Origin of the sequence: Banduia mediterranea (assembly GCF_031846245.1) — a bacterium.
Taxonomy (GTDB): Bacteria; Pseudomonadota; Gammaproteobacteria; order Nevskiales; family Nevskiaceae; genus Banduia; species Banduia mediterranea.
This window is the reverse complement of sequence record NZ_JAVRIC010000024.1, coordinates 1-56977: the sequence shown is the minus strand read 5'-3', so window position 1 is coordinate 56977 and position 56977 is coordinate 1. Positions and strand designations below refer to the sequence as shown.

At 63.7% G+C, this 56977-nt stretch carries 52 protein-coding genes, 2 tRNA genes and 1 pseudogene (1 of these 55 cut by a window edge); 9 read left to right on the top strand and 46 right to left on the bottom strand.

Translation table 11 applies throughout. The features are described from left to right. From pgi to RM530_RS15000, 11 genes are all read right to left on the bottom strand, one after another. On the bottom strand, positions 1–522 hold the 5' portion of the coding sequence (gene pgi / locus RM530_RS15050) for a glucose-6-phosphate isomerase (protein WP_311366077.1). The gene continues 1119 nt to the left of window position 1, outside the view; only the first 522 of its 1641 coding nucleotides appear in the window; its start codon is at positions 520–522; its stop codon lies beyond the left edge, outside the window. A 93-nt stretch (positions 523–615) separates the two neighbouring features. Continuing rightward, entirely contained in the window at positions 616–1269 is a 654-nt protein-coding gene (locus RM530_RS15045; protein WP_311366076.1) for a TIGR02466 family protein, read from the bottom strand. 7 nt (positions 1270–1276) lie between these two features. Then, entirely contained in the window at positions 1277–1657 is a 381-nt protein-coding gene (gene panD, locus RM530_RS15040; protein ID WP_311366075.1) for an aspartate 1-decarboxylase, read from the bottom strand. A gap of 254 nt (positions 1658–1911) precedes the next feature. After that, on the bottom strand, positions 1912–2772 hold the full coding sequence (gene panC / locus RM530_RS15035) for a pantoate--beta-alanine ligase (protein ID WP_311366074.1): 861 nt from the start codon (positions 2770–2772) through the stop codon (positions 1912–1914). Positions 2773–2781: 9 nt separating this feature from the next. Next, positions 2782–3597 carry a 3-methyl-2-oxobutanoate hydroxymethyltransferase gene (panB, locus tag RM530_RS15030; RefSeq protein WP_311366073.1) on the bottom strand — a complete coding sequence of 272 codons (816 nt, stop codon included), beginning with the start codon at positions 3595–3597 and terminating at the stop codon, positions 2782–2784. An 85-nt stretch (positions 3598–3682) separates the two neighbouring features. Beyond that, positions 3683–4168: a 2-amino-4-hydroxy-6-hydroxymethyldihydropteridine diphosphokinase gene (gene folK / locus RM530_RS15025; protein ID WP_311366072.1), complete on the bottom strand. Its 486-nt coding sequence runs from the start codon at positions 4166–4168 to the stop codon at positions 3683–3685. A 3-nt stretch (positions 4169–4171) separates the two neighbouring features. Continuing rightward, positions 4172–5584, bottom strand: coding sequence for a polynucleotide adenylyltransferase PcnB (gene pcnB, locus RM530_RS15020; protein WP_311366071.1), 1413 nt, complete (start codon positions 5582–5584; stop codon positions 4172–4174). Then, positions 5581–6834, bottom strand: coding sequence for an NAD(P)/FAD-dependent oxidoreductase (locus RM530_RS15015; protein WP_311366070.1), 1254 nt, complete (start codon positions 6832–6834; stop codon positions 5581–5583). Before RM530_RS15015 ends, pcnB begins: the two co-directional genes overlap by 4 nt. Before the next feature lie 146 nt (positions 6835–6980). After that, a complete protein-coding gene (locus RM530_RS15010; RefSeq protein ID WP_311366069.1) occupies positions 6981–7640 on the bottom strand; it encodes a histidine phosphatase family protein in 660 nt (219 codons plus the stop codon). Further along, complete coding sequence (locus tag RM530_RS15005; RefSeq protein WP_311366068.1) at positions 7637–8539, bottom strand: alpha/beta fold hydrolase; 903 nt, start codon at positions 8537–8539, stop codon at positions 7637–7639. Before RM530_RS15005 ends, RM530_RS15010 begins: the two co-directional genes overlap by 4 nt. Before the next feature lie 39 nt (positions 8540–8578). Beyond that, positions 8579–9310: a ferredoxin reductase domain-containing protein gene (locus RM530_RS15000; RefSeq protein WP_311366067.1), complete on the bottom strand. Its 732-nt coding sequence runs from the start codon at positions 9308–9310 to the stop codon at positions 8579–8581. A 200-nt stretch (positions 9311–9510) separates the two neighbouring features. Here RM530_RS15000 and RM530_RS14995 point away from each other — a divergent pair. Continuing rightward, positions 9511–9586 (top strand) — tRNA-Glu (locus tag RM530_RS14995). Positions 9587–9758: 172 nt separating this feature from the next. On the opposite strand, the gene RM530_RS14990 is transcribed toward RM530_RS14995, so the two are convergent. From RM530_RS14990 to hrcA, 15 genes and pseudogenes are all read right to left on the bottom strand, one after another. Continuing rightward, positions 9759–10076, bottom strand: coding sequence for an SCP2 sterol-binding domain-containing protein (locus RM530_RS14990; protein ID WP_311366066.1), 318 nt, complete (start codon positions 10074–10076; stop codon positions 9759–9761). A 265-nt stretch (positions 10077–10341) separates the two neighbouring features. Beyond that, a pseudogene (locus RM530_RS18790) lies at positions 10342–10464 on the bottom strand (cupin domain-containing protein); the annotation flags it as partial. A gap of 128 nt (positions 10465–10592) precedes the next feature. Further along, on the bottom strand, positions 10593–11414 hold the full coding sequence (locus tag RM530_RS14980; RefSeq protein ID WP_311366064.1) for a dienelactone hydrolase family protein: 822 nt from the start codon (positions 11412–11414) through the stop codon (positions 10593–10595). Between the two features lie 177 nt (positions 11415–11591). Then, positions 11592–12689: a PA0069 family radical SAM protein gene (locus RM530_RS14975; RefSeq protein WP_311366063.1), complete on the bottom strand. Its 1098-nt coding sequence runs from the start codon at positions 12687–12689 to the stop codon at positions 11592–11594. Further along, positions 12686–13189 (bottom strand): GNAT family N-acetyltransferase, encoded by a 504-nt coding sequence (locus RM530_RS14970; protein WP_311366062.1) that lies wholly within the window; start codon positions 13187–13189, stop codon positions 12686–12688. Before RM530_RS14970 ends, RM530_RS14975 begins: the two co-directional genes overlap by 4 nt. A 14-nt stretch (positions 13190–13203) precedes the next feature. Beyond that, entirely contained in the window at positions 13204–15066 is a 1863-nt protein-coding gene (locus tag RM530_RS14965; RefSeq protein ID WP_311366061.1) for a potassium transporter Kup, read from the bottom strand. 92 nt (positions 15067–15158) lie between these two features. After that, the gene (gene dapB / locus RM530_RS14960; RefSeq protein WP_311366060.1) at positions 15159–15971 is read right to left on the bottom strand and encodes a 4-hydroxy-tetrahydrodipicolinate reductase; all 813 of its coding nucleotides are present in this window, start codon (positions 15969–15971) and stop codon (positions 15159–15161) included. A 74-nt stretch (positions 15972–16045) separates the two neighbouring features. After that, on the bottom strand, positions 16046–17161 hold the full coding sequence (gene dnaJ / locus RM530_RS14955; RefSeq protein WP_311366059.1) for a molecular chaperone DnaJ: 1116 nt from the start codon (positions 17159–17161) through the stop codon (positions 16046–16048). 97 nt (positions 17162–17258) lie between these two features. Further along, on the bottom strand, positions 17259–19181 hold the full coding sequence (gene dnaK / locus RM530_RS14950) for a molecular chaperone DnaK (protein WP_311366058.1): 1923 nt from the start codon (positions 19179–19181) through the stop codon (positions 17259–17261). Between the two features lie 126 nt (positions 19182–19307). Next, on the bottom strand, positions 19308–19943 hold the full coding sequence (gene grpE, locus RM530_RS14945; RefSeq protein ID WP_311366057.1) for a nucleotide exchange factor GrpE: 636 nt from the start codon (positions 19941–19943) through the stop codon (positions 19308–19310). Positions 19944–20101: 158 nt separating this feature from the next. Beyond that, positions 20102–20386, bottom strand: coding sequence for a DUF1254 domain-containing protein (locus tag RM530_RS14940; protein ID WP_311366056.1), 285 nt, complete (start codon positions 20384–20386; stop codon positions 20102–20104). 37 nt (positions 20387–20423) lie between these two features. Then, positions 20424–23234: a malto-oligosyltrehalose synthase gene (gene treY / locus RM530_RS14935; RefSeq protein ID WP_311366055.1), complete on the bottom strand. Its 2811-nt coding sequence runs from the start codon at positions 23232–23234 to the stop codon at positions 20424–20426. Next, complete coding sequence (treZ, locus tag RM530_RS14930; RefSeq protein WP_311366054.1) at positions 23231–25045, bottom strand: malto-oligosyltrehalose trehalohydrolase; 1815 nt, start codon at positions 25043–25045, stop codon at positions 23231–23233. Before treZ ends, treY begins: the two co-directional genes overlap by 4 nt. Then, positions 25042–27261: a glycogen debranching protein GlgX gene (gene glgX, locus RM530_RS14925; RefSeq protein WP_311366053.1), complete on the bottom strand. Its 2220-nt coding sequence runs from the start codon at positions 27259–27261 to the stop codon at positions 25042–25044. Before glgX ends, treZ begins: the two co-directional genes overlap by 4 nt. 116 nt (positions 27262–27377) lie before the next feature. Further along, complete coding sequence (gene hrcA, locus RM530_RS14920; RefSeq protein ID WP_311366052.1) at positions 27378–28406, bottom strand: heat-inducible transcriptional repressor HrcA; 1029 nt, start codon at positions 28404–28406, stop codon at positions 27378–27380. Positions 28407–28542: 136 nt separating this feature from the next. Here hrcA and RM530_RS14915 point away from each other — a divergent pair, with 136 nt between their 5' ends. Next, positions 28543–29487 (top strand): NAD(+) kinase, encoded by a 945-nt coding sequence (locus tag RM530_RS14915; protein WP_311366051.1) that lies wholly within the window; start codon positions 28543–28545, stop codon positions 29485–29487. Between the two features lie 30 nt (positions 29488–29517). Next, a complete protein-coding gene (gene recN, locus RM530_RS14910; protein ID WP_311366050.1) occupies positions 29518–31197 on the top strand; it encodes a DNA repair protein RecN in 1680 nt (559 codons plus the stop codon). Between the two features lie 48 nt (positions 31198–31245). Here the strand turns inward: recN and fur are convergent, their stop codons facing one another. Continuing rightward, the gene (gene fur, locus RM530_RS14905; RefSeq protein WP_311366049.1) at positions 31246–31656 is read right to left on the bottom strand and encodes a ferric iron uptake transcriptional regulator; all 411 of its coding nucleotides are present in this window, start codon (positions 31654–31656) and stop codon (positions 31246–31248) included. Between the two features lie 64 nt (positions 31657–31720). On the opposite strand from fur, the gene RM530_RS14900 reads away from it, so the two are divergent. After that, complete coding sequence (locus RM530_RS14900; RefSeq protein WP_311366048.1) at positions 31721–32149, top strand: outer membrane protein assembly factor BamE; 429 nt, start codon at positions 31721–31723, stop codon at positions 32147–32149. 6 nt (positions 32150–32155) lie between these two features. On the opposite strand, the gene RM530_RS14895 is transcribed toward RM530_RS14900, so the two are convergent. Together RM530_RS14895 and RM530_RS14890 are read right to left on the bottom strand one after the other, a co-directional pair. Next, a complete protein-coding gene (locus RM530_RS14895; protein WP_311366047.1) occupies positions 32156–32473 on the bottom strand; it encodes an RnfH family protein in 318 nt (105 codons plus the stop codon). Continuing rightward, positions 32470–33852, bottom strand: coding sequence for a sodium-dependent transporter (locus tag RM530_RS14890; RefSeq protein ID WP_311366046.1), 1383 nt, complete (start codon positions 33850–33852; stop codon positions 32470–32472). The genes RM530_RS14895 and RM530_RS14890 overlap by 4 nt, the downstream gene beginning before the upstream one ends. A gap of 119 nt (positions 33853–33971) precedes the next feature. Here RM530_RS14890 and smpB point away from each other — a divergent pair, with 119 nt between their 5' ends. Continuing rightward, a complete protein-coding gene (gene smpB / locus RM530_RS14885) occupies positions 33972–34445 on the top strand; it encodes an SsrA-binding protein SmpB (RefSeq protein ID WP_311366045.1) in 474 nt (157 codons plus the stop codon). Positions 34446–34460: 15 nt separating this feature from the next. Here smpB and RM530_RS14880 read toward each other — a convergent pair whose 3' ends face one another. After that, positions 34461–34901 carry a hypothetical protein gene (locus tag RM530_RS14880; RefSeq protein ID WP_311366044.1) on the bottom strand — a complete coding sequence of 147 codons (441 nt, stop codon included), beginning with the start codon at positions 34899–34901 and terminating at the stop codon, positions 34461–34463. Continuing rightward, entirely contained in the window at positions 34876–35103 is a 228-nt protein-coding gene (locus RM530_RS14875) for an FAD assembly factor SdhE (RefSeq protein WP_311366043.1), read from the bottom strand. The genes RM530_RS14880 and RM530_RS14875 overlap by 26 nt, the downstream gene beginning before the upstream one ends. An 83-nt stretch (positions 35104–35186) precedes the next feature. On the opposite strand from RM530_RS14875, the gene RM530_RS14870 reads away from it, so the two are divergent. After that, complete coding sequence (locus tag RM530_RS14870; protein WP_311366042.1) at positions 35187–35951, top strand: NYN domain-containing protein; 765 nt, start codon at positions 35187–35189, stop codon at positions 35949–35951. A gap of 134 nt (positions 35952–36085) precedes the next feature. On the opposite strand, the gene RM530_RS14865 is transcribed toward RM530_RS14870, so the two are convergent. From RM530_RS14865 to RM530_RS19050, 6 genes are all read right to left on the bottom strand, one after another. Beyond that, positions 36086–36865: a succinate dehydrogenase iron-sulfur subunit gene (locus RM530_RS14865; RefSeq protein WP_349256256.1), complete on the bottom strand. Its 780-nt coding sequence runs from the start codon at positions 36863–36865 to the stop codon at positions 36086–36088. A gap of 8 nt (positions 36866–36873) precedes the next feature. After that, positions 36874–37413 (bottom strand): DUF2939 domain-containing protein, encoded by a 540-nt coding sequence (locus RM530_RS14860; RefSeq protein WP_311366041.1) that lies wholly within the window; start codon positions 37411–37413, stop codon positions 36874–36876. Positions 37414–37431: 18 nt separating this feature from the next. Further along, on the bottom strand, positions 37432–39219 hold the full coding sequence (gene sdhA / locus RM530_RS14855) for a succinate dehydrogenase flavoprotein subunit (protein WP_311366040.1): 1788 nt from the start codon (positions 39217–39219) through the stop codon (positions 37432–37434). After that, a complete protein-coding gene (gene sdhD, locus RM530_RS14850) occupies positions 39219–39602 on the bottom strand; it encodes a succinate dehydrogenase, hydrophobic membrane anchor protein (protein ID WP_311366039.1) in 384 nt (127 codons plus the stop codon). Before sdhD ends, sdhA begins: the two co-directional genes overlap by 1 nt. Before the next feature lie 10 nt (positions 39603–39612). Beyond that, positions 39613–40014 (bottom strand): succinate dehydrogenase, cytochrome b556 subunit, encoded by a 402-nt coding sequence (sdhC, locus tag RM530_RS14845; RefSeq protein ID WP_311366038.1) that lies wholly within the window; start codon positions 40012–40014, stop codon positions 39613–39615. Positions 40015–40097: 83 nt separating this feature from the next. Beyond that, entirely contained in the window at positions 40098–40292 is a 195-nt protein-coding gene (locus RM530_RS19050; protein WP_432276106.1) for a DUF1674 domain-containing protein, read from the bottom strand. Between the two features lie 282 nt (positions 40293–40574). On the opposite strand from RM530_RS19050, the gene ygfZ reads away from it, so the two are divergent. Further along, positions 40575–41354, top strand: a complete 780-nt coding sequence (gene ygfZ, locus RM530_RS14835; protein WP_311366036.1) for a CAF17-like 4Fe-4S cluster assembly/insertion protein YgfZ — start codon at positions 40575–40577, stop codon at positions 41352–41354. A gap of 76 nt (positions 41355–41430) precedes the next feature. Here ygfZ and lysS read toward each other — a convergent pair whose 3' ends face one another. Together lysS and prfB are read right to left on the bottom strand one after the other, a co-directional pair. Then, positions 41431–42930, bottom strand: coding sequence for a lysine--tRNA ligase (gene lysS, locus RM530_RS14830; protein WP_311366035.1), 1500 nt, complete (start codon positions 42928–42930; stop codon positions 41431–41433). A 34-nt stretch (positions 42931–42964) separates the two neighbouring features. Continuing rightward, positions 42965–44060 (bottom strand): peptide chain release factor 2 gene (gene prfB / locus RM530_RS14825; protein ID WP_311366034.1). Its coding sequence is split into 2 segments (ribosomal slippage): positions 42965–43987 and positions 43989–44060, totalling 1095 coding nucleotides; the frame shifts between segments, so codons are not numbered across the junction. Between the two features lie 197 nt (positions 44061–44257). Between prfB and RM530_RS14820 the strand changes: the two genes are divergently transcribed. Then, positions 44258–45457 (top strand): OmpA family protein, encoded by a 1200-nt coding sequence (locus RM530_RS14820; RefSeq protein ID WP_311366033.1) that lies wholly within the window; start codon positions 44258–44260, stop codon positions 45455–45457. A 290-nt stretch (positions 45458–45747) separates the two neighbouring features. On the opposite strand, the gene RM530_RS14815 is transcribed toward RM530_RS14820, so the two are convergent. From RM530_RS14815 to RM530_RS14795, 5 genes are all read right to left on the bottom strand, one after another. Beyond that, the gene (locus RM530_RS14815; RefSeq protein WP_311366032.1) at positions 45748–48822 is read right to left on the bottom strand and encodes an efflux RND transporter permease subunit; all 3075 of its coding nucleotides are present in this window, start codon (positions 48820–48822) and stop codon (positions 45748–45750) included. Positions 48823–48835: 13 nt separating this feature from the next. After that, the gene (locus tag RM530_RS14810) at positions 48836–49987 is read right to left on the bottom strand and encodes an efflux RND transporter periplasmic adaptor subunit (RefSeq protein WP_311366031.1); all 1152 of its coding nucleotides are present in this window, start codon (positions 49985–49987) and stop codon (positions 48836–48838) included. A 39-nt stretch (positions 49988–50026) separates the two neighbouring features. Beyond that, complete coding sequence (locus RM530_RS14805; protein WP_311366030.1) at positions 50027–51349, bottom strand: TolC family outer membrane protein; 1323 nt, start codon at positions 51347–51349, stop codon at positions 50027–50029. Positions 51350–51763: 414 nt separating this feature from the next. Next, the gene (folD, locus tag RM530_RS14800) at positions 51764–52618 is read right to left on the bottom strand and encodes a bifunctional methylenetetrahydrofolate dehydrogenase/methenyltetrahydrofolate cyclohydrolase FolD (protein WP_311366029.1); all 855 of its coding nucleotides are present in this window, start codon (positions 52616–52618) and stop codon (positions 51764–51766) included. Between the two features lie 334 nt (positions 52619–52952). Beyond that, positions 52953–53029 (bottom strand) — tRNA-Pro (locus RM530_RS14795). Positions 53030–53200: 171 nt separating this feature from the next. Here RM530_RS14795 and RM530_RS14790 point away from each other — a divergent pair. Beyond that, positions 53201–54190, top strand: coding sequence for a glucokinase (locus tag RM530_RS14790; RefSeq protein WP_311366028.1), 990 nt, complete (start codon positions 53201–53203; stop codon positions 54188–54190). Positions 54191–54213: 23 nt separating this feature from the next. Here the strand turns inward: RM530_RS14790 and eda are convergent, their stop codons facing one another. Further along, positions 54214–54840, bottom strand: coding sequence for a bifunctional 4-hydroxy-2-oxoglutarate aldolase/2-dehydro-3-deoxy-phosphogluconate aldolase (gene eda / locus RM530_RS14785; protein ID WP_311366027.1), 627 nt, complete (start codon positions 54838–54840; stop codon positions 54214–54216). Between the two features lie 22 nt (positions 54841–54862). Continuing rightward, on the bottom strand, positions 54863–56731 hold the full coding sequence (gene edd / locus RM530_RS14780) for a phosphogluconate dehydratase (RefSeq protein ID WP_311366026.1): 1869 nt from the start codon (positions 56729–56731) through the stop codon (positions 54863–54865). Positions 56732–56977: the final 246 nt, after the last annotated feature.

Genomic DNA, 56977 nt, shown 5'->3' with positions numbered 1-56977 from the left:
ACGCGGGCCGTCGCAATAAGGTGCGAGCGCCTGGCAGACCATGCGCGGGCCCAGGTCCGAACCGCCGATGCCGATGTTGACGACATCGCGAATGACGTCACCACTGGCGCCGGTCCATTGCCCACCGCGTACCGCTTCCGCGAACGCACAAAAACGGTCACGCACCGCTGCGACCAGCGGCACGACGTTGTCGCCGTCGACGCGCATCGGGGTGTCGTCGAGACAGCGCAGGGCCATGTGGTAGGCGGCCCGGCCTTCGGTGTGATTGACCGCTTCGCCAGCGAACAGGCGTTCACGCCATTGCTCGAAACCACATTGGCGGGCCAGCCGGTGCAGGCTGGCCAGCACGGGCGAATCCACGCGCTGCTTGGAGAAATCCAGGAACAGGTCGAGCGCCTCGACGCTCAGTTCCTCAGCCCGTTCGGGCTGCTGCTGAAACAGTTCATTGAGATTCGTCGCGCACAACCTCTCGGCATGCCCGACGAGTTCGTGCCAGACGGCGCTGTTCGTCAGTTCGGACATCTGATTGTTCTTTTGGATGCTGGACTCCCAAGCCTATCCTCGGAAGTGTGCCCGCAGCAAAGTGTCCGTATCCTGAACGCTGGTGCCAGAGCTTCAGACCCAGGCGTAGTTGAAGCTGATGCTGATGCGCTCGCCACTGGCGAGGCTGGGCGGGACTTCGTGGCGCTGCCAGCTTTCGAACAAGGTGAGCCAGCCTGCACGCGCCGGATAGATCACGTGATGACGCATCGGCTCGGGCGCGTCGTCGGTTCTTGCGGGCGCCGCCATGAAGCTCGCCAGTCGCGGATCCTCGAAACGCAGGCCGCTGCTCCTGGCGGGCGTCTTGACGTAGTAGGTGCCGCTGACCACGGCGTGCGGATGCACATGGGCGCCATGCGCGCACAGCGGCCCCATGATGTTGATCCAGCAGTCCGTCATCTGCAGACGGGCTTCGCCGAGATCCCAATGCAGCGCCCGCGCATAGGCGCGCACATGGCGGTCAATCGCGGCACGCACATCGAAGAATGTGCTCGACATCTGGTGCAGCTGGTCGAGCGAGGCATAGCTGGTGTAGCCGCCGGGATAAGCCTTGCCCGACCAGCGGCGGCCGGCGACATCGTGATCGCGCAATTGATGCGCCTCACGCTCCAGTTCGCGGTTCAGAGACGTCACGCCCCGCGTCTTGAGCGGGGCGTGATAGATCAGCGTCGGAAACAGCGCGGCAACCCGCGCCGCGGCGGCGGGTGCCGCCGGCTTTCGTGCGGGCACGGCGCCGTCAGGCGGCCTGAACGGGAATCGTGTTGGCGGTCCGAGTCACGTGGTTGTTCTCATCCAGATAGATGAGCTTCGGCTTGTGGTTGCGCGCCGCGGCTGCATCGAGACCGGCGTAGCTGCAGATGATCAGGCGGTCGCCCACACCCGCCTTGTGGGCAGCGGCGCCATTGACCGAAATGACATGCGAACCGGCCTCCGCGCGGATCGCGTACGTCGTGAAACGTTCGCCATTGGTCACGTTGTAGATCTGGATTTGCTCGTATTCGAGTATTCCTGACGAGTCGAGCAGATTCGAATCAATCGCACACGAACCTTCATAGTCCAATTCGGCGTGCGTCACGCAGGCACGGTGCAGCTTGGCTTTAAGCAGCGTGATATGCATGGCTTTCCCTCAACGGGTTTTTTGGCGACCCCGGGTGGCCCACCAAGACATGCACCCGGCATCGAGGGTTTCTTTTCAAGACGGGCGGCCCACTAAGACATGCGCCCATAAACAGGTCGAACCGCCGGTCCGTCCCTGCGAATTTCGGAGTGTAGCGAGCTATCGGGGCAGCGGCAACCACGGCGCGGACCAACGGTTCCCGAGGCCCGGCTCATCGACGGGACGGGCTTTCGGCGTGCGCCGATGCGCGCAGCTCACGTGGCGAGGTGCAGGTTCACAGTCAGGTTGTCGATGAGCCGCGTCGATCCAAGCAGCGCCGCGATGAGCACCACATAGCCATCGGCATCCACCGTCGGCGGAGCCAAATCCGGTGCGCGTATCGCCACATAGTCCGGCTGAAATCCGCGCTCGACCAGCATTTCGGCAGCCTCGCGCTCCAGCGCCGAAAAGTCGCGCCGGCCAGAACGCAGACCCGAGGCGACATGCTGCAGACTGGCGAAAATCCCGATGGATCGGGCACGTTGTTCCGCACTGAGATACTGATTGCGCGAACTGCGCGCGAGCCCGTCCGCTTCGCGAACGGTCGGCGCCCCACTGACCTCGATCGGCAGTCCGAGATCCGCGGCCATACGGCGGATAACGGCGAGCTGCTGGTAGTCCTTTTCACCGAATATCGCCAGATCCGGCTGCACCAGGTTGAACAGGATGTTGACGACGGTCGCCACGCCACGGAAGTGTCCCGGCCTCGACAAGCCATCCAGTTGCTCGACCAGGGTCCCGTCGACCTGCACGGTGGTACTCGGCGGGTAGCCGTTGGGGTACATCTGTTCGAGCGATGGCGCGAAAACCAGGGTGGCGCCCTGCTCACGCAGCACCTCGCAATCCGCGTCGAACGTTCTTGGATAGCGATCGAAATCCTCGTTCGGCCCGAACTGCAGGGGATTGACGAAAATGCTGACCACCACGCAGTCCGCCGAATCCCGCGCCTGGGCGACCAGACTGGCATGCCCGGCGTGAAGATTGCCCATGGTCGGCACCAGCGCGATGCGCTGGCCCTGGGCGCGACGCTGCGCGATCGCGGCGCGCAAGGCGGTCACTTCATGGATCAATTGCATCGTCGCGGCTCAGAAGCAATGCTCCACCGCGGGGTACGCGCCGGACTTGACGGCCTGTACATAGGCCGCAACGGCCGTCTCGATATCGCTCGCCTGCGCCATGAAATTCTGCACGAAACGGGGCGAACGGCCGACGGTGACCATCGGCGAGATGTTGAGAATGTCCTGCAGCACCAGCATCTGGCCGTCCACGCCGGCGCCGGCGCCAATACCGATGACCGGCACCGTGGCTGCCTCGGTGATGCGCCGCCCCAGATCAGCCGGGACGCACTCGAGCAACAGACAGTCCGCACCGGCTTCCTCGAGCAGACGCGCGTCACGTGCCATAGCGGAGGCGGCGGCTTCGTCCCTGCCCTGCACCTTGAACGCGCCCAGCTTGTGAATCAACTGCGGCTGCAAACCCAGATGTGCGCAGACCGGTACGCCTCTGACCGACAGATACTCGACGATGTCAGCCTGCTCGCGGCCACCTTCGAGCTTGACCATTTTCGCACCGCCTTCCTGCATCAGCCTCTGCGAGGCGTCGAGTGCGCGCTCGCGAGTGGCGTAGGACAGAAACGGCAGGTCGGCCACCAGATAGGCGCGCTTGAGGCTGTCCTTGATGGCTCGGCAGTGATAGACGATGTCATCGACGGTGACTGCGGTGGTGGTCGATCGGCCGTGGATCACCATTCCCAGCGAATCGCCGACCAGCACGAAGTCCACACCAGCACGATCTTCGATCAGCGCAAAACTGGCGTCGTAGCAGGTCAGGCAGGCAATTTTTTCACCGGCTGCGCGCATCCGGTGCAGTTCCGCGACATTGACGGATTTGACCATGTCCATGCCTCTCCTCGGCTCAGGTTTCGAGAGCGCGACTATATCAGCCTGTCCGGAAGCGGAGCGTTCCGAAGCCCGCGCTTGGGCCGCATTATCGAGACCAGCGATCGATTCCGTCCATGCCGACCCGATCCAGGAAGTCGCGAGCCCTGCCCAGGCCCGGAAGCATCAAGTCCGGGGCCAACTCCAGTAGTGGCACCAGCACGAAATTCCGGGAGGTGATACCCGGGTGCGGCACCTGCAGATCGCTGCGATCGATCCGCATCTGGTCGTAGAGCAGCAAATCCAGATCGATACGCCGCGAACCCCATTTGGGTCCGTCGCGCCGTTTGCCGAGCGCATCCTCGATCGCAACCAGTCGCTGCAACACTTCATCCGGACTGCACGCGGTTTCGATCAGCACCACGGCATTGCAGTAATCCGCCTGCCCCGGAGGGCCCAGCGGATCGGTGCGGTAGAAACTTGACTCGGCGCGCACCGTCAATCCAGGACTCGCGCGCAGCGCCTCGATGGCTCGCTGAAGTTGCAGCGCAGGCTCGCCGAGGTTGGCGCCCAAGCCGATATAAGCGAGCGCCATCGCTCAGCCGGCGGGTTTGCCACTGCGACTGCGCCGACGACGGCGGCGCTTGCGCGTCGCCGGGGCGGCATCCCCGTCTTCATCCGGAACCGGCGGCAAGTCGCTGAGTTCGACCGATTCCTGCGCATCGGTCCACCACTGCGCCAGTTCCTGCGGCGCCAGGCCTGCTTCTGCGCGCAGCAGCAGGAAATCGTAGGCGGCACGAAAGCGTGGATGTCCCAGCAGCCGCTTGGCTCTCGCGCCGCGACGCTGCTCGAAGCGGGGCTGCAACATCCAGATTTCACGAGCCGGCACACTGAAACGCTTCGGTATCGCCACCCGGGAAATCTGCCGCGCCACCACTTCTTCCGCCGCCTGAGTCCAGGCTACGGCCGGCGGATGGCCCTGCTTGTCCTGCAAGGTCGACGCTCGGCGTTCCACCGCCGGCCACAGCAACGCGGCATAGAGAAACGACGGACTCACCGTGGCGCCACGCGCAAGTCGGTCGGCGGTATTGCTCAGAGCCGACTCGACGAACTGCAGCAACTGCGGCGATTCCGAGATCACGGCTTCGCTCTGCGGGAACATTTCGCGAAACAGTCCGAGTTCACACAGGGTGCGAAAGCTCGCCGCGGCATCGATCGCCAGCAGTATCTTCAGCACTTCTTCGAACAACCTCGCTGCCGGAACCTCGCCCAGCAACGGCGCCAGCTGCGGAATTGCCTTGCGCGCAGAGGCTTCGATCTCGAAACCCAGCTTCGAGGCGATACGCACGGCGCGCAGCATGCGCACCGGATCCTCGCGATAGCGCAGCTCGGGGTCGCCGATCAGGCGCAGCTGACGCCGCTTCAGGTCCTCGAGCCCGCCAACATAATCGACGATCGCAAAATCGCGAATATCGTAGTAGAGCCCGTTGACGGTGAAGTCGCGGCGAAAAGCATCTTCCTCCAGCGTTCCATAGACGTTGTCCGAAAGAATCCGCCCACTGTCGTCGCGTTCGTGGGAATCACTGATCGGGCCACGAAACGTGGTCACTTCGAGAACTTCGCTACCGAAGCGAACGTGGGCGATCAGAAAACGACGCCCCACCAGGCGACAATTGCGGAACAGAGCGCGAATTTGCTCGGGCTTGGCATCGGTCGCGATGTCGAAATCCTTTGGCGGCACGCCAGCCAGCAGATCGCGCACGCCGCCACCGACCATGTAGGCCTCATAGCCGGCGTCCTTGAGCGTATAGAGAACCTTCAGCGTGGCGCTGGAAATCTGCGAACGCGAAATCGAATGTTCCGCGCGCGGAATACGTACGGGGTCTACGATGGTGGCAACCCTTGATCCAAATAAGCCGAAAGACGCTACGCCATCAGCCAGACGGCGTAGCGCCGAAGCGCCCCATTCTAGCGGGCTTGCGCGCTTTTCGCGCGTGAACGGCTGCCTCACCCGGCGGCTTCGAGCAGCGATTTCAGTGGCACGGACTCGTCGGCCAGCACCGCCGGATCAGGCTTGCAGCGCTCGGCCACGAGCTTCTTGCCGGCCATGAATTCAGGGGCACGATTGACCGAATCGATTGCAATGAGCTGGCCCTCCCGCAGGTAGAACGCCATGAACGAGCGCGTGTCCGGATTGCCGCGCAAGACCACATGATCATAGCCCTGCGACAAACCGACCATCTGCAACTTGAGATCGTACTGGTCCGACCAGAACCAGGGGGGCAGTTGCGGAGCTGGCGTCTTGCCGACGATCGCCGCGGCGGCGATGCGCCCCTGCTCCATCGCGTTGGGCACCGATTCGATACGTACCCGGGTTTCAAGAAAGCCGTTCAGCGAGTTGGCGCAGTCGCCGATCGCGAAGATGCTCGGGTCGTCTGTGCGGCAGTTGCCATCGGTGACGATGCCATTGCTGACCTCCAGGCCGGCATCCAGTGCCAACGAAACCGCTGGCGAGATGCCGACACCCACGACCACCAGATCGGCCTCCACTCGCGAACCGTCGTCGAGTACCACGGCCGTGACCTTGTCGCCCTCGGTGTCGAAAGCCTGCACCACCACGCCGGTGCGCACATCGGCTCCGGCTTCACGATGCACCTTTTCGTAGAAGCTCGACATGTCCGGCGCCGTGACGCGGGCGAGTACCCGCGGCGCGGCTTCAAGCACCGTGACCGCGACCTTGTTCTTGATCGCGTGCGCCGCCACTTCGAGGCCGATATAGCCGCCCCCGATCACCACCAGCTTGCGCCCCTCGACAAACTCTCCGCGAATGGCGATCGAATCGTCGGCAGTACGCAGGCTGTGGACGTTGCTCTTGTCAGCGCCCGGGAACGACAGCTTTCGCGCCGAGCCGCCGGTGGCGAGTATCAGAAAGTCGTAATCGAGTTCACGGCCATCCTGAAGCTCAACGCGCTTGAGTTCACGTTCCACATTGACCACGCGCATGCCGCCGATGTATTCGATTCCGGCCTTTTCATAAGCACTCAGCGGCTTGATCAGCAGCGTCTCCGCAGCTGCGTCACCCGACAGGAACGCCTTGGACAGCGGCGGACGACGATACGGCGGGTACGGCTCCTCGCCAATCAGGATGACTCGACCCTCGAAGCCTGCCTGTCGCAGCGCGGAGGCGGCTTCCGAACCGGCCTGCCCCCCTCCAACGATAACGGTGGTGGGTTTGTTGGTTGCGGGACTGCTATCCGACATTGATCTGTATCTCCCTCGGTCCATATAAGTAGTGGTGTGCCTGCACACCGTTCCGGCGCCCCGGATTATCCGGCTAAAGGGCCCTGGTCCGCGAGCTTCGGTCGGACCGGTTCTCGGCCGTTTTTGATTCCTGTCCGAATTGACACTCACATCAAGGTGAGCTGTTGCTCTGACAAGGCTTGCACATCGTTGATCGAATTCAGGCTGCGCATGCTGCCTGAAAACAGGATTTCGGTCATCGACGCGTTGCGCAATACCCGCAAAACGCGCGGAATGGCCGGGTTCGGCGCCTCCAGCAGTGCCGCGACGGCGGTCGCGATGACGCCCGCGGACGTCACCGCCAGCACGGTACGCCCCGAGCCCGTGCGCGACAGACACTCCTCCAGCCAAGCAGCGATACGCGCGCGGAACGTCTCGATCGGCAGCGTGCCCGGCAGTTGCACGCGTCCGGCGGTCCAGGCTTCGATCGCGCTCTGGTAGGCCTGGATGCGATCCGCGACTTCGCCGAGACGCTGCTGCGCCAGCAGTCGGCGGGCCTCGGGCGAATCGAGAATCGCGTCTCGGTCCGCGAACTCGTCGAGACGGACTTCGTTCCGGACCGCGGGCCAACTGGCCTGCGCAAGGGATTCGGCGGTTTCACGCTGGCGCCGCAATGGACCGGTCCATACTTCGTCCGGTACCGGTTTATGGGTCTTCCACCAGCGTCCCACCTGCGTGGCCTGCTCGAATCCGAGCGGCGACAGTGCGTCATAGACCTCGCCGGTGAACGACGCCTGCCCGTGACGCATCAGGATCAGGCGGCTCATTGCCCGGCCCCGGCGTGCGGCGGCGCACAACGAAGCAGGAATTCGATCACCGCCTGATTGAAGGCATCGTTTTCGTCGCCCGCCACCATGTGATGCGCGCCGAGCACATCGACGAACTCGGCGTGCGGCACCAGGGCGCGCATATCGGCCACGCTGTCGTCGCTGACCAGATGGCTCTTGGCGCCACGCACCAGCAGCGTCGGAATGCGCAGTGTGCGCGCCGCCGCCTGGAGCTGTTGCTGCACGTCTTCGGCACCGGGGCGCTGCGCGCCGGCCACGAACTCCGGATCCCAATGCCAGCGAAAGCGACCATCCGGCCCCAGGTTCAGGTTCTTGCGCAAACCGTCGAGCTGCTGAGGCTTCGGCCGATGCGGCAGGTAGTGCGCGATCGCGTCCGCCGCCGCCTCAAGGCTGTCGAAGCCGTCGCGCGTCATCGCCATGAACTGCACGATCTGCTGTACGCCCTCAGGCTCCACCTTGGGCGCGATGTCCACCAGCACCAGCGCCGCCGCGAAATCGTCATTGGCGCCGCCCTGCGCGGCCAGCGACACCATGCCGCCGAGTGAAGCGCCGACGAGGATGGCGGGTCTTGGCAGGGTAGCCAGGACCGTGCGCACATCGGCAACGAAAACCGCACCGGTATAGACGCCTTGCGGCGACCAGCCGCTGTCGCCGTGACCGCGCAAATCGAGATTGATCACGTGATAACCCGCATCAACGAGAGCACCAGCAGCATTCTTCCAGGAATGTCGGGTCTGTCCGCCACCATGCAGCAACACGACCGGCACCGCCTCCGGATCACCGCCGATATCGGCGACCAGTTCGATTCCGTCATGCGTCGGAAACCGGCGCTCGACGAACACTGGCGGCGTATCGCTATTCAGTTCCGGGGTCTTCATGGTTTGTGATTTCACTTGCCGCATCCGCTCATGCTGAGGTCAGTAGGTCTGGACGTGCAGCGCACCGCGCTGTTGCAGTTGTGCTCGAATGCCAGCCCAGTCCAGTTGCGCCGCCTCACAAACCTCGGAAAGCGCCCGCTCGGCCTCGACTTCCATTGCCGGCACGCCGCACAGGCAGACACTCAAGCTCGGATCGGCCAGCAGACGCAATATCGGCGCCGCCGCCGCGCGGATTTCATCGTGGACATAGCGGCGCCGCTGGTCGGGCTGGCGCGACCATGCAAAACGCAGTTGCGTGGTCTCGGGGGGCAACTGCGTCAATTCATCCACGTACGCGGCCTCGTTGGGGCTACGCGCCCCGAACACCAGCAGACGTTCCCCTGCCCGAGGTTCGCGAACCAGTTGCTGCACCACGGCCCGCATCGGAGCGATACCGGTGCCGGTGGCGATCATCAGCATCGGCGCCGGCCCTACGGCCGGCAGAAAAGCGTCGCCGTACGGTCCACTCAAGGCAAGCTCGTCGCCCGCCTTGAGTGCCGACAGCAACTGCGCGCGCAAATGGGTGGATTCGTCGGTGTCATCGTCCGCGTGCTTCACCAGCAGCGCCAGATCATCCTGCCCGGGCGTTTCTCCGTCGCGCGCGCTGGCGATGGAGAACATCGCCCCGCCCGCTTCGGGCGCAGTCGGAAATTGCAGGCCCACGAACTGGCCTTCACGGCAGCGAACAGGTCCGTCGGCCACTTGAAGCACCAGGTGCCTGAGATCACGCATCGCATGGTCCGGCGTGAGTCGCCGGTGCGATACAACTCGAGCGGGAACCCAGCTGTCCGGTGCTGTACCGGCCCCAGGCTGAGAAATGGAATCGGATGACATACGCCCTATGGTAACTTTTCGCGACGCTTGAATTGGTCCGGCCGAAATGCTTTGCGCCCGCGCGATTCCTCGTCCATAATTCGCAGCCCGTGCGTCATGCTCCCATCGTCTAGTGGCCCAGGACGTTGCCCTCTCACGGCGAAAACCGGGGTTCGAGTCCCCGTGGGAGCACCAATTAAATCAGGCGTTGCGCGGCATTCACTCGCAGCGTCGAGTGCCGAAAAGAGCCATGAACAGCAATATTCGGCCAGAGGAAGGCCTCAATCGCGCCACTCACGGTGGCTGATATTCGAACAAACAAGAAAGCCCGCTGACGCGGGCCTTCTTGTTTGTTCGAGCCTCGATTTCAGCCTAGCTTGGACTGATCGAAAAAGCCCTGCAGGCGCTGACCGAGCATGAGGTCGCCCTCCACCTGGAGCTTGCCGGTCATGAACGCGGTCATGCCGTTGAGTTCACCCTTCATCAGCGCGACGAGATCGTCGTCTTCCATGATCAGGGTCACGTCAGGATCCCTTGCGGTGCCTTCGGTGATCGTGCAGCTGCCGTCCTTGATCGTGGCGTAGACCGGCTCGGAGGTGTTGAACTGAAGCACGCAGTCCGTTCCAACGGCGGCTTCGGGGTTGAAGGCTTCGGGCAATTGCTTGAGAAAGGCGGCTACGCTCATCTTCAGATAACTCCGGTGTAGTGAATACGTGATCGAATAGTCCCAGGGCGGAGCTGGCAGCGCGCTGAAGGCGCGGTTCGCCTCGACCTCCCCTGGGCAAAGCCAATGGGGTCCAGGCCGCCAGTTTAGCCGGTCTCGGTCGCCGCCGGATGACGGACGCCGCCGCTCAAGTCTTGCGATAGGCCGGAAACTTGAAGGTGGAGCGCTTCACGCCTCGAGCGCGCTGTCGCACAACGCGACCGTCTCATGAACGCCGTTCTGCAACCTGCAGGCTCAGCGTAGCCTTGCCAGCAAGGAGCAGGACGAATGCCCCCTCCTCCTGGTCGTACCAGAAGCCCGGCGGACTGGTTTGTTGGCCGTGGCTGACGATCCGTTCGATGCGGACCCCGGCTGGAACAGCAGCCTGGACCTGTTCCTCATCGCCGGCAAGGGGCCGACTGTCCCGCGACGGAACGGATGGCGTGGGCGGCGGGGTATCGACAGGTGGCGCGGCGCCGTCGTTGCCGATGGTCCGCCTCACGCGGCCTTCAGGCGCTCGGCAAAAAAATCCAGCACCCGATCCAGCGCGGCCCGGGTGGGGTGCCCTGCGCGGTCCACCAGATCGTTGGTGAGCACGGAGTGGGCATAGCGCGGGATGCCGTGGGCATTGCCGGGACGGGAGTCGATCTCGATGGCTTCGAAACCCTCGCCCAGCTCGCGACGCAGGCGATCGAAACGCGCCTTGGGGCAGGCCAGATCATGGGTGAAGCGTAGCCCCAACAGCCGCGCGCCCTGGGACACCCGATCCTTGACGCAGCGCAGATCGGCCTCGCTGAGGTGCGGCGCCGCGCGGTGCGACGCCGTGATCCCGAAGGGCAGGGATGGCTGGCTCAATACCGGCGCCGCCACCACCGGATCGACCATCATGGCAAGGGCAAAATTGCCGGTCAGGCACATGCCCAGCGCGCCCACGCCGGGGCCGCCCAACTCGGCATGCAGTTGCCGGCACAGGACCTTGAGCGGCTCGACGATGGGACTGGTGCCGTTGCGGGCCAGCACATGAAATTCCCGTCGCACGCATACCCGCGCCACCGAATCGGCGAGATAGCCGACGGACAGACGGCGACCAGCGGTGCCAAACAGCTCGGGCAACACCACGGTGAAGCCCGCGTCGGCCACGCAGCGCGCGAAACGCGCCACCTGCGGGGTGATGCCGGGGATTTCGTGGATGATCACAACCCCGGGACCTGCGCCGATGCGATACACCGGAAATGTGGTGGAGCCGTCACGAAACTGGCTTTGCGCGAAACCGGACAAGGGCATGGCGAACGTCTCCATCAGGACTTCAGCCTGAAGCATAGGGGAAGTCCGCTGCGTTTGTCCTTTGGGTCGGCGAGGCATTCTCATGCTGGTGCCTGAAGATCTCATTGGCGGGCACAGGCTTCACCGGACGCAGCGCCTTGCGCTAACGGCCATGCCGCCAAGCGGCACCCCGCAGAATGAATCTGCTGCGGCATGGCTGTCAGGCGCGCCCATTCAGAACAGACCGAGCTGCCCACCGGGTGACGGCGCGCGGTACTGGCTCAGGTCCAGTTGCAGACGGACGCGTTCGCTGCCGTTGAGGCCGGAGCGCCGACAGGCGAGCTTGAAACGTTGTGCGAGCAGATCGGCGAAAGGCCCCTGCCCGCGCATGCGTGTGCCGAAGTTCGGATCATTGTCGCGGCCACCACGCATTTGATTGACGATGCTCATGACATGCGCCGCTCGGTCAGGGAAGTGTTGCTGCAACCAGTCGCGGAACAGGTCCTTGACCTCGAACGGCAGGCGCAGCGGGATGAAGCTGGCCGCGATGGCGCCCGCCTGGGCACCGGCGTCGAGCATGGCTTCGAGTTCCGCATCGTTGATCGCCGGGATCATCGGCGAGGCGAAAACCATCACCGGCACGCCCGCGTCCGTGAGCCGCCGCATCGCACGCAACCGCGCCTGCGGCGAAGCGGCGCGGGGTTCGAGGATGCGCTTGAGCGCCGGGTCCAGCGTGGTCAGCGAGATCGCCACCGACACCAGATGCTGCGCGGCCATCTCGGACAGCAAGTCCAGATCGCGTTCGATCAGCGCAGCGCCCTTGGTGACGATGGACACCGGATGGCGGCTTTGCCACAGCACTTCCAGGATGTCGCGCGTGACGCGCTGACTGCGTTCGACCGGCTGATACGGATCGGTGTTCGAGCCCAGAGAGATCACGCTGGGACGATAGCCCGGCTTCGCCAGTTCGCGTTCCAGTATCGTCGCCGCATCCTGTTTGTAGAACAGCCGGGTTTCGAAGTCGATGCCGGGGGAAAGGTCCACATACGCGTGGCTCGGCCGGGCATAACAATAGATGCAGCCGTGCTCACAGCCTCGATACGGATTGATCGAGGTCTCGAACGGAATGTCGGGCGATTGATTGCGGCTCAGGATGCTGCGCGCACGCTCCGGCAGCAGCACGGTTTCCGGCAGAGCCTGCGGAATCTCGTCGGCGTCGCGCCAGCCGTCATCGATAGGCTCTCGCGATTCTTGATCGAACCGCCCTTCCAGCCTCAGTCCGGTGCCGCGCCCCTTGATCGGTCCGGGACGGAATTCGCAGCGGCTGCTCATCCGTCGCGCGCCAAGGCCTGCAGGGCATCGCCGCTGAGCCTGTAGACATGCCATTCGCTGAGCTTTTTTGCCCCCAGGCTTTCGTAGAACGCAATGGACGGCGCATTCCAGTCCAGCACCGACCATTCGAAGCGACCGCAGCCGCGCTCGACCGCCAGGGCCGCGAGCCGCGCCAGCAGCGCCTTGCCAATGCCATGCCCGCGACAGTGCGACTCCACGAACAGGTCTTCGAGATAGATTCCGGCCCGGCCCAGAAAAGTCGAGAAGTTGTGGAAGTACAGCGCGAAACCCACGGCCTGGGCGTCACGTCGTGCGATCAGGGCTTCGGCCTTGGGGGCTGCGCCGAACAGGGCCTCGTGGATCATCGACTCGTTCGCCACCACTTCGTGGGTAAGCCTTTCATAATCCGCCAAGGCCTTGATCAGGCGAAGAATGTCGGAAACGTCCGCGGGTGTGGCGGCATCAATGCGGGTGGCAGTCATGGCAACAGGTTCAGGCATGGTTCCCCAGCCTGTCAGATTTCGACCTGAAATCCGAGCTCGACGACGTCCTTGGGCGGCAGGCGGAAGAAGGCCGTCACTCGCGTCGCGTTGCGCGACAGGACCGCGAACAATCGTTCCTGCCAGAGCCACATTCCGGGAATGTTCCGCGTCGGAATCAGTATCTGTCGCCCGAGATAGTAGGTCACGGCGTCCAACTCGAGGTCCATGCCGAGCTTCTCGGCCAGGCGCAGCGCCAGCGGGACGTTCGGGTCCTGCATGAAGCCGTAGCTGATCTTGACGTACATCACGCCGGGCGCGACGCAAATCGGCAGCAGACGCTCGGCCGCCATCACGCGCGGCTCGTCGCGGGTTTCGACCTCCAACAGAATGATCCGCTCCTGCATCACGCGGTGACGCGCCAGATGCCGCAGCAGATACGGCGGTACGTGATAGCCGGAGGTGAAGAACACCGCGGTGCCATCGATTCGATGCGGTGGCTCGATGATCAACAGCTTGGCGAACTCGCTGGGGGTGATCGCATTGCGCCCCCAGCGCTCGCTGAGCAATTGCCGGCCGCGCGCCCAGGTGCGCATCAGCACGAACACCAGGATCGCCACACCCAGCGGATAAAAGCCGCCGTCGGCAAGCTTGAGCAGGTTCGCACCGAAGAAGGAAAAGTCCACGATCAGGAACACCGTCAGCAGCGCCGCGGACAGCCAGAGGTTCCAGCCGAAACGGCGCGCCACGAAGAACGCGAGAATCGTGGAGATCACCATCGTGGTCGCCACGGCGATTCCATAGGCCGAGGCCAGCGCGCTCGACGAACCGAATCCGATGACCAGACCGATCGTCGCCAGCATCATCAGCCAATTGACCAAGGGGATGTAGATCTGACCCTGCTCGTCCGGAGAGGTCTGCACGATGTTGACCCGCGGCAACTGTCCCAGTTGCACGAGCTGGCGGGTCAGCGAAAACACGCCGGTGATGACCGCCTGCGAGGCAATGATGGTCGCCAGCGTGGCCAGGGCCACCAGCGGATAGGTCGCCCAGTCCGGCGCCAGCTCATAGAACGGCGCCTTGGTGGCTTCGGGACGATCCAGGATCAGGGCACCCTGACCGAAATAGTTGAGCAGCAGGGCCGGCAACACCATGACGAACCAGGTGATGCGAATCGGCGCACGGCCCAGATGCCCCATGTCCGCATACAAGGCCTCGCCGCCGGTGACCACCAGGAACACCGATCCAAGCACGGCGAAACCGGCGAAGCCGTTGCTCGCGAAAAAGGCATAGGCATGCGCGGGATTGGCCGCCGCCAGGACCGCCGGATACTGAAGGATGCCGTTCAGTCCCAAGGTCGCCAGTACCAAAAACCAGACCACGATGATCGGTCCGAATATGCGCCCGACTTTCGCGGTGCCGCGATGCTGCAGCGAAAACAGACCCACCAGGATGATCAGCGCCACCGGAATCACAAAGGGCTTGAAGGCCGGCGTGGCCGTTTCCAGGCCTTCGACCGCGCTCAACACCGAAATGGCCGGCGTGATCGTGCCGTCGCCAAAAATGAGCGCGGCGCCGAAAAGCCCCAACAGCATCAGCAGATAACGTTGCGATCCGGGCTTGACCTGCCAGGGATTGAGCAGCGCCACCAGGGCGGCGACACCGCCCTCGCCGCGGTTGTCCGCACGCATCACGAACAGCAGATACTTGCACGAGATCACAAGGATCAGCGCCCACAGGATCAGCGACAGTATTCCGAGCACGTTGTCGTGCGTCGCCTCGATGCCTTCGTGCAGGAAGCATTCGCGCAGGGCATACAGAGGACTGGTGCCAATATCGCCGTAGACGATGCCGAGGGTAGCCAGGCACAGGGTCGCCAGCTTGGGCTTTTCGATCATCGGTGGCGGCGGTTCCCGGCGGTTGTTCGTCGCTGAATGAGACGCTCAGAAAAACAAAACGGAATGAGCAGCGCCTGAATGCCGGACCCGGCTCAACCCAGCCCAAGAACCTCGCGCATGCCATAGGCACCAGCATCGCGGCCGGCCAGCCAGGCGGCGGCCCGCACCGCGCCGTTGGCGAAATTCAAACGGTTGCTGGCCCTGTGCGCGATCTCGATGCGCTCGCCATCGCCGAGAAACATCACGCTGTGGTCGCCGACCACGTCTCCACCACGCACGGTGGCGAAACCGATGGTCGGCCGCTCACGCTCGCCGGTGTGGCCTTCGCGGCCGTAAACGGCCACCTCGGACAGCTCGCGGCCCAGTGCCTCGGCCACGGTCTCGCCCATCGCCAGGGCGGTGCCCGAGGGCGCATCCACCTTGTGGCGATGATGCGCCTCGACGATTTCCACGTCGTAGTCGTCACCCAGCGCCCGCGCCGCCTGTTCCAGCAGCTTCAGGCAGACGTTGACGCCGACGCTGAAGTTGGCGGCGCGCACGATCGGGATTTCGTGGGTGGCGGCCGCCAACTGGTCGAGCTGTACCACGCTGAAACCGGTGGTGCCGATCACCATGCCCTTGCCGGCCGAACGACACACCTGGAGCGCCGCGAGGCTGGCCTCGGGACGCGTGAAATCGACGACCACATCGAAGTCATCGACGGCGTCTGCAAGCTCGTCACGGACCTTGAGGTTCATCGCCGCCAGTCCGGCCAAGGGTCCGATATCGGCGCCGATGACATCGCTGCCAGCGCGATCAAAGGCGGCTGTGACACGAACCGAGGCGGCGGCCGAGGCGGCCTGAATCACGGCGCGGCCCATGCGCCCGCTGGCGCCGAGAACGGCAATTCGAACAGGTGCTGACATTGGCGACGATCGAATGGTTTACGAGCTGCGCATGGTCGCCGGTTCGTCGCCCAAACGCGAGCCCCACCGATCGTTCAGGACTTGAGCCCGTCCACGAAACGCTTGGCCTTCTCCAGCCAGGAGCTGGCCTCGGGACTGTGGCGCTCGTTCGACTTGGCCAGGGATTCACCGAATTCACGCAGTAGCTCGCGCTGCCGCTTGTCCAGCTTGACCGGCGTTTCGACCACCACCGAAATCATCAGATCGCCGATGCCGCCGCCGCGCACATTGGGCACGCCCTTGCCGCGCAGACGGAAGGTCTTGCCGGATTGCGTGGCTTCGGGAACCTTGACGCTGGCATTGCCGCTCAGGGTCGGCACTTCCAGCTCGCCGCCCAGCGCGGCAGTGACCACCGAGATCGGTACGCTGCAATACAGGTCGGTACCGTCGCGCTCGAAGATTTCGTGCGGCTTGACGTTGATCTGCACATAGAGATCACCGGCCGGCGCGCCGCTGGCGCCGGCCTCACCTTCCCCGCTCAGGCGGATGCGGTCACCGGTGTCCACGCCCGGCGGTATGGTGACCGAGAGAGTCTTCTCGGAACGCACACGTCCGGCACCACGGCAGGGCGCGCACGGATCGGCCACGATCCTGCCGCTGCCGCGACACTGCGGGCAGGTCTGCTGCAGGGTGAAGAAGCCTTGCTGAATCCGTACCTGACCCATGCCGCGGCAGGTCGGGCAATCCTTGGGCTTGCTGCCGGCGGCCGCGCCGCTGCCTTCGCAGACCTCGCAGGTCTCCAGCTTGGGAATCTTGATCGAACGTTCCAGCCCGAACACGGCCTCTTCGAGCGTCAGCTCCATGATGTAGCGCAGGTCGGAGCCGCGACGCTGGCCACCGCGACCGCCGCCGCCAAAGATGTCCGAGAACACATCACCGAAGATGTCCGAGAAGCCGCCGCCGAAATCGCTGGCGCCGCCTCCGCGCTGCAGGCCTTCGTGCCCGTATCGGTCGTAAACCTGACGCCTGGCCGGATCGGTCAGCACTTCGTAGGCTTCGCTGATCTCCTTGAACTTCTCCTCGGCCTCGGTATCACCCGGATTGCGATCCGGGTGGTATTTCATCGCCAGTTTGCGATAGGCCTTCTTGATCTCGCCCTCGTCGGCCGACTTGGAGATGATGAGGACTTCGTAGTAGTCGCGTTTGGTCATTGATCGTGAGGCGTCAGGCATGAGGCATAAGACGTCAAAGCAAAAGGCGTGCGGCCATCTCGCCTCACGCCTTTCACCTCGCGCCTCGCGGCATTACTTACTTCTTGTCTTCGTCCTTCACTTCCGTGAACTCGGCGTCGACCACGTCATCGTTGGCCTTGTCGGCGTCGGCGGCACCCGGGGCAGCTTCCGCGCCGTCCGATGCCTTGGCATAGGCGCGCTCCGCGAGCTTGGCCGAGGTTTCGGCCAGAGCCTGGGTCTTGGACTCGATCGCATCCTTGTCCTCGCCCTTGGCGGCTTCACGCAGATCCTTGATCGCTTCCTCGATCTTGGTCTTTTCGTCACCTTCGATCTCGGATTCGAGGTCCTTCAGCGATTTCTCGACCGCGTGCGCCATGCCCTCGGCCTGATTGCGCGCGGAGATCAGCTCGTTGAACTTGCGATCGTCCTCGGCGTGCAGCTCGGCGTCCTTGACCATCTTCTCGATTTCGTCGTCCGACAGACCGGAGTTGGCCTTGATCACGATCGACTGCGACTTGCCGGTGGCCTTGTCCTTGGCGGACACGTTGAGAATGCCGTTGGCATCGATGTCGAAGGCGACCTCGATCTGCGGCACGCCGCGCGACGCCGGCGGGATGTCCGACAGGTCGAAACGGCCGAGCATCTTGTTGGCCGAGGCGACTTCGCGCTCACCCTGGTAGACCTGGATGGTCACGGCAGTCTGGTTGTCGTCGGCCGTGGTGAAGGTTTCGGCCTTGCGCGTCGGGATCGTGGTGTTCTTCTCGATCAGCTTGGTCATCTTGCCGCCCATGGTCTCGATGCCCAGCGACAGCGGGGTCACGTCGAGCAGCAGCACGTCCTTGCGATCGCCGGCGAGTACTGAACCCTGGATCGCGGCGCCCACGGCGACCGCCTCATCCGGATTCACGTCGCGGCGCGGCTCGCGGCCGAAGAAGTTCTTCACTGCGTCCTGCACCTTGGGCATGCGCGTCTGGCCGCCGACCAGGATCACCTCGTCGACTTCCGATGCCTTGAGCCCGGCATCCTTGAGCGCGATCTTGCACGGCTCGACGGTACGGCTGACCAGATCGTCGACCAGCGCTTCGAGCTTGGCGCGCGTGAGCTTGAGATTGAGGTGCTTGGGACCGGAGGCATCCGCCGTGATGTACGGCAGGTTGATTTCGGTCTGCTGCGTGCTCGAAAGCTCGATCTTGGCCTTCTCACCGGCTTCCTTGAGACGCTGCAGAGCCAGCGGATCCTTCTTCAGGTCGATGCCCGATTCCTTCTTGAATTCGTCGACGATGTAGTCGATCACCCGAAGGTCGAAGTCCTCGCCGCCGAGGAAGGTGTCGCCATTGGTCGACAGCACTTCGAACTGGTGCTCGCCGTCGACTTCCGCGATCTCGATGATCGACACGTCGAAGGTGCCGCCGCCGAGATCGTAGACCGCGATCTTCTTGTCGCCGGTGACCTTGTCCAGACCGAAGGCCAGCGCGGCCGCGGTCGGTTCGTTGATGATGCGCTTGACTTCAAGACCCGCGATCTTGCCGGCGTCCTTGGTCGCCTGGCGCTGCGAGTCGTTGAAATAGGCCGGCACCGTGATCACGGCTTCGGTGACCTTCTCGCCGAGGTAGTCCTCGGCGGTCTTCTTCATCTTCATCAGGATTTCGGCGGACACCTGCTGTGCCGCCAGCTTCTTGCCCATGGCCTCGACCCAGGCGTCGCCATTGTCGGCCTTGATGATCTTGTACGGCACCATGGCGATGTCCTTCTGCACCACCTGGTCTTCGAAGCGGCGGCCGATCAGGCGCTTCACGGCGTACAGCGTGTTCGCCGGGTTGGTGACGGCCTGGCGCTTGGCCGGGCGGCCGGTCAGGGTCTGGCCGTCATCGGTATAGGCGACGACGGATGGCGTAGTGCGCTCGCCCTCGGCGTTCTCGATGACCTTGGGTGTGTTGCCCTCGATAATGGCGACACATGAATTGGTCGTACCGAGGTCGATGCCGATGATCTTGGACATGGGTGAAACTCCAGAAATTCTGCCGAAATGGGTTAATTGATCCAGCGATGCTTGCTAGTTAAGGGCAAATTGTCGCGATTCAAGGCCGGATCGGGGATGTGGGCGCACGTTTTGCCCGGATCTTCCTCAGGCCTGCGGCTGAGACGGTGCCCGCGCGACCACGACCATTGCCGGTCGCAACACGCGGTCGTGCAACTTGTAGCCCTTCTGCATCACGCTGAGCACATGGTTGGGCGCGACATCGCTGGATTCAACCATCGAAACCGCCTCCTGGCTTTCGGGGCTGAAAGGCTGGCCCTGCGGGTCCACCGCGCTGACGCCGTGCTTCTCGAGAACGGATACCAGCTGCTTGTGCGTCAGTTCCATGCCTTCGATCAGGCTGCGCGCGGCCTCACCGGCACTGCCCGCGGCCTTGAGCCCCAGTTCCAGACTGTCGCAGACCGTCAGCAGTTCGCCCAGCAGGCGCTCCGTGGCGAACTTGAGAGAATTGCCGATTTCGCGTTCTGCCCGCTTGCGCACATTGTCGAGTTCGGCGACCGAGCGCAGACGCGCATCTTCGGCTGCGGATGCCCGGGCCGTCGCGGCTTCCAGCTGCGCACGAAGCTCGTCCAGCTCGCTCACGCTCGGCGCGGCCGGATCCTCCGCTGCAGGGGGGGCACTGTCCGGCATCTGCGGCGTCTGCGCCTCGGCACGAGGCTCAAGACTCGGTTCAATGCGGCCATCGGCCTTTTCGCCGGCGTTCTTGTCGAACGGATCGCTCATGTTTTGGGTTCTGGGCTACGGGTGAATGGACTACCTAGGGGCGCTCGTGCAGGATTCAAGCCCTGCGGAGCACGCCTGAGGGGGCCGCATTGTACCGACCGGCGTCGTTGGAACCAGCCGAAAGATCGTTCACCGCATGATAGTTGCCGTTCTCGTCGTCATAAGCGGACAGCGGCCGGTACACACCCAGCGGCACCTGCGCCAGTACCTGCAAGTACCTGCAAGGGCCCCGCCTTGAGATCATAAGGACAGGCGGAATACAGCATGTCCGGACTCGGCATGACCATGCGCCGGTCCGAGGCGTTGGTGCGCGGCGCGTGGTAGATGCTGTTCCAGTCGCCGCCCCCGCTACCGGATTCGGCGAAGTAATACAGCGCTTCGTGGCGGTTCAGCGCCAGAATGCCATTCAGCGCGAGCCCGGCACGCGCCAAAAGCCCCTGCATCCGACGGGCAAGGCGCGGGCCGAAAGCTCCTCGGGCCTCAGTCCGTCACCAACAGGGCCACCGGGAAATGCCGCGTCAGGGCTTGCAGCGGCGCCGGGCCATCAGCGCTGTCGAGGCTTGCGCCATCGAGCAGATTGCGCCACCGTCCCGGGGGCAGCGGTAGCACGGTGTCCTGCCAGTCGACGTGTCCGTTCGCGTCGATCAGGCGATTCCAGAAACGCGGTGCCACCGTGATCGCCGCCTGATCCGGGCGGCGGCGGCCAAACGCCAGTACCTGATCGGCAAAATGGCCTTGCGCTTCGATCGGAAGATAGTCACCTTGCGCGAACAGTGCCGGCTGCCGCCGACGCAACCCCAAGGCGGTGCGGATCAGATGAAGCTTGACGCCGCCATCGGACCAGGCTCGCATCAGCTGGCTTGCGGCCTCGACGCTGCCGCTGTCGCCGGGAACCAGTTCCTGTATCTCGGCCAGTCGCTTGCGGTACTGCACATAGTCCACAGGACGACGATTGTCGGGGTCGACCATCGACAGATCCCAAAGCTCCGCGCCGCGGTAAATATCCGGCACGCCCGGCATCGTCAGCCGTAACAGCGTCTGTGACAGCGATACACGCATGCCGGACTCGGCGAGGCGCAGCGCGAATCCCGCAAAGTCGTCGAGGAACATGCGGCTGCGCTGAGGGTCGAGCGCCGCCCGCACGAATTGCGCTAGTGCGCTTTCGTATTCGGCGTCCTGATGTACCCAGCTTGAACGTTGCTTGCCTTCGCGCACCGCCTTGACCATCGCCGCCTCGACGCGTCCGGCGAGGTCTGCCAGTGCCGATTCGTGGTCGAGATCCAGGTCGGGCGGCCAACAGCCGAGCAGGCTTTGGTAGAAGCAGTACTCGTGATTTCGTTCGGGTGCGTCGGCGTCGCCGATCCGGACGCGCAGACGTCGATTCATGCGCGCCCAATGCAGTACCTGCTTCGCCCACTGCGCCGGTATTTCGGCCAGGCAGGCAATGCGTGCTCGTGCATCTTCGCCGCGCTTGGTGTCATGCGTACTCGCGGACAGCATGGCCTGGGGGAAGTGCTCCAGGCGCTGCTGATTGGCGTGGTGGAAACCCTGTACCCCGAGCGAGAATCGCTGCGGATCACCGCCGACCTCGTTGTGACTGAGTAAACGCAGGTAGCGATAGAACGCGGTGTCCTCCAGCCCCTTGGCCATCGCCGGACCGGACAGTTGCTGGAAACGCATCGCCAGGGACAATACTTCGTCACGCGGATACGGCGAGCCCTGGCCGGCAAGATCGCCTGTCAGTACACCGGCGATGAAATCGTAGACCGAGGTTTCGACCGGACCGGCACGACGTTTGGCGACGCCCAGCGCCCAATCGATATGGCGCCGGTCGCTTGCGCCGGCCGGCTGCTCGCGGTCGACGTAGCTGCGGTACACCGGAAATGCCGCGATCAAATTCTCCAGCGCCTCGCGTATCGCATTGAGCGTGAAGTCACGCGAACGCCAACGGCTGGAACTGAGCCGGTAGACCGCGCTCGCCAGTACGGAGACCTCGCTGGCCAGGCTGTTTCGGAGAATTTCGCGCTTGCTGTGCCAGAGTATGTCCTCAAAGGATTCTTGAACGCCGCTGAAGCGTCGATAGAACGTGCCCAGCGGACGTTCACCCTCGGGATCGGTCAGTGCGGCACCGATCAGGTTGAGACTGTCATAGCCGGTGGTGCCAGCCACCGGCCATTCGGAGGGCAGTTGCTCATGTGGCGCGAGAATCTTCTCGACGACGATGTAGCACGGTTCCCCCGGCCGGCCGGCCGCGCCCTGCAGGCGCCGGGAGTATTGCAGCGGATCGTGCAGGCCATCGATGTGGTCCACGCGCAGGCCATCGATGCGTCCGTCCTCGACCAGGCGCAGCAAGCGGCGATGCGTTTCGTTGAACAGGTCGATGCGTTCCACGCGCAGACCACCCAGGGTGTTGATGTCGAAGAAGCGGCGGTAGTTGATCTCGTCCGAAGAAACCCGCCAATACGCCAGTCGGTAGGCTTGGGCGTCGAGCAGCCGCCCCAGCGGCCGCCAGCTATCCGGCATTCCGATCTGGCCTCGAAATGCGCCCAACGCGGCCTGCACTTCCTCGGCGATCGCGGGCAGCTCGCGCATCGTGGTTGCGAACTGCTGCGTCAGTTCGTCGGCGCTTGAACGCGCCGCTGCGGCATCGTCGCGTAGCAGACAGAACGCACGTATCAACGCTTCCAGTCCGGGGCTGATCGCGCGCGGCCCGGGCGCGTCGTCGCGCAGCAAAATAACCGGGTAGTCCAGCGGTGAGATCGGGAACCGATGCTCGTAGTACCAGGCGCTGAAACTGCCCTGCTCCGCATCCAGACGCAGTTCGATCTCCCCGCGTTCCAGTACCGCGCCGAACTGGTCGCCAAGCACCGGCAGCAATACCTTGCCTTCGAGGTTGCGGCGGCTGGAATGCCAGTCGATATCGAAGAATCCGGCGTACGGCGAGTGCTGACCCCATTCGAGCACGTCCATCCACCAGGCGTTGTCGGAGCCGATGCCCATGTGGTTGGGCACGATGTCGACGATCAGGCCCAGGTCGCGCGCCTTCAAGGCCTGGTGCAGCGCCTCGAAACCCTCCTCGCCGCCGAGTTCGGGATTGATCCGGGTGTGGTCGATGATGTCGTAACCGTGCGTGGAGCCGGCGCGCGCGGTCATGATCGGTGAGGTATAGATGTGCGAGACGCCCAGTGCCTGCAGATAGTCCGCAAGCGCCGCGGCCTGCGCGAAATCGAAGTCCTTGTGCAATTGCACGCGATAGCTCGCGCGCGGAGGCGTCCTCGGGTTCGCGCTCACGGCTGCAGCAGACTCGCGCGGACGAACCAGGCCGGCCAGGCCGCGTCGTCCGCCGGCGTTTCGGTTTCGAAGATCACGCGGTCGCCGGTCGTGCTGCTTTCGCCTGGATCCAGCGTCGCGGGCTGCGGCGCCAGGTTGACTTGCAGCCGCCAGCGGTAGCCTTCCGCCAGCATCCAGCACACGTCTGCGAATCCAGGCACGCGACTGCTCGCCTCGCCGCCGTGATGCGCGCCGGCCAGCAGCGGCACCAGATGCTCACGGCGCAGAGCGATCAGCGTACGGTAATAGTCCAGCCAGCCGGCACCGGCGGCCCGGCTCGGTGCTGACCAGTCAAGCACGGCACTGGCGAAGGTTTCGGCCGCCAGCGGGTCCGGAATTCCGCGACGCGCAGCTTCGTCCTGGAATTCAGGAAATGAACTGAACTCCGTCAGGCGCCCCTGACGCACGGCCTCGCCGAGATCGCCATCAAAGTCGCAGAAAAACGGGAATGGTTGTTCGCTGGCCCACTCTTCACCCATCCACAGCATCGGCACCTGGGGCGACAACAACAAGGTGGCGGCCGCGGCCCGAATGGCGGGCGGCGGCGCGAACTTCGGCAGGCGCCAGCCATAGGCGTGATTGCCGACCTGGTCATGATTCTGAATGAAGGAGACAAAGGCGGTCGGCGGCAGCGAGGCGGACGCTTCACCGCGCAACGCGCCCTTGCGATGCCCGGAGGTTTCGCCCTGGTAGTCGAAGCCTTCGGCGAGCACGCGCCCCAGCCGCTGCGCGCGAAGCTGGAGATAGTCCCGATAATAGCCGCCCTCGGCGTTGGTAGTCAGCACGCGCAGTACGTGGTGATAGTCATCGTTCCATTGCGCCGTGAATGGCCCCGGCCCACCGTAGCCTTCGCCGAGCACCGAGGCGCGGTTTTCATCGTTCTCGAGAATCAGCCAGGCTGGCCGCCCTTGCAGACCTTGTCGAACCTGGCGGCCCAATTCCAGCACGAAGTCCGGATTCGAATCGTCGCGGATCGCGTGCACGGCGTCGAAGCGCAGACCGTCGAAGTGATATTCCTGCAGCCAGTACAGCGCGTTTTCGATAAAGAAGTCGCGCACTTCACGGCTGCCCTCATCGTCGAAATTGATCGCGGCGCCCCAGGGCGTCTGGTGGCGTTCGGTGAAGAACTGCGGCGCGTAGGCATGCAGGAAATTGCCTTCCGGCCCGAAGTGGTTGTAGACCACGTCCAGCACCACCGCGACCCCGCGCGCATGACAGGCGTCGACCAGGCGTTTGAGCGCGGCGGGTCCGCCGTAGCGCTTGGTGACGGCGAAAGGCTGCACGCCGTCATAGCCCCAGTTCCAGCGACCGGGGCATTCGGCCACCGGCATCAGTTCGATCGCGTTGACGCCAAGGTCGATCAGGTGATCCAGATGCGCGATCACGCCGTCGCAGTCGCCGGATTCCGAAAAGCTGCCGATGTGCAGCTCGTAGAGCACCGCACTGTGCCAATCGGGTGTACGCCAGTCCGAATCCTGCCAGTCGTGCTGCTGCGGATCGACGACCTCGCTGAACCCCTGCGCCTCGTCCGGCTGATAGCGGGAGGCCGGATCCGGGTACTCCTGCCCAGCGATACGGTAGCGGTAGCGACTGCCGGCTGCGGCCGCGGTGCTCAGGCACTCGTAGTAACCGTCGGCGGCTGGCTTCATCGCGATCACGGCGCCGTCCTTGAGCACCAGCTCAACCTGCTGCGCACCGGGCGCCCACAGACGAAAGTGCACGCCCCGATCGGTGATTTCGGCGCCTCGATGCAGGCTTAGGTGACGTTTCATGCATCGACTCCCGAGTCAGGCTGCGGCGCACGGTCGGCCACGTCGAGTTCGATGCTCGCCATCGGACGCGGTTGCGCGCGATGGACGAACAGGGCCAGTGACCGTGCCTGCAGAGCGAACGCCTGCCCGCTTTCGTAAAATTGGCCGGGCTCGGCGATGCCATTCGGCAAGGCGGTGTCGATCAGCAATTCCCAGTTCATCGCGGACGGCAGCTCCGGAATCCGGAAATCCAGTGCTTCGTGATGAGCGCTCATGATCACCAGGAAGCTGTCGTCGATGTCGCGCTGGCCGCCGGGCGTGTAGTAATCACCGGCCGCGCCACCGAGTACATAGCCGAAAGCGCGGGCGTAGGCATTGTCCCAGTCGGCATCGGTCTGCTCGCGTCCATCGGGCGCGAGCCAAGTGATGTCCTTGAGTCCGTCGTCGGCCATCACCTGGCCGAGGAAATATCGCGGGCGCGAAAACACGCGATGCTTGCGGCGCAGTCGGATCAGCTCGCAGACGAGTTCGCGCAGGTGCTCGTCTTCCGGGCGCAGTCCGGTCCAGTGTGTCCAGGACAGCTCATTGTCTTGACAGTAGGCATTGTTGTTGCCGCGCTGGCTGCGCCCCATTTCGTCACCGGCGAGCAGCATCGGCACACCCAGCGACAGCAGCAAGGTCGCCATGTGGCTGCGCTTGAGGCGATCGCGCAATTCCAGAATCGCGCGGTCCTCGGTCTCGCCCTCTGCCCCGCAATTCCAGGAATGATTGTCGTCGTGCCCATCGGCGCCACCTTCGCCGTTGTCCTCGTTGTGCTTGTCGTTGTAGGACAGCATGTCCTGCAGGGTGAAGCCGTCGTGCGCGGTGACGAAATTGATCGAGGCCCAGGGCCGGCGTCCGGCACGTTCGAAGATGTCGGCGGAGCCGGTGACGCGGCTGCCCATTTCCGCCATCACGCCCTCGTCGCCTTTCCAGAAGCGACGCGAAGTGTCGCGGAACGCGGAATTCCATTCGGCCCAGCCCGGCGGAAAATGGCCGAGCTGAAAGCCGTAGTCGCCGACGTCCCAAGGCTCGGCGATGAGTTTGACGCGATTGAGCACCGGGTCCTGGCGCACCGCGTCCAGAAAAGCGGCGCCGGGATCGAAATGGCCGTGTTCGCGCGCCAGCGTGGAGCACAGGTCGAAGCGGAATCCGTCGACGTGCATGTCGATAACCCAGTAGCGCAGCGAGTCCATGACCATCTGCAGGACTCGCGGGTGATCCAGGTTCAGTGTGTTGCCGGTGCCGGTGTAGTCCATGTAGTAACGACGGTCCTCGGCCAGCCGATAGTAACTGGCATTGTCGATTCCGCGCAGCGACAAGGTCGGTCCAAGGTGATTGCCCTCTCCGGTGTGGTTGTAGACCACGTCCAGAATCACCTCGATACCGGCACCATGCAAACGCTTGACCATGGTCTTGAACTCGGCGAGATCGCCGGTGGCGAGATAGCGAGGGTCCGGCGCGAAGAAGCCGAGCGTGTTGTAGCCCCAGTAGTTGGTGAGACCGCGTTCGCGCAGATGACGGTCATTGAGAAACACATGGACCGGCAGCAACTCCACGGCCGTGACGCCCAGCTTGACCAGGTAGTCGAGAACGGGCGGCGACACCAGGCCGGCAAATTTTCCGCGGCGCGCGGTCTCCACGCCGGGGTGCAAAGCCGTGAATCCCTTGACGTGGACTTCAGCGATCACGGTTTCCTCCCAGGATGTGCGCGGCGCGCGCTCATCCCCCCAGGTAAAGGCTGACTCGACGACGCGGCACTTGGGCATGTGGCGCGCATTGTCGCGGCGATCGAAGGACATATCCTGGCGCCGGCTTCCGACTCGATAGCCGAAGTGTGCGTCATTCCAGTGCAGATCGCGGAACAGCGATTTGGCGTAGGGATCGATCAGCAGCTTGTTGGCGTTGAAGCGATGCCCGTTGGCGGGATCGTAGGGACCGTGCACCCGATAGCCGTAAAGCAGCCCGGGTCGCGCATCCGGAAGATAGCCGTGCCAGATCTGGTCGGTGTATTCCTGAAGACGGATGCGGGCGATCTCACGGCGACCGTCAGGGCTGAACAGGCACAGGTCCACGGCTTCGGCGTGTGCCGAGAACAGTGCGAAATTGATGCCCTCGCCGTCCCAGCTTGCACCAAGCGGATAGGACCGTCCGGGCCACAGAATGACGCGGTCTTTCAGCCACGCGCTAGAGTCCACGCCTCACCCCTTTCCCAATACGATCACCCGGTTCCGGGACCGGAACCTCGCCATCATGCGGGGCGGCGGTTGAACGCGTTGTGAATGCGGAAAAAGGGGGAGGCCAGCAACACGGCTCATTCGTCGGCGAGCGAATGCCCCAGGGCGCGTGCGGTGGCGCGCACCAGTGGAATGATGCGCGAGTAGGCCATACGCGTGGGGCCGACCACGGCAAGCACGCCGGCAACCTCGCCCTGAAGGTGGTATGGCGCCGTGACCACGCTGCACTCGTCGAGCACGCGATAGCCGGATTCCTCGCCGATGAAGATCTGCATGCCCTCGGCCTGCAGGCATTGGTCGAACAGACTCAGCAGATCGCGCTTGTGATCAAGCGCATCGAACAGCTTGCGCAGGCGGCTGACATCGCCCAGTTCCTGGAACGAGAACAGATTGGAACCGCCGGCGACCACGTAATCCTGCTGGGGGTCGGGGTGGCCGAGCGCCCGTTCCGTCATTTCCAGCGCGCTGCGCAAGGTGTCGTTGACCTCGCGCTGGGTCGCCGAAACCTCATCGACCAATTGCTGGCGCAGCACCAGCAGATCGCATCCGGCGTAGTGCTGGTTGATGGCGTTGGCGAGCACTTCGAGTTCGCGCGCGGAATAATCGCGGTCCACCGACACGACCCGGTTCTGCACATCGCGCTGGTTGACGACCAGAATCGCCAGCACCCGGCGCTCCGACAGCGGCAGGAAATCGATACGTCGCAGCACCGCGATGTTCCGACGCGGCGTGGTGACAACGCCCGCCATGCGGGACAGCGACGACAACACCGACGAGGTTGTCTGCAGCAATTCCTCGGTGTTCTCCGCTCGGTCGAGCAGTTCACGCACGATCTGCTGCTGCTGCTCGTCCGCCAGCCCTTCCGGCTCCAGCAGGCTGTCCACGAAATAGCGGTAGCCCCGCTGTGTCGGCACACGGCCTGCCGAGGTGTGCGGCGAAGAGACGAATCCAAGGTCGTCAAGGTCCGCCATCACGTTGCGGATCGTGGCCGGCGACAGGTTCAGGCCACCCGCGCGCGACAAGGTACGCGAGGCAACGGGCTGTCCGTCCTGAATGTAGCGCTCGACGAGCAATTTCAGGAGCTCTGCGGCTCGGGATTCAAGCATCGATCGTCATGTTGTCAGCATAGGCCCCTGAATCGAAACTATCCCTAGCCCGGCCGGGGGTCAAGCATCGTCGCAGCACCGCTGCGCGCGCCGGCCGGCGCGGACCGGTCTGCCGCATCGTGATGGGCCCATGTTAATGTCCGCGCGTCTGCGGCGGACGCGCATCGACGTCGGCGCGCAGCACATCAATCCAGAAAAGCACGAAGGGATCATGTCGCAGTTCGGGACATTGGGAATCATCGGCAAGCAGGACGACCCTGCCGCGGCGCAGACCGCGGCGCTGCTGGTCGCGCACCTGCGTCAACGCGGCCACAGCGTGCTGCTCGATGACGAACTGCATGGCATGGCCGCCGATGCCACCGCGCCGCGCAGGGAGCTGGCCGAACGCTGCAATCTGGTGATCGTGGTCGGCGGCGACGGCACTCTGCTCAACGCCGGGCGTGATCTGGCACCGGCCGGTGTTCCGCTGCTGGGCGTCAACCAGGGGCGGCTCGGCTTCATGGTCGACGTGAACCCGCTGCAAATGACCGAAACCGTGGATTCGATCCTCGACGGCGACTACGTGCGCGAGACCCGCAGTCTGCTGTCGGCGCGCATTCTGCGGGACGAAGGCGGCGCCGGACCGTTCCTGGCGCTCAATGATGTAGTGCTGCGCAATCAGGCGGCGATCCGCATGATCGAGTTCGAGACCTGGCACGGCGAGGAGTTCATCTCGCTGCATCGCGCCGACGGTTTCATTGTCTCGACGCCCACCGGTTCCACCGCCTACGCGCTGTCCGGCGGCGGTCCGGTGCTGCATCCCGGCATCGAAGCCTGGGCACTGGTGCCGATCTGCCCGCATACCCTGTCCGACCGCCCGATCGTGGTCAGTACCGACCGACCGGTGCGGCTGGCACTGTCCGGTGGCGGCACCCACGACGCGACCTGCACCATGGACGGTCAGGTCAATGCCACGGTGCGGCCCGGCGAGATCATCGAGATCAGCCGCGCCGACTGCAGCCTGCAGCTGATCCACCCACGCGGCTACAGTTACTTCAATATCCTGCGCTCCAAGTTGCATTGGGGCCGCGAGCGCTCCTGAACCCGACTGCCCCCGAACCTGACCGTCCGTATGCTGCGGCACCTGTCCATCCGCGATTTTGCCATCATCGATACGCTGGAACTCGAATTCGGCTCCGGCTTCACCGTGCTGACGGGCGAAACCGGCGCCGGCAAGTCGATCCTGATCGATGCACTCGGCCTGTTGCTGGGAGACCGCGCCGACAGTGCGATGGTGCGCGCCGGCGCCGCGCAGGCTGAACTCAGTGCCGAGTTTTCCGTGGATGCCGCCGGCGGTGCCGGTGCCTGGCTCGAACAGCATTCGCTGAGCGATTCCGATTCGCCGGACACCGTACTGCTGCGCCGCCTGGTTTCGGCCGAAGGACGCACCCGCGCCTTCGTCAACGGCTCGCCGGTTCCGGTCGGCAGCCTGCGCGAGCTGGGTGAGTTCCTGATCGAAATTCACGGCCAGCACGAACACCAGAAGCTGGTACGCAGCGACGCACAACGGGCATTGCTCGACGACTATGGCCGCCTTCACGAGCAGACCCGGGCGGTGTCCGAAGCCGCCACGACGCATGCGCGCCTGGAACGCGAACTCGCCGCGGCGCTCGATCAGGGTCGTCAGGACCCGACGCGAGCCGGCTACCTGCGTCATCAACTCGATGAACTCGAAGCGCTCGATCTGAAGGAGGACGAAATCGCGCAGCTCGACGCCGAGCATCGCACGCTGTCGCACGCTGGCGAACTGTTGCAGGACGGAGCGCAGGCCTGCGATGCGCTCAATGGCGGCGAAGACACCCTCGGCGACCGTCTGGCGACGATCACCGGCTTGCTGGAAGCCCACGCCGAGCAGCTGCCGGCATTCGCCGAAGCCGCCGAAATGCTCGCGGCGGCCGGCATCCAGATCGACGAGGCCGCGTCCAATCTGCGCCGCGCGCTCGACCGTCTGGAGCTTGACCCGGCGCGCCTGAGCGCAGTCGAGAGTCGCCTTGAAATCATTCAGGACCTTGCGCGCAAGCATCATGTGCGACCGGCGGAACTGCCGACCTTGCGCGAGCGACTCGCCCTGGAGCTGGCGGCGGTCGAAAACGCCGCGGGCGAGGTCGGCCGCATCGACGCCGAACGCGCCGCGACCGAAAAGCGCTATCGCAAGCTCGCCGACATTCTGACCCTGGCCCGTCTCAAGGCCGCAAAATCGCTTTCCGCCGCGATCACCGAAATCGCCCGCGACCTCGGCATGTCGCAGGCTCGCTTCGTCATCGACATCAGCGGACGCGGCAACAGCCGCCCGGCGGTGCATGGTGATGACGAAATCCGCTTCGACTTCTCGGCCAATCCGGGGCAGCCACCGCGCCCCTTGGCCAAGATCGCGTCCGGTGGCGAGCTCTCACGTATCAGCCTCGCGGTACAGGTGGCCGCGAGCGAAATCGAGAGCGCACCGACCATGATCTTTGACGAAGTCGACAGCGGCGTCGGCGGCGCCACTGCGGAAATCGTGGGTGCCCGGTTGAAGGCGCTGGGCGCGCGACACCAGGTCCTGTGCGTTACCCACCTGCCGCAGGTCGCGGCACAGGGACGCGGCCACTTCGCGATTCGCAAGGAAGTCGACGGGCGTCAGACCTATACACGGGTCTCGGCGCTGGACCAGGCGGCGCGGGTTCAGGAACTGGCACGCATGCTGGGTGGTCGCGAGATTACCGACCCGGTACTGGCCAACGCGCGCGAACTGCTGGCGCGCGCCGCCGGCTGAGTCAATGGAAAACGAAAACGAGCGGCCGCTGCCGGTCGTTTCGGAGTCTCAGACGATCTTCGGCCTGGGCCGCACGTACAGCACCAGGTTGTGATCCTCGATCAGATAGCCGTGCTTCTCCGCGATGAGATGCTGGAGCTTCTCGATCTCTTCGCTGTAGAACTCGATGACCTTGCCGGTATCCATGCAGACCATGTGATCGTGATGGTTGCCGCTGGCCAGCTCGAATACCGCATGGCCGCCCTCGAAATGATGGCGCACGACCAGACCGGCCGTCTCGAACTGCGTCAGCACGCGATACACCGTCGCCAGACCGATCTCCTCACCGGAGTCGATCAGCATCCTGTAAATGTCTTCCGCCGAAAGGTGCCGCGTGGGGCTTCGCTCAAGCATTTCAATGATCTTGAGTCGCGGCAGCGTGACCTTGAGGCCGGCGTTGCGTATGTCTTGGGATTCCATGGCCTGGGTCTTTGTGATGCGTCGATGGGTTATTATTGCATGGTCTTTCCCATCAGCAACGTCCATGCGCCTTCTTCTGATTGTCCTGTCGGCGGCCGCCCTGATTTCCGGGTGCCAGATCGTCTACAAACTGCCGACCCGCCAGGGCAATGTCATCGAACAAAAGCAGCTCGACCAGCTGCGCCTCGGCATGAATCGCGAGCAGGTCGAGTATCTGCTCGGCTCGCCGATCGCGACCGATCCGTTCCGTGATGATCGCTGGAATTACCTCGGTTACTACAAGAGCCCGCGTGGCGATGTCTCCAAGCGAATCGTAACGCTGCATTTCGAGGGCGAGCTGCTGGCGCAGATGGAAGGCACCGCCGATCCCAACGGCAAGGACAAGGCGCTGGAAAACCCGGACGTCGAAACCATCCTGCAACAGGAAAAGAAGGACAAGCAGCAGACCGAGTCGCGCGAGACTGGCGTGATCCTGACGCCTGAAGGACAGTAAGACGCCTCAGCGGCCGGACTTCGCCTTGCGCGCCCGTTCGCGGCGCGCCTGCTTCGGGTCGATCAGCAGCGGCCGGTAGATCTCCACGCGGTCACCATCGCTCAGCAATTCGTCGGGCCCCGTTCGTCGTCCCCAGATGCCGACATCGGGATGCCCGGCATTGATTTCCGGATATTCCACGCAGACGCCCGAAGCCGTGATCGCATCTTCGATGCGCGATCCACGCGGCAGGCTCAGCTGGCGCACGAAGCAGGCCTGGGGCAAGGCGTAGACCACTTCGATGGAGAGCGGCGCACCCGCGCGCGTCGAAGACGCCGTGCTCACCAGAGTTGCTCCAACCGGTCCAGCAGCCCCAGGGTGTAGAGCAGCAAGGCCGCCAGACCGATCCGTGCCGGGAAGCGCAGCAGCTGCCGCCAGACCCGGAACATCGTCAGTCGCTCGCTGCCCCAGCCCGCTTCGATCACATGCAGCGGCAGCACACGGCCAACGGCGATGCAGCTCAGCAGGACACCCACCGGTATCAGCAGCCGCGCCGTCAGCCATTGCATCCATTCGAAGGGGTTGCGCCCCGCTAGGCGTGCATCGTCGAGCACGCCGAACGACAGCATCGCGCCGATCCCGAGAAACCACGCGACCATGGCCACGGCAGTGGCGGCGCTGGTGCGCGGTACGCGATAACGGATCATCAGCCAGGCCACCAGCGGCTCCATCAAGGCGATCGCCGAAGCCAGCGTGATCGCGACCACCAGCATGTAGAAGCCGGTGGCAACGATGATCGACATCGGAATGCCCGGCAAAGCCATGGGTACTGCCTGGAACAACAGGGCCAGTCCGGATACCGGCGACAAGCCGGCGCCGAACAGCAGAGCGTTGATCGCAACGCCGGCGCCCAGGGCAAAGAAGGTATCGAGTGCGATCACCGACACCGCGGCGCGCATCAGCCGGGTTTCCTTGTGCAGGTAGCCGCCATAGGCGAGCATCACGCCGAGCCCGAGGCTCACGCTGAATACGGCCTGCTGCATGGCTTCCATCGCGCCGCGCCAACCAAGCCGGGAAAAATCCACGGCGAACAGGTAATGCAGTGCCGCTCCGACATCGCCGTGACGAGCCGCATAGGCCATCAGGCACAAAAGCAACAGAAACGCGGCGCCCAACAGGTAGCGGCCACCCCGCTCCAGACCTTCTCGCAAGCCTTGCGACACGATGATGCAGGCCGCCAGCTGAAAGATCGTATGCCAGGCCAGACTGCGCTCTGGATCTCGCACCAGTCCAAGAAACACGTCGCGGCTATGCCCTGCATCGACGGCCAGCAGTTCACCGCTGGCGGCGCGAAAGATGTAGCCGACGCTCCAACCCGCCACCACGCTGTAGTACGCCAGTGTGAGCAGCGCGCTGAGCAGGGCCAGCACCGCGAGCGGCTTCCAGCCCCGGCGCATACCGCCGGCATCCTGCGCCAGGCGTTCGAAACCGCTGAGCAGATCGGGGCGCGTCCAGCGCCCCACCAGCCATTCGGCGATCAGCATCGGCAGCGCGATCAGGCACAGCGCCAGCAGGTAGGCGATCAGGAACGCGCCGCCGCCGTACTGACCCGCCAGCCAGGGCAGCCTCGCCATGTTTCCGATCCCGATCGTCGCGCCGGCGCAGACCCATACAAAGGCACGCGGTGACGACCAGTAACCGTAGATGCTTTCGCGGATGGGCACTCTGGAATCTTTGATTGTTGGCGGCGTCTTGAGTTTTGGGCGGGCCGATCCACGGCCGATCGGGGGCATCCCTACCGACGATGCCTCACGCCACCCGCCGGTAAGCATATAATTTTTCGATGAGCCAAAAGACCAAGGACGCGGGCGAACGGCAGATCGTCGTCAATCGCCGTGCGCGCCACGAGTATTTCATCGAAGAGCAATACGAGGCCGGACTCTCGCTGCAGGGCTGGGAGGTCAAGAGCCTGCGCGACGGTCGCGGACAGATCGCCGAAGCCTACGTGATCATCCGCAACGGCGAGGCGCTGCTGGTGGGCGCGCACATCACGCCCCTGCTGTCAGCCTCGACCCATGTGGTGACGGATGCCACACGCAGCCGCAAGCTGCTGCTGCACGATCATGAGCTGTCCAAGCTGATGGGCAAGGTCGAGCGTGCCGGCTATACGCTGGTGCCGCTGGACATGCACTGGACGCGCGGCCGCGCCAAATTGCAGATCGGTCTGGCCAAGGGCAAGAAACAGCACGACAAGCGCGCGGACGTGAAGGAGCGCGACTGGGCCCGCGAGAAAGGTCGCATCCTCAAGCACGGCTGAGCCGATCGTTTCGCACTAGACCACGGACAGGCGCGCGTGCAGGCGCCGCAGTTGTTCCGGCGGCAACTCGTCGCCGAGCAGAATGCGTGTTCCCAGACAGCAGTGCGATTCGGCGTCCTCGAAACGCAGGATCAGCAACGGTCCGCGAATCAGGCTGTCACCGCGCAAGCGCACCCCGTCATGCCGGTCAGCTGCGGCGTACACGGTCCAGCGGCCATCGGGGTGCCAGATCATGCGGACCAGGGCCCGAGGTCCGGCACCGAAGGCCGGGTGACGGCGACTCAACCACCACGAGGCGCCAATCGCGCCGGCCACAACCAGCATCGCCGGACCGCGCTGCATCGCCAGCGGCAGAATCATCAGCGCCAGTGCGTGCAGCACCCACAAAAAGCGATGAAGTCCGGCCGAGCGCCCTGGACGCAGTTCCAGGCTATCGGCGAAGCCCGGCGATGGCATCGGCCAGAGGCCCCTGCGGCGGTTGCGAATACCCCATCAGCCAGGACCAGATGTCGGGATCCTCACAGGCCAGAAGATCGACGAACGCCGCACGCTCGCTGGCCCGGGCCTGCGACCATTGGTTGTCGAACCAGCGTGTCAGCAGCACGTCCAGCTCCTTCATGCCGCGCCGCAGGCGCCAGCGAATCTGCGATTCGTGCATAGTGTCCGGGTCGTCAAACAAGAGCGCGAATCATAGCAGCCCGTCGTCCCGGCCCGGCTGTACGCGCCCAGCCGGAAGCTGCGATGAACAACACGCAAACACAGCAAGCCCGCCTCGCCGTCCTGATCGATGCCGACAATGCCCAGCCTTCATTGATCGAGCGTCTGCTGGCCGAAATCGCCAAGTACGGCCTGGCCAGCGTCAAGCGCATCTACGGCGACTGGACGCTGCCGAATCTGCGTGGATGGAAGGACGGGCTCGCGGTGCATGCGATCCAGCCGATCCAGCAGTTCCGCTATACCGTCGGCAAGAACGCCACGGACAGCGCGATGATCATCGACGCCATGGACCTGCTCTACACCGACCGCTTCGACGGTTTCTGCCTGATCTCCAGCGACAGCGACTTCACGCGCCTCGCCTCGCGGATCCGGGAAGCAGGACTCACGGTCTACGGCTTCGGCGAGCGCAAGACGCCGACGGCCTTCGTCTCGGCCTGCGACAAGTTCATCTACGTGGACGTGCTGTCCGCGCCAGAACTGGACGACGACGATCAGGACGCGCAACCCAAGCGCAAGGACAGCGCCTCGCTCAAGCGCGACGCGCGCCTGGTCCGCCTGTTCCGCGACGCGCTGGATGCCAACGGTGATGACGAAGGCTGGGCGACGCTGGGTGCCGTGGGCAGCCATATCGCCAACCAGGCGCCGGACTTCGACCCGCGCAACTATGGCTACAAGAAGCTCGGCGAACTCGCCAAGGCGCTGGGGGTTTTGGAGGTGGACGTGCAGACGGTGGGTGCCACCGGGCAGAAAGCGATCCGCATACGCATCAAGCAGCGCAAGAGTCGGTAGCCACACAACTTATGGGCTCGCGCAGAGACGCGAAGGCGCAAGGAACATCAAGAGCTTATTGGGTCTGCAAGCCTATCCTTGCGCCTTCGCGTCTCTGCGCGAGTACAGCGCTCTTCAAAGGCGTCCCAGCAATCTCAGCCGCGACGCTCGACCAGCATCTTCTTGGTTTCGGCGATCGCGCGCGCCGGGTTCAGACCCTTGGGGCAGGTCTTGGCGCAGTTCATGATCGTGTGGCAGCGATACAGCTTGAACGGATCCTCGAGCTGATCGAGCCGTTCGCCGGTGGCCTCGTCACGCGAGTCCACCAGCCAGCGGTAGGCCTGCAGCAGTATCGCCGGGCCGAGATAGCGATCACCGTTCCACCAGTAGCTCGGGCAGCTGGTCGAGCAACAGGCACAGAGTATGCACTCGTAGAGACCATCCAGCAGTTCGCGATCTTCCTTGGTCTGCAGGCGCTCGCGCGTCGGCGCCGGGGTGTCGGTCTTGAGCCAGGGCTCGATCGATTCGTACTGCGCATAGAAGTGCGTCATGTCCGGCACCAGGTCCTTGATCACCGGCATGTGCGGCAGCGGATAGATCGCGACTTCGCCCTTGACCTCGTCGCAGCCCTTCAGACAGGCCAGGGTGTTGGTGCCGTCGATGTTCATCGCACAGGAACCACAGATGCCCTCGCGGCAGGAGCGGCGGAAGGTCAGTGTGGCGTCGATCTCGTTCTTGATCTTGATCAGGGCATCGAGAACCATCGGGCCGCAGGCATCCATATCGATATCGTAGACATCGACCGTGGGATTGCTGCCGCTGTCCGGGTCATAGCGGTAGATCTTGAAGCTGCGCACATTCGTGGCGCCCTCGGGTGCCGGAAAATGCTTGCCCTTCTGAACCTTGGAATTTTTCGGCAGGGAAAACTGAGCCATGACCACTCCTAGCTGTATCGGCCGGCCGCGCCACGCCACATCGCGTGCTCGTCGGCATCGGCCATCGATTCTATGTCCACCAGCGACCAATGCAGGCCCTGACGTCGCATTACCAAGCGGTACGGTTTGCCACTGGCGGGCAAGACGCGTGCCGAAAACTCTGAACTCGACTCGAAAGCGGCGCCGAGAAACTCTCCATCGAGCGGGCAGCCCCGTGTGGCGTCACCGGACGCGCTGTCGCGACAGGCCATCTCGATCATGCCCTCGGGCGTGCTCGCCTGTTCCAGCTTGTACTCGGCGATCCGGCCCGCGACAACGGAGCGCAGGGCGCCGAGGGGCTTGTCCTCGCTGCGCTCGTCGATCCTGCGCCGGGCCTGAGCCCGCAGGTTCTGGCGCAGCGTTTCAAAGTCCACCACCGCGTCCAGCTTGGCGGTGTCACCGGACTCGATCGCCGCACTGAGCCTGGACAGACTCAGAAACGGCAGCGCGACGAAACCGCCGACCAGCACGGCGGCGAGCACGACCAGCAGCAGCAGGATTCGCCCCATCGCGCGCGGTCCCTTCGATCAGTAGACGCGGGCCTTGGGCGGTACCACTTCGGTTTCATCGTCCAGCGTGTACATGTGCACCGGCCGGAAATCGATCTTCACGTCCGTGGCACTGGTACGCCAGGCCAGCGAATGCTTCATCCAGGATTCATCGTTGCGGTCCGGATAGTCTTCGCGCGCGTGTGCGCCGCGCGATTCCAGCCGGTTGCCCGCCGAGCTGATCGTGACCAGGGCCTGGCCGAGCAGGTTGTCCAGCTCCAGCGTCTCGACGAGGTCCGAGTTCCAGACCATCGAGGAATCGGCCAGCTTCACGTCCGAGAACGAGCCGATCACGTCCTTGAGCTTCTCGATGCCTTCGGACAGCGACTCACCGGTGCGGAACACGGCCGCATGATTCTGCATGGTGCGCTGCATGTTGCTGCGGATCGTCGAGGTGGACGTGGAACCCTTGGAGTGACGCAGCGCGTCGAACCGGGCCAGCGCCCGCTCCTCGGAGTCCTTGGAGATGTTCTTGTGCGCACCGCCCGGCTTGACGATCCTGGCCGCATGCAGTGCCGCGGCGCGACCGAACACCACCAGGTCCAGCAGCGAGTTCGAGCCCAGTCGATTGGCGCCGTGCACCGAAACGCAGGCCGCTTCGCCGACCGCCATCAGGCCCGGAATCACGGTGTCGTTCTGACCGTCCGTGCAGGTCACCACTTCACCGTTGAAGTTGGCCGGGACGCCGCCCATGTTGTAGTGCACCGTCGGCAACACCGGAATCGGCTCCTTGGTCACATCGACGCCGGCAAACACGCGGGCGGTCTCGGAGATGCCCGGCAGGCGCTCGTGCAGCACTTCGGGGCCGAGGTGTTCGAGGTGCAGATGGATGTGGTCCTTGTCCGGACCGACGCCGCGCCCTTCGCCGATCTCGATGGTCATGGCGCGCGACACCACATCGCGTGAGGCCAGATCCTTGCGGTTCGGCGCGTAGCGCTCCATGAAACGCTCACCCTCGGAATTGGTGAGATAGCCGCCCTCGCCGCGCGCACCTTCGGTGATCAGACAGCCGGAACCGTAGATGCCGGTCGGGTGGAACTGCACGAATTCCATGTCCTGCAGCGGAATGCCGGCGCGCAGCGCCATGCCGCCACCGTCGCCGGTGCAGGTATGCGCCGAGGTCGCCGAGAAGAAGGCGCGACCATAGCCGCCGGTGGCCAGAATCACCGTCTGCGCACGGAAACGGTGCAGCTGGCCGGTCGACAGATCCCAGGCGAGCACGCCATGCACGCTACCGTCGGTGTCGGTCAGCAGGTCGATCGCGAAATACTCGACGAAGAACTCGGCACGCGCTTTCAGCGACTGCTGGTACATCGCGTGCAGCATGGCGTGACCGGTACGGTCGGCCGCGGCACAGGTGCGCTGCGCGGTGCCTTCGCCGTAGTGCGTGGTCATGCCGCCGAACGGACGCTGGTAGACCTTGCCTTCTTCGGTACGCGAAAACGGTACGCCCCAGTGTTCGAGTTCGATGATCGCCGGAATCGCCTCACGACACATGTACTGGATCGCGTCCTGGTCGCCGAGCCAGTCCGAGCCCTTGACGGTGTCGTACATGTGCCAGCGCCAGTCGTCCTCGCCCATGTTGGCGAGCGCAGCGGAAATGCCGCCCTGCGCCGCCACGGTGTGGCTGCGTGTCGGGAACACCTTGGTGATATTGGCGGTTTTCAGACCAGCCTGTGACAGGCCGACGGTGGCGCGAAGCCCGGCGCCGCCGGCGCCGACAACGATGACATCGTATTTGTGATCAACGATCTCGTAAGCGGACATCAAATGCTCCCGAACGCAATTTTCAGAACGGCGAAGATGGCGGCGACGGCAAGCACCGCGCAGGCCAGCTTGACGGCGATGATGCTGGCGATTTTCTTGAATTCGCCGGACACGTAGTCCTCAAGCACCACCTGCAGCCCCAGGGCGGAGTGATACAGCGTCGTGCCGATGAACAGCACCAGCAGCACCGTGACCCAGGGTTGACGCACCCAGGACACGAACTCCAGATAGGGCGCATCGGACATGCCGGCCACGCTGTACATGAACCAGATCACCAGCGGTACCAGGGCCACGGCGGAGACACGCTGCACCCACCAGTGCTGCACACCATCCTTGGCGCTGCCGAGGCCGCGCGCACGCGAAAGCGGAGAACGAATGCTCATGGACGGCCCCTCAGAGACAACAGGCGACGAGCCAGACGCTGGCTGTCAGCACGATGGAGACAATGACGACGGCATAGCCGGTCGCGTAGACGGTCTTGAGATCGAAACCGCGGCCGAGATCCCACCACAGGTGGCGCAGACCGTTGCACAGATGGAAGCTCAGCGCCCAGGTGAAACCGATCAGAATGATCTGCCCGTACCAGGCGGACGCGCATTCGCTGAATGCGGCATAGCTTTGTTCGCCGGCGGCAGCAGCCATCAGCCAGGCCACCAGAAAGATCGTACCGACCGACAGGGCAACGCCCGTCAGGCGATGCGTGATCGACAGCATGGACGTCAATTGGGGCTTGTAATAAGGCCCGAGCATGAACGGTGACAGCGGCCGGCTCGTCTGTGCAGACTTCGCGCTCATTCCGACTCCCAGAAGTAAGGGACGTGAATCGTCAGGTTTTTGGATTCGGTTCGCATGCCCCGCGAACCGCTGAACAGTATCGATCAGAAATCGATACAGCGGCCTTTTTTCTCCCAATCACCAAACCGTGTTGGTTCGGTCCCGTCCTTGCGTCCGCCGATTTCACGGGGACGTGACGGCTTCTCGATCCCGGCTTCTGGTCCCTGGACAGGCGTCTGCACGATGATCGAGAGCTTGCGGCTCTCGTCCCCTGCATCCTTTTTGCTTTCGGAATTCATCGATACGATCTGGAGAAGGCGCGGTAGTTTGACAAATTCCGTCACCACACCGCAACGAAGATCGTGTTCGAACCCTGTCTTTGGATGTCCTGGAGGCGTTAAAATTTGAACGGCATGCTCGACTATATCCGTGTTCACTGCCGTCCCCTGCACGATCTCGGACTGATTCGTGTGGCGGGAGATGATGCCGTCTCCTTCCTGCAGGGCCAACTCAGCAACGATGTCCGACGCCTCAGCGAGACCCGGGGCCAGATCACCAGCCTCAACAGTCCCAAGGGCCGCATGCTCGCGGTGATTCATGCGTTCGTTCGTCCTCACGGCATCTATCTTGAAATGCCGGGATCGCTGGTGACGCCGACGCTCACCCGCCTCAAGATGTTCGTGCTGCGCTCCAAGGTGACTCTGGAGGACGTGTCGAACCGCTTCACGATCTACGCACTCGGCGGCGCCGATCAGAAGCGCCTGCCGCGCATCGCCCGCGAGCTTCATCTGCCGCGTGAAGCCTTCGGTACGCTGACCTTCGAGAACGTGAGTTTCATGCGGCGCTGGGACGATCTGCCGAGATTCTCGGTCTACCGCCTGCGCACGCCCAACGAAGACGCCGGTGACGAAGCGCCCGTTCCCGGCGGCGATACCGAATGGCGAATCTCGGATATCTTTTCCGGCACACCGGTGGTCTATCCGGAGACCCAGGACCATTTCGTGCCGCAGATGGCCAACCTCGACCAGATCGGTGGCATCGACTACAACAAGGGCTGCTACACCGGCCAGGAAGTGGTGGCACGCGTGCACTATCTCGGCGCGGTAAAGCGCCGGATGTACCTGATCCGGGCAGAACAATTGCTGTCGCCCGGCACCAGCATCCACGACGGCAGCCCGGACGGTCCTGCGGTCGGTGAAGTCGTCGATTCGGTGGTCCTGCCGGATGGCGAAGTCTGCGCCTCCGCCGTGCTGCAGATCTCGCACGCGGAATCCGCCCAACTATGCACCGCGCAGGGGCCGCTACGCCATGCGCTTGCCTATGAATACTCGCCGCGCAATGTCACCGAGGGCAATGGCTGATTGGCGGCTTGGCGGCGTGAGGCGAAAACAGCGGGGAGGCCTTGGGTTACCGTCGAGGCTTTCGTTATCTCTGTTCTCAGCTTTCGGGCCGCATCTGCGGGAACAGCAGCACGTCGCGGATCGAGGGACTGTCGGTGAGGAACATTACCAGCCGGTCGATGCCCAGGCCCGCGCCGGCGGTCGGCGCCATGCCGTATTCCAGGGCGCGCACGTAGTCGGCGTCGTAGAACATCGCTTCATCGTCGCCGGCATCCTTGGCATCGACCTGCTCGCGGAATCGTGCGGCCTGATCGTCGGGGTCGTTCAGCTCGGAAAATCCATTGGCCAATTCCCGTCCGCCGATGAAGAATTCGAATCGGTCGGTGATCGAGGGTTGCTCGTCATTGCGGCGTGCCAACGGTGACACCTCGGCCGGATATTCGGTGATGAAAGTCGGGTCCATGAGCTTGGACTCGACGGTCTTTTCGAAGATTTCCGTCAACAGCTTGCCGAAGCCATGGCCGGCCTTGACCTCAAGGCCGAGGCGCTGGGCCACATCGGCGAGATAACCGCGCTCCTCAAGCCGATCCGCGTCCAGCTCCGGGTTGAAGCGCATCACCGCGTCCTTCATCGACAAACGCAGAAACGGCGTCGCCAGATCGTACTCGCGCCCCTGGCAGCTCAGCTTGGCACTGCCGCAGACGCTCAGCGCCACATCTCGCACCATGTTCTCGATCAGGTCCATCAACTCGCGAAAGTCCGCATAGGCCTGGTAGAACTCGAGCATCGTGAACTCGGGGTTGTGCCGGATCGACATGCCCTCGTTGCGGAAATTTCGATTGATTTCGTAGACCCGTTCCAGACCGCCCACGATCAGCCGCTTGAGATAGAGCTCCGGCGCGATGCGCAGGTACAGGTCGCGATCGAGCGCGTTGTGATGTGTCATGAACGGACGTGCCGTGGCACCACCGGGAATCGGCTGCAACATCGGCGTTTCCACTTCGAGGAAACCAAGCGCATCCATGAACTGGCGGATGAAACGCACGATCTGGCTACGCTTGACGAAAGTCTCGCGGACCTCCGGATTGATGATCAGGTCGACGTAGCGCTGGCGATAACGGGTTTCGGTATCGGTCAGGCCGGCCCATTTCTCGGGTAGCGGGCGCAGGTTCTTGCTCAGCAGTTCGATCGACTCGGCACGCACGGACAGCTCGCCGGTCCTGGTTTTCATGAGGCTGCCGCGCACGCCGATGATGTCGCCGATGTCCCAGGTCTTGAAGTCCGCGTAGATCTCCTGGCCCAGCAGGTCGCGCTGCAGGAAGGCCTGTATGCGGCCCGATCCGTCCTGAACGGAGGCGAAACTGGCCTTGCCCATGATGCGCTTGGCCATCAGGCGGCCGGCGATCGCGAAGCTGTACGCACCCGCCTCCAGGGCCTCGGCCGAGCACTCGCCGTAGGCGCCATGCAGGTAGTCCGCCGTGGCGTCGCGGCGATAGCCGTTCGGATAGGCCCGCCCTTCTGCGCGCAGCTTGTCCAGCTTGTCGCGGCGCTGGGCGATCAGAAAGTTTTCGTCTTGCGGCTTGGTGTCGTCGGTCATGTCTGCGTCGTTTTGCGGAAATTTTCCACGAGTCTTACAGGCCCTGCTTGAGACTTTCCTCAATGAAACGGTCGAGGTCGCCGTCGAGCACGCGCTGCGTATCTGAAATTTCCAGTCCGGTTCGCAGATCCTTGATGCGCGACTGGTCGAGCACGTAGGAACGGATCTGATAACCCCACTCGATGTCGGTCTTGGCGTCTTCGATGCGCTGCTTTTCGGCGTTGCGCTTCTGCATCTCCTGCTCGAACATTTTTGCCTTCAGCATCTTCATCGCGCGATCGCGGTTCTGGTGCTGGGAGCGTTCGGTCTGACAGGCCACGACAATGCCGGTGGGGCCGTGGGTGATGCGGATCGCCGATTCGGTCTTGTTGACGTGCTGGCCGCCAGCGCCGGATGAACGATAGGTATCGACTCTTAGATCCGCCGGGTTGATTTCGATATCGATGCTGTCGTCGACTTCCGGAGACACGTAGACCCCGGCAAACGAGGTGTGCCGACGTGCACCCGAATCGAACGGCGACTTGCGGACCAGGCGATGCACGCCGGATTCGGTGCGCAACCAGCCATAGGCATACGGCCCCTCGATAAACAGCGCCGCGCTCTTGAGCCCCGCGACTTCACCGTCCGAGCGTTCCAGCACTTCGACCTTGAATTCATGATCGTCGGCCCAGCGCAGATACATGCGCAGCAGCATGTCAGCCCAGTCCTGCGCCTCGGTGCCGCCGGAACCGGACTGGATGTCGACATACGCATTGGCCTCGTCCATCTCGCCGGAAAACATGCGCCGGAATTCGAGATCGTCGGCCTGCTTGCGATAGTGGGCGACATCTCGCGCCACCTCCTCGACGGTCGCCTCGTCGTTTTCCGCCGCGGCCATCGCCAACAGCTCGGCCGCATCGCTCAGGCCGCCGGCGGCCTGGTTGATCGGCTCGACGATGCCCACCAGGCGTGCGCGTTCCTTGCCGAGCGCCTGCGCGCGTTCGGGGTCGCTCCACACATCGGGTTGCTCAAGTTCCGCATCGACTTCGACGAGCCGGTCACGCTTCAGGTCGTACTCAAAGATAGCCCCGCAGTTGCGCAAAGCGCTCCTGCAGGGCCGTAATCTCACTCTTGATCGGGTTGATTTCCATGGAACGCTCGTAATGTCACGACGGACCCAGTCCGACGGTCTAGGATTTACGGGGCGCGCAGTGTAATGCAAGCCGGCGGCGCTGCTATAGTTCCGGCTGGCAAACGCCAGGCGCAAACGCTCACGGGAGAGGCTATGAAAAAAGGACAAATGCAGTCCTGGGCAGGCTCATACACAAAATTCATTCTGGCCGCGAGCATGCTCGCGGCCCTGGTCGCCTCGCCGGCACAGGCCGATCGCGACCAGCGCGCCTACGTGGCACCGATGTTCTCGTACGCGGTCGCCGATGGTGATCGTCTCACCGAAGATGGACTCGGCGCACAGCTCAGCTTCGGCATACCGCTGACCTACGGTCTCAACGTCGAACTCACCGGCTTCTTCAACTCCTTCGAGTCGGACTACGACGTGTCCGGCAATACCGACAAGGCCGACTTCAAGGGCATCGGCCTCGGCGCCATGGTGTTCCCGATGCGGAGCCTGCCCGGGCTGTACGGCATCATCGCGGCCTACTACGGCCAGACCGACGACGCACCGTGCGAAATTCAAACCGGCCTGGCCAGCTGCAATCACAACTACGACAGCACTGTGGGCGACGCCGGTCTTGGCTACCTGTTTTCGCTGGGAAACGACCTCAATGGCGCGTCTTTGCGCGTCGAGGCGCGCTACCGCATGGATTCGCACGAAAACGAGTTTGCCGGCCGTGGCGGCGACAATGCCTTCTATGACGGCGTCTTCAATATCGGCCTGCAGTTTCCGCTCGGCCACTATCCGGATGTGGAAGAGCCCGCACCCGAACCGGTTCAGGTGGTCGACGTCGACAGCGATGGCGACGGCGTTCCCAACGACACCGACAAGTGCCCGAACACGCCCAAGGGCGCCCTCGTGGACGACTATGGTTGCGAACTCGATTCGGATGGCGATGGCGTGGTCGACCGCATCGACCAGTGTCCGGACACCCCGCCGGGCACCGTCGTCAACGAGACCGGCTGCGCCCTGAGCAGCTGCCGCGCACCGTTCCCCGGCGAACCGGTGGACGAAAGCGGCTGTGCCAGCGGCGATGTCGTGGTGCTGCGCGGTGTCACCTTCGAATTCGACGAAGCGCGCCTCACCGCCAACGCGAAGGTGATTCTCGATGGCGTGGCCGACACCCTGCTGTCGCAATCGGACATGGAGGTCGAGATCGGCGGACACACCGACAGCCGTGGCAGCGACAGCTACAACCAGAAGCTCTCCGAACAGCGGGCGATCGCCGTCAAGGAGTACCTGACCGGACGCGGTGTCGACGAGGCCCGCATGAGCACGGCAGGTCATGGCGAGTCCTCACCGATTGCCGACAACGACAGCGACGAGGGACGCGAGCTCAATCGGCGTGTCGAGCTGAAAATTCTCGGCGAATAGTTCGTCCTGATGATGTGGGAAGCCCCGTCCCGGCGGGGCTTCTTTTTGGGTTCTCGCCCGGGTCGGTTGCAGTGCACTCCATTGCCGTCGTTCCGGACGGCTGCGGACCTGATTCGGAATCCACTTAGCGGCCCGAGACCTCGCGTGAATTCCGGGTTCCAGAAAGGCGGGGTCCCGGAATGATGGGCACCCACCGCGTGACAGCGCGCGCCGGTAATGGCGGAACGTTTGCGCTTATCGCAGAGCCGATACCATCACCCGCACCTTAACAATGGATGCCGGCAAGCCACTCAAGCTTCAGCTGCACTGTGATCGCTGCCCAGATACATGTACATCGTCGGCACCACGTACAGCGTGAACAGGGTGCCTACGGTCATGCCACTGGCAATCGTCAGTCCCATCGCGAAGCGCGACACGCCTCCGGCACCGCTGGCGATCAGCAGCGGCACCATCGCGATCACCAGCGCGGCCGTGGTCATCAGAATCGGTCGCAGACGAATCGAAGCGGCTTCCTCGATCGCCTTGCGCTTGTCGTAGCCTTGCACCTGAAGCTGGTTGGCGAACTCCACGATCAGGATGCCATGCTTGGCGATCACGCCGATCAGCGTCACCAGGCCCACCTGCGTGTAGATATTGATCGACGCGCCCGGCACCCAGAAAAGGCCCAACAAATTGATGAAGATCAGCGCGCCGCAAATCGACATCGGCACCGTCACCAACATGATGACCGGATCGCGGAATGATTCGAACTGCGCCGCGAGCACCAGGTAGATGATGATGATCGCGAAGGCGAAGGTCAGCAGCAAGGCCGAACCCTCGTTCTTGAACTGACGCGACTGACCAGCATAGTCGATCGAAAAACCGGACGGGATCGTCTCGCGCGCGATCTGCTCCAGCGTCGCAATCGCATCACCGATCGCGATGCCGGGGCGTTGCATGCCGGACACCGTTGCCGCATTGAGCTGTTGAAACCGATTCAGCACCTGCGGCTGTACGGAATGGCTCAAGGTGGCGAAGGTGGATAGCGGCACCAGGGAGCCGTCACGCGCCCGCGTGTAGTAGTCCTCGAGCTGATCGGAATTCAGACGCTTGGCACGCTCGACCTGCGGAATCACCTTGTAGCTGCGATTCTCCATCGAAAAGCGATTGACGTAACCGCCGGACAGCAGGCTCGCCAGATCGCCACCGATCTGTGTCATGTCCAGACCCAGGGCCGCCGCCTTGTCGCGGTCGATTTCCACGCGCGTCTGTGGACGGTCGTACTTGAGGTTCGAATCGATGAATATGAACTTGCGGCTCTCGCGCGCCTTGCTCAATACGTCCTGCACCACATCGTAGAGAACTCGCTGCGACTGCGTGGTGCCGATCACGAACTCGATCGGAATGCCCTGCCCTGCGGTCGGCAGCGACGGCGGCTGAAAGGTCTGCACCTGCATGCCGGGAACCTGGCTGCCCGCCACCTGCAGCGCGTTGTTGACCAGGTCGGTCGTTGACACATCACGCTGATCGTACGACTTGAGCATGATGCCGGTGAATCCGGAGTTGTTGTTCATCCCCCCGAAGCCGGTGACCATGAAGAAGCGGTCAATGGCCGGTTGCTGCTTCAGCCGCTCGCTCCAGTCCTGCGCGTACTTTCCGAAGTAGTCGATCGTGGCAAACGGGTCGGTTTCCATCACCGACACCGCGAACCCGCTGTCCTCGGCCGGTGCCAACTCCGACGGCGCCGACACGAACAGGAAGTAGCAAGACACCAAGACGACGGCACCGAATATCGCGACGACGATCTTGGTATCGAGCATGCTCGACACTGAACTGCGATAGCGCAACCGCAGGCGCTCGAAATTGCGGTCGAGGAAGGCGGCAAAGCCCTTTTGCTCCTCTTCCGGCCGCCGCGCCTTGAGCAGCTTGGCGCACATCATCGGTGACAAGGTCAGCGCCACCACGCCGGACAGCAACACGCTGCCGGCGAGCGTGAACGCGAATTCGGTGAACAGCTTGCCCGTGAGCCCTCCCAGAAAGCCGATCGGCAGGTACACCGCGACCAGGGTGATCGTCATTGCCACGATCGGCCCCACCAATTCGCGCGCGCCCTTGATCGCCGCATCGAACGGCTTCATGCCGTCTTCGACATGCCGATACACGTTCTCCAGAACGATGATCGCGTCGTCCACCACCATGCCGATCGCCAGGACCATCGCCAGCAGCGTCAGCAAATTGATCGAGAAGCCGAACAGCAACATCATGAACAGAGTCCCGACCAGCGACAGCGGCACCGTTACGGCCGGGATCAGGACGCTGCGAATCGAGCCCAGGAAAAGGTAGATCACGATCACCACGATCAGCACCGCTTCGATCAGTGTGCTGATCACCTCGTCAATCGCGTCTTCGATGTACTCGGTTGCGTCGTAGGCGACCGTGCCGCTCATCCCTTCCGGAAGCTGATCGACGATGCTTGGCCACACATCGCGTACGCGCTTCATCACATCGAGCACGTTGGCGTCGGGCGCCACCTCAATACCGATGAAGGTGGCGCGATCTCCGTTCCAGAACGAGAGCGTGTTGTGGTCCTCGGCGCCGAGTTCGACGCGTGCGACATCGCCCAGTCGCACGATGGAACTGCCGTCCGAGCGAATCGCGAGCTGGCGGAATTCCTCCGCAGTGCGCAGATCGGTATTGGCCGTCAGATTGACCTGGACGTAGCTGCCCTTGGTCTGGCCAACAGCCGCCAGAAAGTTGTTGGTCTGCAGCGCCTGGCGCACATCACCCGCCGTCAGGTTGAAGGCGGCAAGACGTTGCGGCTGCAGCCAGATTCGCATCGCGAACTGGCGGGAACTGAGCACATTGGCGCGTTGAATTCCTTCCAGGGTGGTCAACTGCGGTTCGACCACACGCAACACGTAGTCGGTCACCTCGTTTTCGGCCAGCACGTCGCTGTAGAACGACAGGTACATGGACGCCGTGTCAGCGCTTTCCGCCAACTGCACGACCGGGTCCTCCGAGCCTTCAGGCAGCTCGTTGCGCAGCTTGTTGACCTTGGTGGAAATCTGCGTCAACGCTTCGCCCGGATCGGTGTCCAGACGAAGGTAGGCGTTGATCGTGCTGACGCTCTGACGACTCGAAGACACCAGATAGTCGATGCCTTCCGCCGAGGCGATTTCACGTTCCAGCGGTGTCGTGATGAAGCCTTCGACCAGATCGGCGTCGGCGCCGACATAGGTCGTGGTGATCGAAATCTGCGCGTTCTGGATTTCCGGGAACTGCCGCACGCTCAGATCGGTTGCCGAGCGCAGGCCCAGCAGCAGAATCACCAGACTGACGACTGTCGCCAGGACCGGCCGCTTGATGAAGGTATCGGTAAAGGCCATGACGGATGCGGCCTCAGGAATCTGCGGGATCAGGCGTGAGCGTGGGCTCCGGCTTGTCGCTGTTGTCGATCTTGACCGCAGAGCCACTGTGCAGGCGGAACAGCCCGGTGGCGGCCACCTCTTCCCCACCCTCAAGTCCATCCGTCACGGCGATGAAGTCGCCACGTGCCTCACCGGTCTTGACGAAACGTTCACGCACCGTGAAAACGTCTTCGGGCACGGGTTCATCGCCCTCCCCGGCTGACTGGCCCGACTTCGCCTGCACGATGTAAACCGTGTTTCCGTAGGGGCTGTAGGCGATCGCGTTCTTGGGCAGCTCGATCACCTGGTTCTGCCCCGGCAATGTGACCGCGACATCGGCGAAGGCGCCTGGACGCAGCCGGCCGTCCGGATTCGGCAGCCGCGCGCGCAGCTTGAAATTGCGCGTCGACACGTCCACCTGCGGCTCGATGGCGACGACCTTGCCGGTGAAGCTCATGTCTTCGAAGGCGTCGATGCGGACGGTCACCTCGTATCCGGCCTGAAGCTGGGACAGGTAACGTTCCGGCATCGTGAAGTCCACATACACCGGGTCCAGCGACTGCAGCGGCACGATCGCCGCGCCCGGATCGAGATACTCACCGAGATTGATGCGGCGGATGCCGAGTTCACCGTCGAACGGCGCCCGGATGGTCTTCTTGTCGATCATCGCCTGCTGGGCACGCACCTGGGCCTGCGCCGAGTCATGCGTCGCCTGAGCCTGCTCCAGATCGGATTTGGAGAGCGTATCCAGTTTGTAGAGCCGCTCTATACGCTTGAGGCTGGTTTCGCTGAGTTTGGACTGCGCGCGCAGGTTTTCCAGCGACGCGGACTCTGAACTGACGTCGAGCTGCACCAGCACCTGCCCGGCCTTGACCTGCGCGCCGGACTCGAAGGCGATCGACTTGACCTGGCCTGCGACCTCGGTGGTCACGTTGATGCCATTGACCGCCACGATCGTTCCCACCGCGGTCAGCTCGTTGGGCCAGATTGCTCTCTCAGCACGCGCCGTGGTGATCGTCACCGGCGGCTGCTGCATGTTGTCGAAGAATTCCTGCACCCCCTTGCCAATCACGAACTTCAATGCGAACAACCCGCCGAACAGCACGACGACGATCGTCAGCATGATGATCATCCGCTTGGTCATGTCTGATACACCTTTCGATTCATGTTCTGCCGCGATGCCTTACGGCGATGGCGTGTTGTTGACCAGCAGACGGTCGACCTCGACGAAATCCTGGCGCCTGAGTACACCGACCACCTGCTTGAGTTGCAGTATGTTCAGCAGCAGCTGATAGCGCGTCTGGTTGAGGTTGCGCTGAGCCTCGACCACGGAGGATCGCGCTTCCAGCACGTCGGTGATCGTACGGGTGCCGGCATCGTAGCCGTTCTGAGTGGCGGTCTCCGCCACCCGCGCCGAATCCAGTGCACGAACATAGGCCTTCGCTTCCACGTAGCCGGTTTCGACATCGCCGAACAGGCGGCGTACCTCCTGCCGGATGCTCAACTCCAAGCGTCGCAATTCTGCCTGCGCGGCGCGATAACGCGCGTCCGCCTGCCGGATCTGGCTGGCGTTGATGCCGCCCGCATAGATCGGAACATTGAGTTCGACACCGATTCGCGCATCGTCCTGGGTCTGGCCGAAGTCGTATTCACTGCTGTCGTCGCGGCCCGCCGAAGCGACCATATCCACCGTCGGGGCACGGGCGGCCTTCGAGGATTTAAGGTTGGTCCGCGCAATCGTGACCGATTCGCGCTGACCGCGCAGCGCCGGACTCGTCGCCAGGGCGCGTTCCCTCCAGGGCTCCAGCTCCATCGGCTGCAACGCCGGAAATTCAGTCTCGGCCGACAGCCGGGGCAAGGCTTCGACGCGCTCACCGGTCAAGGTTTCGAGCGCATCACGCGCCGTCTCCAGTGCGCGCTTCGCCGTGATCAAACGCGCCTGCGCCAAATCATCGCGGGCCTGGGCCTCGCGCAGGTCGGTTCCGGGCACGAGTTCCACGTCATGACGCTTTTGCGTGTCTTCGAAGGCCTCACGAATCGCAGCGGCTTCACTTTGCGCCAGATTCAGTCCGTCTTCCGCCAGCAGAACATCGAAATAGGCCGTCGCCACCTCAGACATGATCGCCAGCGTGCGCTCGTCGTAGCTGGCCTGCGCCTGAGCCTCGTAGGCCGTGGCCCGGTCGCCCTGAGCCGACCAGTCCAGACGGAACAATGGTTGGCGCAACTGCAGGCTCGCCGACCAACTTGGATAGTCATCTTCGGAGCCGCCGAACACGCCATCCGATTCGGTGTGTGCGTAGGCCGCACCGCCGATCGCCGAAATGCTGGGCCGCCGGTTGGAACGCTCCTGCTCGGCCAGCTCGCGGTCGGCCAGAAACTGCGCCTCGGATGAGACGACCGCCGGCGCGTACTGCAAGGCCTGATCCAGCGCCTCGCTCAAACTGGTGGTCGCCCACGCAGAGCCGGACAACGCGATGGAGGCGATCCCCAGCAGCGCTTGCCTCATCGATTTTGTCCCCCTAGGAAATCTTGGCATTGGTCATTTTTATAGGAGCCTGACGCCCGAACATGTCAGCAGGACGCCTGCTTTGCCGCCGTGGACCCGAGATTCGCCCCCGCACCGAATAGTCCAAAAACACCAAGCCGCTGCGGCCAATCCGCTTTTTGACCGGTGGCACCCGCTCCGATGCGGATGGGTGCCGACGATCTTGATGCCGGCGAATTATGAACGCCGCTCTGCACCGCAACAAGCGCGGTACCATCGCGATGAGCGGATCGTCAATTCCTTGGCAAGTGTCCGCTAGCCTTCCTCGAACTGACGGGCTGCGATTTCAGGAAAGCTTCAAAGCTTCCCCGCCTGCAAATTCCACCAATGGACGACAGTAATTCAAATACTAATATTCAAGCGACAATGCCTGATCTAGGCCTGCCGCCGTTCTGCGGCGACCAGCGTGTTCTGCATCAGCATCGCCACCGTCATCGGCCCCACCCCGCCGGGCACGGGCGTAATGAAGGCGGCGCGGCGGCGTGCCGCCTCGAATTCGCAATCCCCGACCAGACTGCCGTCCTCCAGACGGTTCATGCCCACATCGATCACGGTCGCGCCTTCGCGTACCCATTCCCCGCGGACCAGCCCCGGCTTGCCGACCGCGACCACCACGATGTCGGCGTCGCGTACGAAATGCTCGAGATCGTGCGTGAATCGGTGCGCCACAGTCACCGTCACGCCGGCCAACAGCAGCTCCAACGCCATCGGCCGTCCGACGATGTTCGAGGCACCGACGACCACGGCGCGGCGGCCATAGAAGGTCTCTCCGACCGATTTGAGCAGCTCTATGATGCCCAAAGGGGTGCACGGCCGCAGCGCAGGATTGCGCTGCACGAGGCGACCGATGTTGTACGGATGGAATCCATCCACATCCTTGTCCGGACGGATGCGCTCGATCAACGCGTTGGCTTCAAGGTGCTTCGGCAATGGCAGCTGTACCAGAATGCCGTCGATCGAATCGTCCGCATTGAGCCGGTCGAGTTCGGCCAGCAGTTCGACCTGGGACACGCTGACCGGCAGTTCGCAGGGCACCGAGCGAATGCCAAGCTTCGCGCAGGCCTGGCGCTTGTTGCGCACGTACACCTGAGATGCCGGATCCGCGCCGACCAGCACCGTGGCCAGCGCCGGTGCTCGCAAACCGGATTCGACACGAGCGGCGATGGCAAGCCGAACGCGTTCATGGATAGTGGCGGCGACGGCGCGACCGTCGATAAGCTGGGCTGGCACGGGTTCGAAAACGATTCGTCGGAAGACAGAAGGAAGTTGGGCGGCGGTGCACCCGGTCGGGCGCCGGCGGGCGCGTGATTATAGGCACAGCGCGCTGCTTCCAGAACCGGAACCGGCCAAGCCCCCCCGGACCGCGCAGCTGATGGCCCCATCGCTACTGATTCGGGAGACGTTCGCCACCGAAACATATCACCCGGCCTCAGGTCTGCCCCGAGATCCCGCGATCGCCGCTCCCACACCGATGGACACCAATACATCGGCGCCCGAAACTGCGGGATGTCGATACCGCGAACGTGGCCGCGACTCGCACCAAGGCGCAAGTCACTCAAATAAATGGTCGGGGCGACAGGATTCGAACCTGCGACCCTCTGCTCCCAAAGCAGATGCGCTACCAGGCTGCGCCACACCCCGACGAAGTGCGGGCGGATTATCCGGGCGCGGGTATGCGCGGGTCAATCAAAAGCCGTGGTGATCAAGACCTCATGATCAAGCTTGGGCTCATTGAGTCGCTGGTAACATTGACGGAATCGCCCATCCCGTATAGTCCGAACCCGTTTCGCACCGACTCCAACAGGCCTGAGCATGACCTCCACTGCGATAACCGAGACCTACCCGCGCCTGATCGGAGACATCGGTGGCACCAATGCGCGCTTCGCGCTGATTCAAGCGCCCGGCGAAAGCTTCGGTACGCCACAAGTGCTGCCCACCGCCAACTTCGAAACGCTGGAAGCCGCGATCCTTCATTTTCTGGACGGCGTGGACGGCGTGCGGCCGCGCTGGGGGGCGTTCGGTATCGCCACCCCGGTGACGGGCGACCACGTGAAGATGACCAATCACCACTGGGCCTTTTCCATTGAAGCCCTGCGCAAGGCGGTCGGTCTGGACCGTCTGTGGCTGCACAACGATTTCACGGCACTGGCCTTGTCGCTGCCGGTGCTTCCACGCGAGGAACTGCGGCAACTGGGCGGCGACAAGCCGGCGCAGGACGCCCCACTTGCGCTGCTCGGCGCCGGCACCGGGCTGGGCGTCTCCGGCCTGTTCATGGTCGACGGCAAACCGGTTCCGATCAACGGCGAAGGGGGTCATGTCACGCTGCCAGCTTTTGACGAACGCGAAGCCACACTGCTGGGCATGATGAGAGACGGCGGAACCCATATCTCGGCAGAGCGGGTTCTGTCCGGCCCGGGCATGCAGGCGCTCTACCAAACCATTTGCGCACTCAACGGGCAGGAACCCGAACCGCTGTCCGCGGCCGATATCAGTCGCCGCGGTCTCGCGGACGACTGTCCGATGTGCGCCTCAAGCTTGCGCACCTTCTGCGAAATGTTGGGCACGGTCGCATCCGACCTGGCGCTGACGCTGGGCGCCCGCGGCGGTGTTTACGTGGGCGGTGGCATCGTCCCGAAACTGGGCGAGTACTTCGCGCAATCGGGCTTTCGCAACCGCTTCGAGAACAAAGGGCGGTTCCGCGAATACCTGGCGCCGATCCCGGTCTACGTGATTCATTCCCGGTATCCGGGGCTGATCGGCGTCGCGCACCAGCTCGAATTGGATGCCGCGCGCGAAACCTGAGGGCGCCGCGCGCGCTCAGCCGCTCAGCTTCTTCGCAAAGCCTGCGTTTCCGCTGCCAGACGCGTGATCGCTGGCCAGTCGCGAGCCTGCACCGCTGACTTCGGCGCCAGCCAGGAGCCGCCCACACAGGCCACGTTCGGCAGGGCCAGGAACTGCGGCGCGGTAGACACATCGATGCCACCGGTTGGGCAAAACACCAGATCCGGGAATGGGCCGTGAAAAGCCTTGAGCATGGCCATGCCACCCGCCTGCTGCGCCGGGAAGAACTTGAAGGTGTCGTAGCCCTCGGCCAGGCCGCTGAGGATGTCAGAAGGCGTCATCACACCGGGCAGCAAGGGCAATCCAGCATCGCGCGCCGCCGCCAGCAAGGCTGGGGTCGCGCCCGGGCTGACGCCGAAACTGGCCCCGGCTTCGATCGCCAGGGCAATGTCGGCGATCGTCGTCAGGGTTCCGACGCCGACGATCGCGTTCGGTACTTCTTCAACAATACGCCGCGTCGCCTCAAGGGCCGCCGGCGTGCGCATCGTGATCTCCAACAGGCGCACGCCGCCGTCGACCAGCGCACGCGCCAGCGGCACCGCCGTATCCAGATCGTCGATCACCATCACCGGGATCACCGGCTGAACCGCAAGGAGTTCTCGGGCATTCATTTCGACATTCTCCGATCCTGAATCAGGACGTGACAGTGGACTCGACGCCGACCGGGGCGCCGGTCGGTTCGGGCGCCGGGCCGAAACTGACCGCACCCTGCTCCGCCCCGGTGGCCACGGCCCGGAAACTGGCAAACAGCTCGCGCCCCATGCCCCAGGCGTTCTGTGTCAGTTCGGGAATGGCGACCTCGCGCTGCAGAAAATCACTGGCTGCCACGTCGACATCGAGGCGGCCGCGCTCCGCATCCAGGTGGATCATGTCGCCGTTGCGGACACGCGCCAAGGGGCCGCCGCCCAGACATTCCGGCGTGAGGTGAATCGCCGCCGGCACCTTGCCGGAGGCACCGGACATACGGCCATCCGTGACCAGGGCCACATGATGGCCCTGGTCCTGCAGCACGCCCAATGCCGGCGTCAGCTTGTGCAGTTCCGGCATGCCGTTGGCGCGCGGCCCCTGGAAGCGCACCACCGCCACGAAGTCCCGATTCAGTTCGCCGTTCTTGAACGCCGTGAGCAAATCGTTCTGATCGTCGAACACCACCGCCGGCGCCGACACCTTGCGATGTTCCGGCTTGACCGCGGAAACCTTGATCACGCCACGTCCGAGGTTGCCGCTGAGCAGACGCAGGCCACCGTCCCTAGAAAACGGTTCAGCCGTACCGCGCAGCACCTCGGTGTCGCGACTGAGATCGGGCGCTGCCCGCCAGATCAGCTCGCCGTCCTTGAGGAACGGCTCGCGCGTGTAGTGCTCCAGCCCTGGTCCCATCACCGTGTTCACGTCCGGGTGCACGAGTCCGGCCTGCAACAATTCGCGAACCAGAAAGCCCATGCCGCCGGCCGCGTGAAAATGATTCACGTCAGCGCTGCCGTTCGGATAAACCCGCGCCAGCAGCGGCACCACCGCCGACAGCTCGTCGAAGTCGCTCCAGTCGATGACGATGCCGGCGGCGCCGGCCACCGCCACCAGATGGATCGTGTGATTGGTGGAGCCGCCCGTCGCCAGCAGCCCGACGATGCCGTTGACGATCGCCCGCTCGTCAATCACTTCGTGCATTGGAATGTACTGATCGCCCAAAGCGGTAATCGCAGCGCAGCGCTGCGCTGCGGCGGCGGTCAGCGCATCCCGCAGCGGCGTATTCGGATTGACGAAGGCCGCGCCCGGCAGATGCAGCCCCATCATCTCCATCAGCATCTGGTTGCTGTTGGCCGTGCCGTAGAACGTGCAGGTACCCGGACCGTGATAGGACTTCATCTCCGCGTCCAGCAACTCAGCCCGGCTCACCTTGCCTTCGGTATAGAGCTGGCGGATACGCGACTTCTCGGGATTGGACAGCCCCGAAGTCATCGGCCCGCCTGGTACGAAAATCGTCGGAAGATGTCCAAACTGCAAAGCGCCGATCAGCAGACCCGGCACGATCTTGTCGCAGACGCCCAGGCACAGCACGCCATCGAACACGTTGTGCGACAAGGACACAGCCGTGGCCATCGCAATCACGTCGCGCGAGAACAGCGACAGTTCCATGCCGGACTGGCCCTGAGTCACGCCGTCGCACATCGCCGGGACACCGCCGGCGAACTGCGCCACTGCCCCGGCCTTGCGGGCGGCCTGCTTGATCAGCTCCGGAAACCGCTCCAGCGGCTGATGGGCCGACAGCATGTCGTTGTACGCCGAGACGATCGCCAGATTCGGCCATTGCGCGCCGCGCAGCGAATCCTTGTCATCCGGCTCCGAGGCCGCGAATGCATGCGCCAGATTGGTACAGGAAATCTGATGCCGGGTGGCGCCCGCCTCGGCCGCCGCACGCCGATGGCGCAGGTAATCGGCACGGCTCGTGGCGCTCCGTTCCCGGATGCGCTCGGTGACGCGGATCAAGGCATCATGCGTGGCCATATTGAATCTCTCCTGTTCACGGGCCCAGGCTCGCCGGAGCCCCGGCGCTCGGCAAGCCTGCTTTCGCCGCAAGCGGCCCGTCTCCTGCGGAATACAATGCAATTCGGCAGCCATGTTAGCGCGCGTTGCCGCGACTGTTCGGTAAGCGTTCAAACCGCAGCGCAGTTGCCCCCACGCTCAATGTCTGATCGGAGCGGATTGTCGGCGAAGCGGACTTTCCACTCCCTCGGCGTGAGTTCGTTCACG

Bases quoted from the DNA above. Each gene is read 5' to 3' on its own strand.
- panD (WP_311366075.1), bottom strand. From the start codon at position 1,657: ATGCATATCACGCTGCTTAAAGCCAAGCTGCACCGTGCCTGCGTGACG.
- panC (WP_311366074.1), bottom strand. From the start codon at position 2,772: ATGCAATTGATCCATGAAGTGACCGCCTTGCGCGCCGCGATCGCGCAG.
- panB (WP_311366073.1), bottom strand. From the start codon at position 3,597: ATGGACATGGTCAAATCCGTCAATGTCGCGGAACTGCACCGGATGCGC.
- folK (WP_311366072.1), bottom strand. From the start codon at position 4,168: ATGGCGCTCGCTTATATCGGCTTGGGCGCCAACCTCGGCGAGCCTGCG.
- RM530_RS15015 (WP_311366070.1), bottom strand. From the start codon at position 6,834: ATGTCGGATAGCAGTCCCGCAACCAACAAACCCACCACCGTTATCGTT.
- RM530_RS15010 (WP_311366069.1), bottom strand. From the start codon at position 7,640: ATGAGCCGCCTGATCCTGATGCGTCACGGGCAGGCGTCGTTCACCGGC.
- RM530_RS15005 (WP_311366068.1), bottom strand. From the start codon at position 8,539: ATGAAGACCCCGGAACTGAATAGCGATACGCCGCCAGTGTTCGTCGAG.
- RM530_RS15000 (WP_311366067.1), bottom strand. From the start codon at position 9,310: ATGCGTGATCTCAGGCACCTGGTGCTTCAAGTGGCCGACGGACCTGTT.
- RM530_RS14990 (WP_311366066.1), bottom strand. From the start codon at position 10,076: ATGAGCGTAGCCGCCTTTCTCAAGCAATTGCCCGAAGCCTTCAACCCC.
- RM530_RS14980 (WP_311366064.1), bottom strand. From the start codon at position 11,414: ATGCTTCAGGCTGAAGTCCTGATGGAGACGTTCGCCATGCCCTTGTCC.
- RM530_RS14975 (WP_311366063.1), bottom strand. From the start codon at position 12,689: ATGAGCAGCCGCTGCGAATTCCGTCCCGGACCGATCAAGGGGCGCGGC.
- RM530_RS14970 (WP_311366062.1), bottom strand. From the start codon at position 13,189: ATGCCTGAACCTGTTGCCATGACTGCCACCCGCATTGATGCCGCCACA.
- RM530_RS14965 (WP_311366061.1), bottom strand. From the start codon at position 15,066: ATGATCGAAAAGCCCAAGCTGGCGACCCTGTGCCTGGCTACCCTCGGC.
- dapB (WP_311366060.1), bottom strand. From the start codon at position 15,971: ATGTCAGCACCTGTTCGAATTGCCGTTCTCGGCGCCAGCGGGCGCATG.
- dnaJ (WP_311366059.1), bottom strand. From the start codon at position 17,161: ATGACCAAACGCGACTACTACGAAGTCCTCATCATCTCCAAGTCGGCC.
- dnaK (WP_311366058.1), bottom strand. From the start codon at position 19,181: ATGTCCAAGATCATCGGCATCGACCTCGGTACGACCAATTCATGTGTC.
- grpE (WP_311366057.1), bottom strand. From the start codon at position 19,943: ATGAGCGATCCGTTCGACAAGAACGCCGGCGAAAAGGCCGATGGCCGC.
- RM530_RS14940 (WP_311366056.1), bottom strand. From the start codon at position 20,386: ATGCAGGGGCTTTTGGCGCGTGCCGGGCTCGCGCTGAATGGCATTCTG.
- treZ (WP_311366054.1), bottom strand. From the start codon at position 25,045: ATGAAACGTCACCTAAGCCTGCATCGAGGCGCCGAAATCACCGATCGG.
- hrcA (WP_311366052.1), bottom strand. From the start codon at position 28,406: ATGCTTGAATCCCGAGCCGCAGAGCTCCTGAAATTGCTCGTCGAGCGC.
- RM530_RS14915 (WP_311366051.1), top strand. From the start codon at position 28,543: ATGTCCGCGCGTCTGCGGCGGACGCGCATCGACGTCGGCGCGCAGCAC.
- recN (WP_311366050.1), top strand. From the start codon at position 29,518: ATGCTGCGGCACCTGTCCATCCGCGATTTTGCCATCATCGATACGCTG.
- fur (WP_311366049.1), bottom strand. From the start codon at position 31,656: ATGGAATCCCAAGACATACGCAACGCCGGCCTCAAGGTCACGCTGCCG.
- RM530_RS14900 (WP_311366048.1), top strand. From the start codon at position 31,721: ATGCGCCTTCTTCTGATTGTCCTGTCGGCGGCCGCCCTGATTTCCGGG.
- smpB (WP_311366045.1), top strand. From the start codon at position 33,972: ATGAGCCAAAAGACCAAGGACGCGGGCGAACGGCAGATCGTCGTCAAT.
- RM530_RS14880 (WP_311366044.1), bottom strand. From the start codon at position 34,901: ATGCCATCGCCGGGCTTCGCCGATAGCCTGGAACTGCGTCCAGGGCGC.
- RM530_RS14875 (WP_311366043.1), bottom strand. From the start codon at position 35,103: ATGCACGAATCGCAGATTCGCTGGCGCCTGCGGCGCGGCATGAAGGAG.
- RM530_RS14870 (WP_311366042.1), top strand. From the start codon at position 35,187: ATGAACAACACGCAAACACAGCAAGCCCGCCTCGCCGTCCTGATCGAT.
- RM530_RS14865 (WP_349256256.1), bottom strand. From the start codon at position 36,865: ATGGCTCAGTTTTCCCTGCCGAAAAATTCCAAGGTTCAGAAGGGCAAG.
- RM530_RS14860 (WP_311366041.1), bottom strand. From the start codon at position 37,413: ATGGGGCGAATCCTGCTGCTGCTGGTCGTGCTCGCCGCCGTGCTGGTC.
- sdhA (WP_311366040.1), bottom strand. From the start codon at position 39,219: ATGTCCGCTTACGAGATCGTTGATCACAAATACGATGTCATCGTTGTC.
- sdhD (WP_311366039.1), bottom strand. From the start codon at position 39,602: ATGAGCATTCGTTCTCCGCTTTCGCGTGCGCGCGGCCTCGGCAGCGCC.
- sdhC (WP_311366038.1), bottom strand. From the start codon at position 40,014: ATGAGCGCGAAGTCTGCACAGACGAGCCGGCCGCTGTCACCGTTCATG.
- RM530_RS19050 (WP_432276106.1), bottom strand. From the start codon at position 40,292: ATGAATTCCGAAAGCAAAAAGGATGCAGGGGACGAGAGCCGCAAGCTC.
- ygfZ (WP_311366036.1), top strand. From the start codon at position 40,575: ATGCTCGCGGTGATTCATGCGTTCGTTCGTCCTCACGGCATCTATCTT.
- lysS (WP_311366035.1), bottom strand. From the start codon at position 42,930: ATGACCGACGACACCAAGCCGCAAGACGAAAACTTTCTGATCGCCCAG.
- RM530_RS14820 (WP_311366033.1), top strand. From the start codon at position 44,258: ATGCTCGCGGCCCTGGTCGCCTCGCCGGCACAGGCCGATCGCGACCAG.
- RM530_RS14815 (WP_311366032.1), bottom strand. From the start codon at position 48,822: ATGGCCTTTACCGATACCTTCATCAAGCGGCCGGTCCTGGCGACAGTC.
- RM530_RS14810 (WP_311366031.1), bottom strand. From the start codon at position 49,987: ATGACCAAGCGGATGATCATCATGCTGACGATCGTCGTCGTGCTGTTC.
- RM530_RS14805 (WP_311366030.1), bottom strand. From the start codon at position 51,349: ATGAGGCAAGCGCTGCTGGGGATCGCCTCCATCGCGTTGTCCGGCTCT.
- RM530_RS14790 (WP_311366028.1), top strand. From the start codon at position 53,201: ATGACCTCCACTGCGATAACCGAGACCTACCCGCGCCTGATCGGAGAC.
- eda (WP_311366027.1), bottom strand. From the start codon at position 54,840: ATGAATGCCCGAGAACTCCTTGCGGTTCAGCCGGTGATCCCGGTGATG.
- edd (WP_311366026.1), bottom strand. From the start codon at position 56,731: ATGGCCACGCATGATGCCTTGATCCGCGTCACCGAGCGCATCCGGGAA.